The following is a 48,749-nucleotide window of genomic DNA, read 5'->3' on the forward strand; positions in this document are numbered from 1 at the left end:
GTTTGGTTATTCCAATTAAGTGACGAGTAACACCGAGGGGCGCTTTTATAGCCACAACCCTAGGGCTGGGGCCATTTTTGCCTCCCGCTGCGTTGAAATTCGTTCATTTAGAGCAACTAAACTTCTCTCATTTCGCCTGGCTGGATACAAAAATGGCCTCCAGCAGAAGCCACTCAATGAGTGTTAAAAGGCCTTATTTTCAGGAGTAGGAGATCTTATGGACGTATTGTCTGCAATGGGAATTTATGTGCGGGTCGTGGACCTGAAAAGCTTCTCGCTGGCGGCTGAAGAGATGGGTATCTCCAGTTCATCTGTGAGTAAGCAGATCTCCCAGCTTGAGCAGCACATCGGCGCTCGCTTGCTGCAGCGAACCACCCGTCGCCTGAGTGTGACCGAAGTGGGTGCCGCCTACTACGAGAAGTGCCAGAAGATCATCAGTCAGGTGGAAGAGGCTGAAAGCCTGGTGTCCCAGTTGCAGGGGCAGCCACGTGGCGTCTTGCGTATCTACTGCAACATGACATTCGGCCAGATGCAGTTGGCAAAGGCAATTCCCGAGTTTATGGAAGCTTATCCTGACATCCAGGTGGATGTGACCCTGGATGACCGGGCGCCTGATTTGGTGCGTGATGGTTTTGATCTGGCAATTCGTATCGCCGATCCACAACTGCCGGATTCCAGCTTGATCGCCCGCGAGATCTCCAAAGTCCCCATGTTTATCTGCTCGACGCCGGAATATCTGGAAAAGAACGGTCATCCAGAGAGTGCAGAAGATCTGAAGAAGCACAACTGCCTGGTGTTTGTGCATGCATCTAACGCCAACCAGTGGTCGCTCGAGCGGGAAGGGCGTCGCTGCACCGTTCAGGTAGATGGTGACGTTAAAGCCAACAACAGTTTGGTGGTGCGTGAGTCCGTTCTGGCCCATCGTGGTATCGCTAACCTGGCCTATTTTGTGATTTCCCGGTTTGTGGAGTCTGGTGATCTTGTGCAGGTCTTCCCGCAATACGAACCGGAAAAGCTGTCTATCTTTGCGGTGTACCCGGACCGTAAATATATCTCACCGAAAGTGAGCCACTTTATTGAATTTTTCCAGGCCTGGCTGGAGAACAACCTGCAACAGGAATGGCCCTCCGATTCCTGAAGATTTGGCAATAGATTGTTGAATCTATTGCCGTAGCGTTTATTGACGAAACCGCGCTGCTGATACCGTATTTTCAGTTAATCTATTGAATAGATTGAGAAAAAGGGTGTTTGGGTGCGGTTTTTTGTTTTCACTTTGTTTCTCTCAGGGAAATAATTTTGTGCACTCTGGAGGGATTATCACAACCCTCAAATCCGCTATCTTGGATACTGTTCGAAGCGCGATTCCAAACGCAGAAAAATGAAGGATCTGCCGAGGAGTTTGCGAACAGGTCTACGCGGACGTTGGCTTGTTCGCAGGTTCTTGAAGCCTGGTTAGGTCACAGGTGTTAGAGCAGATACCAAAACAATAATACGAGTGCCAAAGCGATGCTTAACACATACACTTTTCCTGAGTTCGACTATATCCGCTCTGCAGACCAAGACGCTGCGCAGCCGGTTAAACACCCTGTCGTTGTGATCGGTGCGGGCCCGATGGGGCTGGCAGCTGCCATTGACCTGGCTATTCACGACATCCCTGTTGTTGTACTGGACGATAACAACACTGTAAGTGTTGGTTCTCGTGCGGTGTGCTACGCCAAACGTTTCCTGGATATTTCTGACCGTCTGGGCGTAGGCCAGCGCTGTGTAGATAAAGGCGTAACCTGGAACGTCGGTAAAGTATTCTTCGAAAACGAGCAGATTTACAGCTTCAACATGCTGCCGGAAGAGCACCACCGTCGTCCGGGTTTCATTAACCTGCAGCAGTACTACCTGGAAGAGTACTATGTTGACCGCGTAAATGAGCTGGAGAAAGCTGACCTGCGCTGGAAGAACAAAGTTACCGGTATCGAGCAGAACGACGATGAAGTCACCTTGACCGTAGAAACGCCAGACGGTGAGTACACCCTGAAGGCGGACTACGTTATTGCATGTGACGGTGCCGGTTCCAAAACCCGTGCGGCATGCGGACTGGAGTCCAAGGGTCAGATTTTCCACGATCGCTTCCTGATCGCCGATGTCGTGATGGATCCGAAGAAATTCCCGCCAGAGCGTTGGTTCTGGTTCAACCCGCCATTCCACGAAGGTCAGTCCACACTGCTGCACCGCCAGGCGGACAACGTATGGCGCATCGACTTTGACCTGGGTTGGGATGCTGATCCGGAAGAAGAGAAGAAGCCAGAAAACATCATCCCGCGTGTGAAAGCGTTCCTGGGTGAAGACGTTGAGTTCGAACTGGAATGGGCGTCTGTCTATACCTTCACTTGCCGTCGCATGGATGACTTCCGTCACGGTCGTATCTTCTTCGCAGGCGACGCAGCGCACCAGGTATCTCCGTTTGGCGCACGTGGTGCGAACTCCGGTATCGAAGACATCGATAACCTGACCTGGAAACTGCAGATGGTGATGAACGGCAAGGCGGGCGATAACCTGCTGAACACCTACTCTGAAGAACGTACCTTCGCAGCGGACGAGAACATCCTGAATTCCACTCGCAGTACTGACTTCATCACGCCGAAGAACGGCGCGAACCGTGCGTTCCGTGATGCGGTGCTGTGGCTGGCGAAGGACTACACTTTTGCACGTCCTCTGGTAAACAGTGGTCGTCTGTCTGTACCACCGTTCCTGACCGAGTCTTCCCTGAACACTGAAGACGACGGCAGCTTCGACTGCAAAGTGGTTGTGGGTGCGCCATGTACCGATGGTCCGGTTAAGCGTAATGGCGAAGACAGCTTCCTGCTGGGGGCGCTGGGCAACGTATTCAACGGCATGCTGTTCGTTGATAGCCGCAACGACCTGACCGCAGAGATGGTTGATCAACTGGGTGAGCTGGCGGCGCAGGACGTTCCTGTTAAGTCCTACATCGTTGCAAGCCACGACATGGATATCGCGCTGCCGGAAGGCGTGGAGCTGCTGATCGACACCGTCGGTGTTGTGAAAGAGCGTCTGGATGCGAAGGGCGGTACCTTCTACCTGATGCGTCCTGACCAGTTGGTAACAGCACGTATGCGTAGCTTCGATAAAGCTGCAGTTGTAGCGGCCCAGAACAAGGCCCTGGGTAAGTAACGGACAATAAGAAAGAGAGAAAACAATGAGTAAACTTATTACCGAGCCAAATCTGCCGCGTCCGGATGATTTCTATCAGGAACTGACTGATCTGCACCGTGATCTGAGCGATGAGCAGAGCCTGGATGTAAATGCGCGTCTGATTCTGCTGCTGTGCAACCACATCGGTGATCAGGACGTGCTGTCTGAAGCGATGCAAACCGCACGCAAGCACATTCCTGCACAATAATAGATAACGCACGAACAGGCTCACCTGGAATGGTTCGGAACGGTGCTCAGGCAGTGTTTCCGTACGATTTAAAAGGTGGGCCTTTGCTGTTTTTATGCTAGGGTGACCTGACAGTAACAAATGTTACCAATATAATAGCGTTGTTAAGGTACATGCGAGTCGGGTTCGTCATCACGACGAGATTATAGGAGGAGGGCAGAATGCCTGCACTGAACGAAACTCACGATCTAAACCTCACCAGCTGGGTAGCGTCCGCGAACGATGCACAGAGTGATTTCCCAATCCAGAACCTGCCATTTGCAGTGTTCCGTCGCCAGGGTAGCGACGAAGCGTTCCGCGGTGGTGTAGCGATCGGCGATCAGATCGTGGACCTCGCAGCAGCGAAAGATGTCGGCGTATTCTCCGGTTTGGCGCAGACTGCAGCGGAAGCTTGCGCAGCGCCAACGCTGAACGAATTTATGGGCATGGGTAGCGAAGCGTGGTCTGCACTGCGTCTGGCACTGTCCCAGGCTTTGCGCAGCGGCTCCGACGCGGAAGCGAAGCTGAGCGCGTGTCTGGTCGCTCAGGCGGATGCCGAGTACGACCTGCCATGCACCATCGGTGATTACACCGACTTCTACACCTCTGTATTTCACGCAACTGCAGTCGGTTCCCTGTTCCGTCCAGATAACCCTCTGCTGCCGAACTACAAATGGGTGCCAATCGGTTACCACGGCCGTTCTTCCTCTATCGACGTGTCCGGTCAGACCTTCCACCGTCCAAAGGGCCAGACCAAGGCACCGGATGCGACCGAGCCAAGCTTCGGCCCTTGTAAGCGTCTGGACTACGAGCTGGAGATGGGTATCTACATCGGTAAAGGTACCGAGCTGGGTGATGTGATCGCACTGGACGACGCTGACGATCACATATTTGGCATGTGTCTGTTCAATGACTGGTCTGCACGTGATATCCAGGCATGGGAATACCAGCCACTGGGTCCATTCCTGGCGAAAAACTTCGCATCCACCGTATCTCCATGGATTGTAACCACTGAAGCGCTGGCACCATACCGCACTGCTTGGAGCCGCGACGAAAACGATCCGCAGCCACTGCCATACCTGGAGTCCGAGCAGAACCGCAACGAAGGTGCGTTCGACATCCAGCTGGAAGTGCTGCTGGAATCCGAGAAGATGCGCGCTGAAGGGCAGGCACCGGCGAAACTGTCTGAATCCAGCTTCGTACACTCCTACTGGACCGTTGCACAGATGGTGGCTCATCACACTGTAAACGGCTGTAACATGAAGCCGGGTGACTTCTTCGGTTCCGGTACGCAGTCTGGTCCTCAGCATGACGAAGCCGGTTCCCTGCTGGAGCTGACCCGTGGTGGTAAAGAGCCGCTGACCCTGGAAAACGGCGAAACCCGTACCTTCCTGGAAGACGGCGATGCTGTAATCATGCGTGGCTTCTGTGCGAAAGATGGTGCTGCACGCATCGGCTTCGGTGAAGTTGTAGGTACTGTGCTGCCGGCGAAAGCTTAAGCAATCGATCGAGTTAGCCGCCATGTCGCGGTCGGAGACCGCTGCTACGGAGCACTTTGTAGCAGCCCTCTCCGAGGGCGACTGGCTCCGGTTTCAAAAGGAACTAAAAATGATTCTTTACGATTACTGCCGTTCCTCTGCCGCGTACCGCGTGCGTATCGCGCTGAACCTGAAAGGCATGGATTACGAGCAGATCCCGGTAAACCTGCTGAAAGGCGAGCAGGGGGGCGACGAGAACCGTGCCCGCAATGCACAAGGTTTCGTACCGTCCATGGAAGACAACGGTGAGATGTTCAATCAGTCGCTCAGCATCTGTGAGTACCTGGATGACGCATACCCTGAAACCGTTGCGCTGTTGCCAGCGGACGCGGCTGGGAAGGCACGTGTGCGTAGCCTGGCACAGCTGATCGCTTGCGATATTCACCCGGTGAACAACCTGCGTATCCTGAAATATCTGGTGGGTGAATTCGGCGTTTCGGAAGAGCAGAAGATTCAGTGGTATCAGCACTGGGTGATGGAAGGTTTCGCAGCACTGGAGAAGCGTCTTGCTGAGTCTGAGCAGACCGGTAAGTTCTGCCACGGTGACACCCCAACGCTGGCGGATGTATGCCTGGTGCCGCAGGTGTTTAACGCCAACCGCTTTAAAGTGGATATGAGCGTGTACCCAACCATCTCCCGCATTGCTGAGGCGTGCAACGAGATCAAGGCATTTGCCGACGCGCATCCGGATTTACAGCCCGGTGCTTAACATCTAGTCCGACACTGTTTTGGAATTAGAAAAGCCGCAGAGGGAAACCCACTGCGGCTTTTTTATGGTTCATCGAAACCGATAGCGCGATCCGATTGTAGGTTGGCCATCGCGGAACGATGCCCAACACGCCTACTCAACGTTGCCTCTAACTGTTGGGCTTCGCGTTGCGAAGGCCAACCTACACTTTTATGTGTGTTAAGAAGATTGAGTATAGTTAGTCGCGTATCGCCTGCATCGCTTCCTGTGTCCACTGCAGGCTGCTTCGATATGCACTCTCATACAGATCGATATCCATATCCAGCGGCAGTTCGTTCCAGTTACCACTCTCGTAGGCGATGACCGCTTTCAGGGTTTCACCGATAGGACCCGCGTAGTCGCGTACCGCATCCTGAATGTCGTCAGCCAGTGGGACCTGCTCCAGCAGTGATGCCTGATCGATGCCCAGCAGGGCATGCAGGCCGGACATCATACCCGCCATAAAGTAACTACCCGCGTTGCGCTGATCGGTTGCGCGGGCCAGTGCCTCACACATGGCACCACGAATCAGCAACATGCGACAGAGCTCTTCCGGCTTGTCGTCGTGGCTGGTCATGGAGATCAGGGTTACCCAGCGGCGAATCTGCTCCATTCCCAGAAGAACCACTGCATCGGTGATCGACTCCACCTTACGTACCAGCGAGTAGGCGGCAGAGTTCACGATGCGCAGCATCTTAAAGGTGAGTACCGGGTCCTGGATGATCAGCTTTTCCAGGTCTTCTGGTGTGACATCCGGTCGGTTGATCGCTTGCATCAGCTGCATCAGTGTGGCGGCGTTAGATTCCAGCTTCTTGCCCTTAACCAGCTTAGGACGGCTTAGGAAATGGCCCTGAAAGAGCTTGAAACCCATCTGGCTGCAGCTGAGCAGTTTGTCGCCGCTCTCAATTTTGATCGCGATAGGCGTGACCTTGAAGAAGCGCAGTCGGGATACGCATTCGTGCATCTCTTCATCGCTCAGCGCTGAGACGTCCACTTTCACCATGTGGACGATCTTAAGGATCGGATCAAAGCGAGGATCGTTGGTGTAGTTATCTAGTACCAAGCGGTAGCCATCGCGTGCCAGCGAAAAGATCGCTTTGACTATCTCTGTGGTTGGTTTGACGGTGGCGGGTATCTCGATCACCACCTGCTTGCGCGGCAGCTCAGGAAAAGCGTCGTTGGTCAGCATGTCTTCGCTGATATTGATAAACGCCGGCACGCGTTTCACAGAGCCTGCATCACTGATACTGGTGTAGGCGTTAAGCAGCACCTCGATGGTGGCGCTGGCGTCACGGAAAACTGCGTTTTCGGTGTCCTGATCGTTGCGGTACAGGAGTTCGTAAGCGATTACCTTCTGGCCGCTGTCGAAGATCGGTTGACGGGCCATCAATACCTGGCCGCGAGGGCTGGAATCCATTGTTTCTTATTTCTCCGTGCAGACCAGCTTCGGCAAGATTAATAAACCTAAGTAGAGTGGTTTCTAAGTGTAGCCTCGGATAGTGCTGGAAGATAGTTCTTCCGGAAAGATGATTGGATGTGACAGGTGATGTTACGTGTCTGTTTTAGGCTGTTGAAAGGCGTCGCAAAGGCCGCAGATGCCTAATCCAAGAATCGATCGGGTAAGTCCGGCCAATCATAGGTATAATACGCCCATTCAACTTTATCCTGATTAAGAACTATACGATGAGTATCAACTGGTTTCCGGGCCACATGCATAAGGCGCGGAAAGAGATTGCCAAGGTGATGGACGAAATTGACGTCATCATCGAGGTACTGGACGCACGATTGCCGCAGTCCAGCGAAAACCCGCTGGTGGACTCCCTGCGTAAAGGGAAACCGGCACTTAAACTCCTGAATAAAAGCGATTTGGCTGATCCAAAGCGCACCAAGGAGTGGCTCGATTACTTCAACGCGCAGCCAGATACCATGGCTGTAGCGATCGACTACGAGCAGAAAAAACAGATCAACCGCATTCCGGATATGTGCAAAAAGCTGGCGCCGGCGCGTTCCAATGCAAGTCGTCCAGTGCGTGCCATGATCATGGGTATCCCAAACGTGGGTAAGTCCACCATGATCAATGCGTTGCTGGGTAAGCGTATCGCTAAGGTGGGTAATGAACCTGCTGTGACCAAGAGTCAGACCCGCTTCACCACCAAAAATGGCATGGCACTATCCGACACGCCGGGGATCCTGTGGCCGAAGATCGAAGACAAGGATTCCGGTTACCGCCTGGCCGCGAGTGGTGCGATCAAAGACACCGCAATCGATTACGAAGACGTGGCGCTGTTCGCGGCCGGTTTTATGCTGACCGACTATCCTGAACGCGCCATGGAGCGTTACAAACTAAAAGCACTGCCGGAAAGCGCCGACAAGCTGCTGGAAGAGATCGGCCGCAAACGCGGTGGTCTGCGCCCCGGTGGCGTGATCGATATTCATAAGGCATCTGAAGTGCTGCTGCACGAGATGCGTTCCGGCAAACTTGGCTGTCTTACGTTTGAGACAGTAGCCGAGTGGGAAGAGAAACACCGTCTGGCAGAGATTGCCCGACTTGAAGCAGAAGCCGAAGCAGCGGCACTGGCTGAAGCGGAGCAACAGGAGAAAAAATGAGCCGTACCAAGAAAAAACGTCGCCACGTATCGCAATACATCCAGGAAGATGCGGGGCCAACCAAAGCTGAACGTCTGGCAAACCCGAACAGCTACGAATCCCGCAAGCGTAAGGCGCAGAAGGACAGCAAAAAGCCTAAGTCTGTTTATCAGAAAGAGCTTGAAAAACAGGAAGCTGCGAAGAAGCAGGATTCCTCCGACCAGCGTAAAGGCGGTCGTCTGGCGGATAAGATCCGTAAGCTGAACGCCGAAAAGAAAGACGATTAGTGTTGTTGATGGTTTGATCTCCTGTTAACCCTCTTCTATTTTTGGGGTACAGACAACCGGAGATCAAACCATGTCTCACTCACCCGTTCATCGAGCCGGGCACTCGCCCATACAAGTCGATTTGGTGGAGGGAGAAACTTATACTTGGTGTGCCTGCGGGCGATCCAACTCCCAACCCTTCTGTGACGGTTCTCACCAGGGAACCGGTATCGATCCCATCGTATTCGTCGCTGAAAAAAGTGGCCCCGTCTGGCTCTGTATGTGTAAACAAACCGGCACACCGCCGCTCTGTGATGGCTCCCACAGCAAGAAAAAAGTAGAATAGCCGCCTTTCATCACCATCGAGGCAGCTCCCTTGCAGCAGTACGACGTTCTTATTGTGGGTGCCGGTGCATCCGGACTCATGTGTGCAGCCACCGCAGGCTATCGTGGCCGTTCGGTGCTGGTTATCGAACACACCAAAAAGATCGGTCGTAAGATCCTGATGTCTGGTGGTGGACGCTGCAACTTCACCAATATTCACAACGGCCCGGCCAACTTTATCTCGGCCAACCCGCATTTCTGTAAGTCTGCCCTCAGCCGATATTCCGCACAGGACTTTATCGAGCTGGTGGACCGCCACGGTATCGAATACCACGAAAAGACATTGGGCCAGCTGTTCTGCAATGAGTCCAGCAAAGAGATCCTGCAACTGCTGCTGACCGAGTGCGACTGGGCGGGTGTAACCCTACAGACCGAAACCGAAGTGAAGGGTATCGAGCAGGTCGAAGGTGGTTACCAAATCGAAACCTCCAAAGGTCCAATCCGCTGTGAATCGCTGGTAATAGCCACCGGTGGCCTGTCGATTCCGAATGGCGGTGCCACTGCATTTGCCTTTGACGTAGCAGAGCAGTTTGGCATGAAGGTGCTGGAACGCCGTGCTGCGCTGGTGCCGTTTACCCTGCAACCGCAGGAGCTGGAACACTTCAAACCGCTCTCGGGCATCTCCCACGATCCGGTTGAGATCAGCTACGGCAAAACCACCTTCAAAGAGAGTATGTTGTTCACTCACCGTGGCCTGAGTGGTCCCGCGGTACTGCAGATCTCCTCATACTGGGAGCCGGGTAAAGCGGTGACTGTCAACCTGTTCCCGGAACTGGACCTGCTTGAGTGGCTAAAAGAGCAGCGTGAAGCCCGGCCGAAGGCAGAGATCAAAACGGTACTTGCAACCCTGATGACCAAACGCCTGGTGCAGACCTTTTGCGAGATCTGGGCGATTGACGGCACGCTGGGCCAATGCAGTAACGAAAAACTGAATGCCATCGCCGATCAGTTTCACCACTGGCAGGTCAAACCGAGTGGCACCGAAGGCTACCGTACTGCTGAAGTGACGCTGGGTGGGATCGACACCAATGAAGTCTCCCAGAAAACTTTCGAAGCCAAAAAAGCACCGGGTATCTACTTTATCGGGGAGTGCTTGGATGTAACCGGACACCTGGGGGGGCACAACTTCCAGTGGGCGTGGGCTTCAGGATTTTGTGCGGGGCAGGCGGTTTAAGTGTATCTACGTAATTATCACGAAGACAGCTGAGTCACGCATCTGATTAAGTGCAGGGCAAAGGTGTGTGTGGAGGGAGAATTGTCTTCGTTTCTGGCTTTTGTGCTAGGTTCGGGAGGCTTCCTGCTAGCCGAATTTGCTGTATAGGGGGGCGTCTGCAACACTGAGATAGAGTGCATTGCTTTATTCTCCAGGGTGAGGGCGTTTCTATGTACACGAAAATTATGGTGCCGGTGGACTTAGCGCACATTGAAAGCCTAGAAAAAGCGCTTGTTACCGCCGCAGATTTGTCGAAGCATTACGGAACTGCGGTGTGTTATGTCGGTGTATCGGCATCGGCGCCAAGCGAGGTTGCCCATAACAGTGAAGAGTTTAGCGCCAAGCTTGAAGAGTTTGGGGCTGGTCAGGCGGAGAGGTTCGGCTTGCAAGCGGTCTCCACCGTTGCCCATATCAGCCCTGACCCGGCGGTTGACCTGGATAAGAACCTGATCAATATCGCTAAAGAGGTCGGTGCGGATCTGATTGTAATGGCTTCACATATTCCCGGTTTTATCGAACATATCTTTGCCTCTAACGCGGGATATGTAGCGTCCTATGCCAAGATCTCCGTCCTGGTTGTCCGCTAGCTGCGTTGGTTGAAACGGCGACCATCAACCTGTTTCCGGAGCTGGACCTGTTTGAGTGGCTGAAAGACCAGAGTGAAGCCCGTCCGAAGGCAGAGATCAAAACTGTACTAATCTGCCCGGATGACCAAACGCCTGGTGCAGACCTTATGCTAGAGGCAGATAGACGGCACGTTGGCCAGTGCAGTGACGACAAGCTACAAGCCATGCCGATCAGTTCCATAATTGGCAGGTAAAACCAAGCGGCACAGAAGGTTACCGTACTGCTGAGGTAATCCTGGGTGGTATCGATACCAACGAAGTGTCCTAAAAACTTCAAAGCCAAGAAAGCAACGGGTATCTACTTCATCTGAGAGTGTCTGGACGTAACCGAGTGTTTTCCATAATTTCCAGTGGGCTTAGGCTTAGGCTTGGGCTTCTGGCTTTTGTGCGGGCAGGAAGTTTAGTTGCTTGCTTGAGAATAAAGGTGCTCGGTTTTAGGTGGGCGGGTAAAGAGTGTTTTCGTCTGCTGTATTTCTTTTTAGTGGGCGGTTGTCTTTTTGTTTGTTTTTTATATGTTAAGAATGTTTATTTTTTATTGATTTATAGGAGAAATGTCTTTTCTTGTTGCTGTAGCCTGATATGACTCCTGCTGCTTATTTATAAGTAGACCAAAATAATAAATATTACCTTTTGGAGGGTATCATGGTAACAATTAAACAATCCCCGCAACCTAGCTCTCTAACCAGTATCCATGAGTCGACGCGTGTTGAGGTATCTCACATGAAGTCAGAAACAGATTGTGCACTGAATAAAGGAGATGAATCTGTTTCTCGGTCTGTAGCGCACAGTATATATTTTGATGAAAAAGAAGAAATTTTCTTCGTTCGTTCATCAAACTAGGTTTTTCAGCGGTAGATTAGATGGATCCCGATAAATGGGCTCCACTGAGTACCGTTGTGAGAAAGCCCCCTTTCTTCAGCTCAATGTGTTCTAAATGTCTTATTGCTGTATCGACAGCAGCGTGCAGTCATGTTGGGCGCTGAGTGGTCTGCTGTAAGCTCTGCTACGGAAATCTTTTTGAAATGTATGATTATCAATTTCGACAGGCGATTAGAGCCGAGGCACATGCGCGTCCGCTACAAAGCCTTAATGCGCCTCTTTCCCTAGTACACATTGCCGTATTGTTCGATGGCCTTGAGAGCACCGATATCGAACACGATGTTTTGTCGGTGATTCGTGCAGATGGGTATGAAGTGGATGATGATCATCCGGGATTTCTGTTTTATCGAAAGCCTTCCCACGCGCTACGTTATGAACTCCATAATGAGTTTTATACGCTGACTCTCTATAAATTCGGCACCCTGCAACCGTTATTATTGCCAGAGGAGTGGTCTGAATCGTTGCCTGGTGCGCTCTTAAGTGGCGTTGAGGTTTTGTTTAGAAAGAAAGCGCGAAACTTCATGCCAACGAGGCATGCTGAAAGTTTAGGCGAGTGGGGGGCGAGTCATTTCAATAGAAACCATAAGGTTTCTTCTCTTGTTATGGACAACACGGCGTCTATTGTCACTGATTTCGAGGCCCAGCCAGAGAGTGGCTTCATTCGGTTCCTCGTGGAGGATAAGGATATGCGCCCGAGCCAGTCAGGTCGACTCTTGCAGAGGATATGTGAAATTGAGACCTATCGCTGCATGGCATTACTTTCTTTACCAGAGGCCCGTCTGTTGATGCCAAAAATCACGGAACTGGATCAAAGGCTGGCATCGCTGTCCCAGCGGTCATTTGATGAGAATCTTTCAGAAATTCTGGCCCGCATGATGAATCTCGCTGCAGAGGTGGAGGCGCTTTCTGCAACCACAGCAAACAGATTTGCTGCCACTGAAGCATACTTTGCTTTAGTTGAGGGTTACATGAAGGAGCTGAATGAACAAAGGGTAGAGGGGCGGCAAACGATTAAGGAGTTTTTAGGCCGGCACCTGGCCCCTGCCAGGCGAACTACCAGAAGTGCAGCGACCCGAATCGAGTTGCTGTCCAAGAGGATTGCGCGAGCGACAGAATTAATACAGTCGCAAGTGAATCTGGCAATTGAACAGCAGAATAAAGAGCTGTTGGAAGCGTTAAATACCCGGGGACATCGTAAGATGCGTCTTCAGGCGAAGCTGGAAGGGCTGTCAGTCGTCGTCATCGCTTATTATTTATATGACTTGGTTGATCTAGCGCTAAAAAACCTATTACTCGAAGGTGAATTGCTGGAATCGTTGTTGACAGCAATCACGTTATCACTGCCTTTTGTGATCGTTCTTATCTATCTCGCGGTAAGAAGGATGATGAAAATCGTGAGAGATGACTAAGCTTCCGATGGAGGTGGTCCCGCTAAATCTTCCTGCCTGTTACCAAGGGTTAAGGCGAATCTGGCTTTTCCCTGCATTCTGAACAACCTTGGGAATGAGAGCCGCTTTCCTGCGATAGAGGTGTTTCATTCGCAAGGAGGGGGAAGGGGTATTTTACGGTAATGCAGGTAGGGCAGATCTCCCTATGCCATCCGCGCAGGCATCGGGTCGTGTATAATCCACCACTCTTTCCAGATAGATCAGGTATAGCGAGTGGTGAATAGAACGTTGGTGGCTGTTGGTAACGGTCGTTTATTTAATCCCGTTCTGATCGCGGGATGTATCATCATCCTCGTCAGTTTCGCGGTCCGCTCCTCATTCGGGTTGTTTCAGATTCCGATCGCCCAGGAGTTCAACTGGTTGCGAGAGGACTTCTCATTTGCTATCGCGATCCAGAACCTGTTCTGGGGTATCGGCCAGCCGATGTTCAGTGCATTGGCTGAGAAGTATGGTGACAGAAAAGCGATCATCGCCGGTGCTGCATGTTATGTGATCGGTTTGGTGCTTTCTTCCTTTGCGATCACACCAGGTCAGCATCAGTTGCTTGAGATGCTGGTGGGCTTTGGCATTGCGGGTACCGGCTTCGGTGTCATCCTTGCTGTAGTGGGGCGCGCATCATCTGATAAACACCGTTCCTTGGCATTGGGTATTGCAACGGCGGCGGGCTCTGCAGGTCAGATTGTTGGGCCGCCGATTGCTCAAACATTGTTGAACCAGATGCCTTGGCAGTCGGTGTTTATCGCCTTTGCCGGTTTTATCATCGTCTCGCTGGTGGCGTTGTTCTTTATGCGTGCACCACTGCCAGCCAAAGCGTCTCATCAGGACGAGAAGATGGGGGCGGTGTTGAAGAAAGCGCTTAAAGATCCATCCTTCGCCTTTATCTTTATCGGTTTCTTCTCCTGTGGTTACCAGCTGGCGTTTATTACCGCTCACTTTCCTGCGTTTATCGCTGAGATGTGCAGTGCTGTGGCGCCGGGCAGCATTATTCAGTCCCTCGGTATTACATCTACCTCAACGTTGGGTGCTGTCGCGATTGCGCTGATTGGTGTTTCCAATATTGGGGGTACGGTGACCGCCGGTTGGTTGGGTAACAAGTACTCCCGTAAGTACCTGTTGGCGGGGATTTACCTCCTGCGCACGATTGTTGCCGCAGCATTTATTCTGAATCCGATCACACCGGAAACCGTGGTGTTGTTCTCAATTTCCATGGGCGCCCTTTGGCTGGCAACGGTGCCGCTCACATCCGGTCTGGTGGCCCAGATCTATGGCTTACGTTATATGGGCACGCTGTACGGATTGGTGTTCTTCTCCCACCAATTGGGAGGCTTCCTGGGTGTTTGGTTGGGCGGAATGATGTACGACCTGTATGGCAGCTACACCGTGGTGTGGTGGGTTGGCGTTGGTTTCGGCTTGCTGTCAGCCATCATCCATCTGCCGGTTGAAGAGAAGCCTTGGGCGGATCGGAAACCGGCTGTAGCGGTTGCCTGATACAACCTTCCCGTAGTGGCTTTCTTTTGTAAGAGCAGCGAGGCTCTTGCGCTGTCAGCGAACACAGCCGCGCGGAACTGCTCGGTGCTCCTTCAAGCAGCGGGCAATCTAAATAATGTTTTCGTTCCTATATGATCGATCGTGCTAGAATGCGCGCCATATCCATGTGTCTTCCGACACACTGTAGCTGCTGGATTTAAATCCCCTGACACGGCAGTTAGCGCTACCCGATTTGCTCCTAACGATTCCTAAAGAGTACTCAAATGGAAATCAAAGTTAATTTTCTTGATAACCTCAGACTTGAAGCGAAGTTTGATGATTACACCGTCATTGCCGACCAGCCTATTCGTTACAAAGGCGACGGCTCTGCGCCAAGTCCGTTTGATTACTTCCTGGCATCGTCTGCGATGTGTGCAGCGTACTTCGTAAAGGTTTACTGTAACGCCCGTGATATCCCAACCGACGATATCCGCATCTCGCAGAACAACATCGTTGATCCGGAAAACCGCTACAACCAGGTTTTCCAGATCCATGTAGAGCTGCCGGAGCATATCTCCGATAAAGACCGCCAGGGCATTCTGCGTGCGATCGATCGCTGTACCGTGAAGAAGGTTGTGCAGACCGGACCTGAGTTCGTGATCGAACCGGTTGAAAACCTGGATGCCGACGCTTCCATCATGGCGATGGGTATGCCGGACGATGGCAACACCATGATCCTGGGTAAAGACCTGCCGCTGGAGCAAACCATCGCTAATATGTCCGGCATGCTGGAAGCGCTGGGCATGAAGATCGAGATCTCGTCCTGGCGTAACATCGTGCCGAATGTATGGTCGCTGCATATCCGTGATGCTGCGTCTCCAATGTGCTTCACCAACGGTAAAGGTGCGACCAAAGAGAGCGCGCTGGCGTCTGCGCTGGGCGAGTTTATCGAGCGCCTGAGCTGTAACTTCTTCTACAACGACCAGTACTTCGGTGAAGAGCTGGCCAATGCCGATTTCGTTCACTACCCGAACGAGAAGTGGTTTGTGCTGAATCCGGATGACTCTATTCCGGAAGGTCTGCTGGATGATTACTGCCTAGAGATCTACGATCCGGAAGACGAGCTGTGTGGTTCCAACCTGATCGATACCAACTCCGGCAACATAGAGCGTGGTATCTGCGCGCTGCCGTTCGTACGTCAGTCTGACCAGGAAACGGTGTATTTCCCATCCAATCTGCTGGAAAACCTGTTCCTGAGTAACGGCATGAGTGCGGGTAACAACCTGTACGAAGCTAAGGTGCAGTGTCTGTCCGAGATCTTCGAACGTGCGGTAAAACGCCAGATTATCGAAGAGGAGATTGTACTTCCAGACGTTCCGCAAGAGGTGTTGGAGAAATTCCCGGGCATCCTGGCAGGCATCAAAGAACTGGAAGAACAGGGCTTCCCAGTTGTAGTGAAAGACGCCTCTCTGGGTGGTCAGTTCCCGGTGATGAGCGTGACGCTGATGAACCCGCGCACCGGCGGTGTATTCGCATCCTTCGGTGCACACCCGAGTTTCGAGGTGGCGCTGGAACGAAGCCTCACCGAGCTGCTGCAAGGCCGCAGCTTCGAAGGTCTGAATGACGTGCCACGTCCAACCTTTAACAGCCTGGCAGTGCAGGAACCAAACAACTTCGTTGAGCACTTCATCGATTCAACCGGTGTGATCTCCTGGCGTTTCTTCAGCTCTAAGCACGATTATGAGTTCTGTGAGTGGGACTTCTCCGGCACCAACGAAGAGGAATGTGATGGCCTGATGCAGATCCTCGAAGATATGGGCAAAGAGGTTTACGTTGCCACCTTCGACGACTTTGGTGCTTCCGCGTGTCGTATCGTCGTGCCGGGTTACTCCGAAGTGTATCCGGTGGAAGATCTGGTGTGGGACAACACCAACAAAGCGCTTCAGTTCCGCGAAAATATCCTCACCATCCACTCGCTGAATGATGAACAGCTGGCGGATCTGGTGGAGCGTCTGGAAGAGAGCGGTGAAGACAACTACACCTTTATCCGCACCCTGATCGGCGTGGAGTTTGATGAAAATACCGTCTGGGGGCAGCTCACCGTACTGGAGCTGAAGATCCTGATCTACCTGGCGCTACAGCAGTTTGAAGAAGCGATCGAGCTGGTGGAAACCTTCCTGCAGTTCAATGACAACACCGTTGAGCGTGGCCTGTTCTACCAGGCGGTGAACGCGGTGCTGGAAATTGCGCTGGATGAAGATCTGGAACTGGACGATTACCTGCACAACCTGAGCCGCATGTTCGGTGAAGAGGTGATGGCAAACGTGGTTGATTCCCTCAACGGCGATGTGAAGTTCCACGGGCTGACACCAACCAATATGCAGTTGGAAGGTCTGGATAAGCATCTGCGACTGATCGAGAGTTACAAGAAGCTGCATGCAGCGCGTGCGGCGAGGGCGGCGAAGTAAATTGCAACGCACCCGTTAGATCCCATGAAAACCCAGCTGATTCAGGCTGGGTTTTTTTATGCCCGAATGCCGAATGGCGTAACGGTATGAACAACGCTTTTACGATGTGAAAATGAATGAAATGCCCCAATTTCCAGGTCCGTGCTATGTTCGGCGGATATGTTATTGGGGACTGGGCATCACACCTGCGCTTATACAGAGCACCTGATCTTGTGATGTTCCGGCGCCCGCCGTCTTCTCTTTTCAAGGTAAAGCGCTTATGAATCTAACCCGCAAACGTATCGGTGCAAAACTTAGCCGTATCGTAATCCATAACGAAACTGTCTACCTGTGTGGTCAAATCCCAGTGGGCTTAAATGACGATATCGTTGGCCAGACTAAAGCGGTATTGGCGAGCATCGACAGCGATCTGGAAGAAGCCGGTACTGATAAGAGCAAGTTGCTGTCCGCTCTGATCCACGTTAAAGACAACAAAGACGTAGCCACCTTCAATGAACTGTGGAACGCATGGTTGCCGGAAGGTTGTGCGCCTGCGCGTACCTGCGTGCAATCGACTATGGCCAATGACGCGGTACTGGTTGAAGTAACTGTTATCGCCGCCCTCTAAAAATCGCCTATCCAGAATACCTATGTGTTAGCTGTACCCCAGTGCAGTTAAACGCACCAAGTTGATGAGAAACAGATCATGGAAATCATCCGTAAACGAACTAGTGAAAAAGTGAGCCGTATCGTCATCCATAACGATACGGTGTACCTGTGTGGCCAGGTCGCGCTGGATGTGAACGAAGATATCGTGGGCCAAACCAAGTCGGTCCTGGCGCGTATCGACGACCACCTGGAAGAAGCGGGCACAGACAAAAGTAAGATCCTGTGTGCGCTGATTCATATTAAAGACAACAAGGACGTTGCTGTCTTCAATGACCTTTGGAATGCCTGGTTGCCGGAAGGCTGTGCACCTGCACGTACCTGTGTTCAGTCCGTCATGGCGCGTGATGTCGTATTGGTTGAAGTGACCGTGACCGCAAGCTTGTAAGCAAATATCTATCCCTTTAAGCGTTGAAGAATCTCTGTAGGTGTTGTTTTCAATTACCCGTGCAGCGGTACTCAACGCTTCCTCTTTCCTTGATCGTTGCTCTCTCTATATCCATCGTGGTTTCTATCTGGATGGACGCTTTGGCATGACTCGATTGGTATAACAGCCTATCGCGCACAAGTAAGCGGCTTGAGTTAAATAAATTGTTGCGGCCCTGTTTTAGCAGTACAAATTTTTGTATATGCTCTAACGTTCGTAGCGTTCATGGCGTGCTCTTTTCAGGGTATGTCGATCTTTATTAAGGCGTGTGAATAGCTATGTTTTTTCGACGCTGTCGACGGAAACGGCCCTTGTCACAAATGGATTTGTAGCTCTTCTTACACGTCTACCGTGTTCCCCATTTGTTACAACTACTTTCACGGATGATGGCGCCCTATTGGCTGCACTACTAAGGAAGTAGTATGAAAAACTTATCCGTACGGTATCGTCTCGGCTTGCTGGTGGGCATTGCCGTCATGTCGTTGGTGGCAATGAAGTTCTACGCGCTCCTGGACTGGAGAACCGAACTGTACTCTGCGCGGGAGGCTGAAATTCAGTCTTTAGTTGATGTTGCCTACGGTGTTGTAAAGCAAGAATCGGAAGAGAGTAAATCCGGCCAAATCAGCGTAGAACAAGCAAAAATCAACGCGACCCATTTGCTGGAATCTATGAAGTATCGTGGCGCTGAGTACTTTTTCGCCCTGAATAGTAAGGCCGTATTCGTTGCGCACGGTAGCAATCAGGCAGTCAAGGGAAAAAGCTTTTCACAAACACGAACCGACGATGGTAAAGCAATTTTTAGCCAGATGGCCCGGATGGCGTCCAAGCGCGACGCGGCTGGATTCTTTTCCTATCGGTGGCCCAAGGCCGGTTCAAGTAAACCGGAACCCAAGTTGAGCTACGTGCGCTCTTTTGCTGAATGGGACTGGGTAATCGGTACGGGAATCTATGTGGATGATATCGAAGCGGCATTCATATCAAAACTGATCTCCTTTTCTTTGCAACTGTTGGTGGTATCACTGGTTTTGGTTGGGCTGTCCATACCTATCCTGCGCAGCGTGACCGGGCCTCTGAGCAAGATGGAAGCGGTTATGCTGAAAATTGCAGACCGGGACCTGACACAGCGAGTTAAGCTGGACACTAAAGATGAATTTGGGCGTTTGAGTGCCTCCATCGATAAGACTCTGGATGTATTCCAGGATGTGATCCAGAGTCTGGCCCGCTCCAGCCAACAGGTTCGAGAAAGCTCCCTGCAGCTGGCATCAAGTGCGGAGCAAACAAGCACCGGCGCGCGTCAGCAATCCGTTGAAACAGAAATGCTCGCTTCGGCAATGTCGGAGATGGTGGCAACGGTCCAGGAAATTTCCAAAAGTGCTACGCAGTCTGCGGCTGCCACCGACGTGGCGGACCATGAAGCGGAGGAGGGAAATACGGATGTCGACGAAACTATTCAGAAAATAGAAACGCTTGCAGAAGAGATCGCAATGGCAGCAGAGGCCATCAAGGCGCTGGAATCGGATACGGAAGAGATTGGAACTGTGTTGGAGCAGATTCAGGGCATCTCAGAGCAAACCAACCTGTTGGCATTGAATGCCGCCATTGAGGCTGCGCGTGCCGGGGAAAGTGGGCGCGGGTTTGCCGTGGTTGCCGACGAGGTTCGCCAACTTGCCATGCGTACACAGAACTCCACTAACGAGATCAAGAGCATGAACGAGCGCTTACGTACCGGCGCTAAGGAAGCGGTTGCGTCGATGGAGCGCTCGACTGAGGGCGCGCGTGCCAGTGTGGATAGTGCCAATCATGCAGGTAACGAGCTGAGCCTGATTGTAGAAAAAGTAAATCAGGTGCGGGATATCGCGGTACAGGTTGCTGCGGCCACGGAAGAACAGACCCAGGTGGCTGAAGAGATGAGCAAAAATCTGGTTACGATTGCAAACGTCTCCGATGAAACCGCGTCTGCTTCTGAAATTGTGGCCAGGAGCAGTGAGGAGCTCTCAACCCTTTCAACGCATTTGGAAGAGAGTATCCAGCAGTTTAAGTACTGATCGATCTGCATTCTGAACGAACCGGCCAGCAGTCGTTAGACCGTTGGCCGTTTTTTATGGGAGATCAAAATAAAGCGCTGGCTAATTGGCCGTACCCTATCCACGATCAATACGGATAGTTCTCGATCTCTTCCCGTACCTTTTGCAACGCCCCATCCAACTGATCTATGCCTACAGAGCCTAGCGCCACTCTCAGGGCGTGAGGTATATATTCTCCGGTCGCAAACGGCTCGGCAGTTGATATGGAGATATTGATGTTTAGTAGCGCTGTGGCGATTCTGTCTGCTCGAACCTCCTCCGGCAGGGGAAGCCAGAGAAAGTAGGAGCTTGGGTGGCAGATGTAATGCATCCCCCTAAAGACCTGTCTGGCGACAGCTTGTCTTTGTCGCGCGTCTTCGCGTTTCTCTAATTCCAGTTGGTTAACGGTGCCATCCTTGATCCAACGGCAGGCCAGCATGGTCATCAGGCCGGGGGTGTTCCAGGTTGTGGCGCGGATGGCGCGCTCAATCCTCGGGACCCACTCGGGCGGAGCGGTAATAAACCCAACGCGCAGTCCGGTGGCGATACTCTTGGAAATACCGGATACATACACAGTTCTTTCCGGTGCGAGAGCGGCGATCGGTGGCGGCGGATCTTCTGCATGGAAGGCGTAAGCGGCGTCCTCGATGATGATCAGGTCATGCTGTCGGGCGATCTCGATAAGTAGTTGCCGCTGTGCCAGACCCAGTACCCAGCCCATCGGGTTGTGCAGTGTAGGCATGGTGTATACGGCTCGGACGGATCGTGCTTGGCAGAGCTGTTCCAAGGCGATCAGGTCTGGGCCATGTTCGGAGAACGGTATTGGTGCTAATTCCAGATGCTGGGCTTCGGCCACTGCTTTAAAGCCGGGATAGATCAGCGCATCCACGGCGACTACATCCCCCGGTTTCATCAGGCCCATCACGGTTGTTGCCAGACCGTGCTGGGCGCCACTCACAATCAGCACTTGCTCGGCATTGACTGACAGCTGCCTGTTTTTCAGGTGTTCCGCGATGATCGCGCGCTCGTGTTTGCGACCTGCGTGCGGTTGATAATGCAGCAGGGCTTCCAGGTCTCCGCTGGAGGCGAGTTTACGTAACGCGTTACGCAACAGGTCGGTTTGTCCCGGCAGTGAAGGGGAGTTGAAGTTCAGGTCCAGAACACCATCCGCCATCGCGGGTTGATCGATGCCGTGGTTGGGTGGCAGTCCGGTTTCACGCACAAAGGTGCCGCGCCCGGTTTCTCCACTGACCAAACCCATGCCTTCCAGCTCTGCGTATACGCGCGAAGCTGTAACCAGCGCGATACCGTGTTGTGCGGCGAGTCGCCTGTGCGTGGGTAACTGTGTGCCGGGTGGCAACTCACCCGAGCGGATATCGGCAGCGAATTGGTCCACTAACTGTTTGTAACGGGCGCGAGGCATGTGGATTGTATCCATGACAATAATTTTATTGTCATGATGTTAGTGTGCACAATCGGATCTATCAACGGTAACAGATTCGAGGACAGTGTTATGCATATCGCTATTTTGACCTTTGATGGCTTCAATGAACTGGATTCCCTGATTGCACTGGGCATCCTCAATCGCATCAAGAAACCCGGTTGGCGGGTATCCATCGCCAGCCCTAGCGAACGGGTGGAGTCCATGAACGGTGTGGTGATGGAGCGACATATTGATCTGCACGCAGCGAGTAGTGCAGATGTGGTGCTGGTAGGCAGCGGTATGAAAACTCGTGACGTGGTGGCTGATGGCTCGATTATGGCGCAACTGCGACTCGGTCCATCTCGCCAACTGATCGGCGCCCAGTGTTCCGGTGCGCTGGTATTGAGCAAACTGGGTTTGTTGAAGGGTGTGCCCGCGTGTACCGATCTGACCACCAAACCTTGGATTGAGGCGACGGGTATAGAGGTGCTGGAGCAGGCGTTTTTCGCACAGGGCAATGTTGCCACGGCGGGTGGCTGCCTGGCGTCTTCCTACTTGGCGTTATGGGTAATCGCACGTACCGAAGGCATCGATGCAGCGGCAAGTGCCATGCACTATGTTGCGCCGGTTGGAGAGAAAGAGCGCTACGTGACATTGGCAATTAGCCATATTGAGCCATTTCTTTAATCAAACGAGGCATGAACGAACACGCGTAATCAGAGCGACTCTCCGAAAAACATGTCTTAAACGCGTTATGGTGGCGTAGTAGTGGAACATTCGATCACTAAAGCGTTCTCAGGATCATGGTTGGTTACGACAGCTCAACTGGTTCTGGAGAGGAGAGTCCCCCATGAAGCTGCAAATCGGTGTGCTGCTACTGTTGTTCAGCGGTTCACTTTACAGCGCAGAACTGGTGCTGAAGAACGGAAAGATCCTGAAAGTGGATGCCGAGTTTGGGCAGGCATCAGCATTGGTAGTGGATAACGGGCGGATTGTGGCAATAGGGGATGAGTCGGATGTGGCAAGCCACATCAACACAGGCACTCAAGTGGTTTACACAGCAGCTATACTGCCAACAGTGGTTGCCCAGGCTAATTGGCAACATTAGACCTCCTGCAGTGTTTTCCGGCGGCTCAACGTCCAGTTCCACGGCTACCCAAACATAGGTTTTCTTTATCCATGGGGGCCGGTTCACAATGGATTCCTCCAACATTCGATCCTTGGTAATCGAGGACAATGCTGTCCACGCCAGATTGATCTTAAGTCTGCTCGCAAAAGCGGAAGCGGTTTCCTTCGATGTTGTACATGTTGATACCCTGACGGCCGGGCTGGCGCGCCTGGCACAGGGTGGAATCGACGTTGTCTTGTTGGATCTGGTTTTACCCGATAGTCAGGAGCTGGATACCTTTCTGCGCCTTCGCAAAGAAGCACCCGATATTCCGGTGGTCATTCTGTCGGGCCTGGAGGACATCAATCTCGCAGCCCGCGCGGTTGAGTCCGGCGCTCAGGCATACCTGATTAAGGGGCAGATCAACAGCGCCCAGCTCGAACGATCCATTCGCTATGCCATTGAGCGGACCCGCGCTCAGAGCGGAGAGTGGGACTCGCCCATGTTTCGATTGGCACAGCAGCAGTTCCTCAAAGCAGCGCAGATCATGGACCTTGACGACAATTTCCGCCAACGTCTGTTGTTTCCGCAGCGAACCCAGGTTGTGACCTTCCCCTTCCGTCGGGATAAACATGAGGAGGTGGAAACGGTCTTTGGTTACCGGGTGCAGCATGTTTTGACCATGGGGCCCACCAAGGGAGGCATTCGCTACCACCAGGAGGTTAACCTGGGTGAGGTTTCGGCACTGGCCATGTGGATGACCTGGAAGTGCGCCCTGATGCAGCTGCCCTTTGGTGGGGCGAAGGGCGGAGTGCGGGTCGATCCGACCGGCTTTTCACGTAAGGAACTACAGCGCCTGACCCGGCGTTTTACCTCGGAAATTATCGGTATGATCGGGCCCGACAAGGATATCCCCGCGCCGGATATGGGCACCGATGAAAACGTGATGGCCTGGATTATGGATACCTACAGTCAGCAGGTGGGGTATTCCGTACCGGCGGTGGTGACTGGTAAGCCGGTAGTGCTTGGCGGATCTCTCGGCCGCAAAGAAGCCACCGGACGGGGTGTCGTTTATACCATCGAGGATGCGGCTAAGCACATGGGTATGACGCTGGATCAGTGCACGGCTGTGATTCAGGGCTTTGGTAATGTGGGGAGCAATACCGCCCGATTCCTCGCCGAGGATGGCGTCAAAATCGTAGCCGTCAGTGATGCCACCACCGGTATCTATAATCCCCGGGGTCTTTCCGTTGGCTCTCTGTTGGAGTACATCCGTGAACACCGTTTCCTGAAGGGTTATCCCGAAGGGGAGGAGATCAGCAACGCAGAGTTGCTGGAGTTGCCCTGTGACATCCTGGTACCCGCTGCGCTGCAGAATCAGATATCGGCAGAAAATGCGCCACGTATCAATTGTAAGTTGCTGGCGGAAGGTGCCAACGGGCCGACGTCACTGGAAGCGGATGAAATTCTTAACAATAAGGGGATTTTTATCGTGCCGGATGTGCTGGCAAACGCCGGTGGGGTAACGGTTTCCTACTTTGAGTGGGTGCAGGGGACGCAGAACTATATGTGGTCGTTGGATGAGATTAATAGCCGGCTGCACAAAATCATGACCACGGCGTTTCATGCCGCGCTTGAACGTTCGCAGCGGGATCATGTGGATATGCGGACCGCAGCATTGATCGAAGGCATCGACCGAATTACCCAGGCGAAACTGTTACGGGGCCTTTTCCCCTGATTTTTTAACCGCCTTACCAGCGACAATCCTGTTGCAAGGCAGTTGGAGCAAATCGTGCAGAGCGCCCGTATCTATGCCGTTGCAGGGCATTTGTCAGGGAAGGGCTGCGCGGGCGTCTGCTAAACATGTTGAATGTGTTAACAAAGAGCAGGGTGTCTGTGTGCGTGCACCCTGATTGCGAGAAATCAAATGGGAGTTCGTGGTCGACTACTTTTAGCATTTTTTGCCATTAGTGCTTTTGCAGTGGGGGCTGCAGTGGCTGCAATGGTTTCAATGCTGCAGGTTCGCGATAGCCTCTCTCTGATCACCCTCCATAAATTTCCCTCCGCCCTGGCGTCTCAGGAACTGGCACAACAGACGGCAAGGGTTGTTGCGGCAGCCCCTGCTCTGATCACGGTCAGCACACTCGATCAGTATGACGAAGAATCCAACAAGATCGGGAAAGAAGTTGAAAGGCTAAATGAGCTGCTCAGTGTCGTAGAACATACGTGGTCTGATACATCTGATTACCGGGCGATTTCAGAAGCGGTCGAAAGACTGACGAGCAATATTGATGCTGTTGACGAACTGATTGTCCGACGCCTGCAGATTGCCGACCAAAAGCAAGAGGCGCTGAACAACGCAACCAGGGTTCATCAGAAGATCCAGCAGCTACTGGCACCATGGATGACCGTTATGGAGCACGACTTGAAGCAGTGGAATGCAGTGATCAGTAGCACTGATCCATCTGCGCCGGAACAGGCCGATGTGATCGACCAAATGGTGACATTGTTGCCTTTATACCAGGCCCTCACTACCACTCAACTGGAAGCCTCCAAGGTCAGTGATTCTTTACATCAAATAACGACTACCAGCGATGAGCGTCAATTAACGATCTTGACGGTGCGAATGGGTACGTCGCTGCGCAAAATTGGTCGGCAACGGGATGCTTTCAGTTCCAAGCTGCAGGAACATCTCTGGCCAGCTCTTTTGGAGTTGGAGCTCTATGCCACAGGAGTTGATAACATTCCTGATCTGCGTGACCAGGAACTGGAGATCCTGGTTGAAGCCGAAGCGTTGTCGATCGAAAACGGCAAACTGTCTCTGACGGTCACGGAAGTTGTGGACAGCTTGGTCGAGAGTGCAAAAAAAGTGGTTGCCAGTGCGGATCAGGATGTCGTTGCTGTTCAGAACCTAAGTACCGGTATTCTGATTGTCATTGTGGTGCTGAGCCTGATCAGTTCAAGCTTGATTGTATGGCTGTATGTCGGTCGTAACCTGATCGCCCGTTTAACGGCCTTAAGTAGCCGGATGTTACAGATCGTCGACGGTGACCTTAAGTCGCCGCTTCCGGCAGGCGGTCCTGATGAGATTGGTCGTATGGCGAACGCGCTTAGCGTGTTTCGTGATTCCGTTGAGGCTCGGGACCAGCTCATGGAGGCGTTGAAGAGCAAGAATGTTGAGCTGCAGGAGGCGTTCGAAGACCTGAAACGAACCACGCTGGACCGGGACCGTTCGCTTGAGGAGACGAGCATGCTCCAAACAGTGATGGCCAGCATGGATCAGGGACTGGTAGCTTTCGATCAAAACTTAAGGCTCCTGATCTGGAACCAGCGATTCCTCGATATTTGTGAATATCCTGAAGAACTGATGGAGCCCGGCCGTCCACTGCAGGATTTTCTGAACTACGATGTCCTCCGGCACGAGTTCGGCCCGGGTAACCCGCAAGAACAAATCAGGGTGCGCCTGGAGATGGCAAAACAGGGTGAGCAGCCGCATGAGGAGAGAACGCGACCCAACGGCACCATCGTGGAGATTCGCTATTCGCCGATTCCCGGCGGCGGCCATGTATCCACCTACACGGACATCACCAGGCGCAAGGAGATGGAAGCGGAGATCGTGCACGCATTGCAGCAAGCGGACGCCGCCAACCAGGCGAAGAGCGAATTTCTCGCCAACATGAGCCACGAGATACGTACCCCGATGAACGGCATCATCGGTATGTCGGAACTGCTCGGGAACACCAACCTGTCGCCGCAGCAGCGGGAAGACCTGAACATGATCCAGCAGTCGGCCGATACCTTGCTGCGGTTGCTGAACGACATTTTGGACTTTTCCAAGATCGAAGCCGGCAAGTTGGAGCTGGAGGCGATCGACTTCAATTTGCGGGATACCCTGGACGATACCCTGCAGACCCTCGCTTTGCGGGCATCCGAGAAGGGCCTGGAACTGGTCGGCCATATTCCACCGGAGGTTCCCGATGCGTTGGTTGGTGATCCGGGACGCCTGCGGCAGATAATCGTCAACCTGGTTGGGAACGCCATCAAGTTCACCGAACAGGGGGAAATCCTGGTTGATGTCTGCCAACTGGCGGTGAAAGAAGAGGAGGTTTCACTCCAGTTTTCCGTCAGTGATACAGGCATTGGTATTCCGGCAGAACAGCAGGGATACATCTTCGAATCGTTCAGTCAGGTCGATAGCTCTATCTCACGCCGCTTCGGTGGAACCGGTTTGGGACTAGCCATCTCTTCCCAGTTAGTGGGGATGATGGGGGGCGAGATGTCGCTGGAAAGTACCGTAGGTGAGGGCACCACTTTTACTTTTTCGCTGACGCTCAGGCGGCAACAGGGTTTGGTCACCATACAGCCGAGAGGGCTGTCTGCATTGCACCAGCTGCCGGTGCTGATCGTTGACGATAACAGCACCAATCGGCGCATACTGAAGGAGATGTTGCTCAATTGGGCGATGCAGCCGGACAGCGTGGCCTCCGGTGCCGAGGCGCTGGATGCACTTGAACAGGCCCACAAAGCCGGAACGCATTATCACCTGATGTTGCTGGATGCGATGATGCCAGGCATGGATGGTTTTGCAGTGGCGCGGCGCGTACGTTCGGATCCCAAGTATGCGGCGATGGCGATCATCATGTTGTCCTCCATAGGACAATCCGAAAAAGCAGCAGACCTCCACGAGAAGGGGATCGCCCGTTTCCTGACCAAGCCGGTCAAACAATCTAACCTGCTCGATGCCATTCTCAGCGTGGAGGGAGGGGAGACCCAGCCGGAGGCTGTGCCAGAGTCGGAGGAAATGATTGTGCAGGACACAGCTGCGTTGCATATTCTTCTTGCCGAAGACGGGCTGATAAACCAGAAGGTAGCAACCAAGTTGTTGGAACAGCGAGGGTACTTTGTTGATATAGCCAATAACGGCCAAGAAGCAGTCGAGAGGTACAAACAAAAGCACTTTGATCTGGTGCTGATGGATATACAGATGCCCGAGATGGATGGTTTTGAAGCGACTAAACATATTCGTAAATTGGAAGCCGCTGGTGCGTCGCACCTTCCGATCATCGCCATGACCGCCAATGCAATGAAGGGTGATCGGGAGCAATGCCTGAAGGCTGGCATGGATGGTTACATCCCGAAACCGATCCGTTCTGAGCAGCTTTACGAAACCATCGAGCAGGTGCTTAACGCGGCTCCCATAGAAGAACGCATGCGGGGAGTGGGTGACGTAGCGGGAGCTATCCAGCAAGAGCCTCTAGCGCAAGAAACTCAAACCCAGGAAGTAACTGCGGACACAGCGTCAGCGTCCCTTGAGGTGTTTGATCCAGATGGCGCCTTGGAGCGGGTTGGTGGTGATATGGAGGTCTTAGAGGATCTGGTCACACTGTTTTACGATGAGTGTCCTAAATTGATGACCGAGATCCAGACTACGCTGGCTACAGGAGACGCCGTAGCGTTAAGGCGAGCAGCGCATACGTTAAAAGGGAGTGCGGCCGTTTTTGCGGCGAAACGCACCGTTAACACCGCGCTTCAGCTGGAGCTTATGGCGCGAGACGGGAAGCTTGACACCGCCCCGGAAACATTGGTGACCCTTGAAATGGAGGTTGAGCGGTTGAAGCAGGCACTGGAATCTCGATTTCCACCCGCTGTCTGATACCGCTTAACTGCTGTTTTGATGACGCTCTGGACCACGTTGTTCCAAGATGTTTTCCCCTGATCAGAAGGGGAAATCAGTTTTAACAGAAAGATGGGGATATGCTCATGAAGCAATCACCCTCAAGAGACCCTAACAATACCAGCCAGGCATTGGCAGAGAGTCAGCGTCGTCTTGCCAATCTGATGGCCAACCTGCCCGGGTTTGCCTATCGATGTCTCAATACCGAAGAGTGGCCGATGGAGTTTATCAGCGAAGGCTGTCTAGGCTTGACCGGCTATTCACCTGAGGCGTTGGAAATCGGTGGGACTGTGACCTACGGTGAGCTGATCCATCCGGACGACAGGGAGCTGCTTTGGGAGCAGATTCAGCAGGCACTAGCAGATCGATATCCCTACCGTGTCGAGTACCGTATCCGAACGCGCGATGGGCAGGAAAAGTGGGTGTGGGAACAGGGCTGTGGTGTTTATGCTGCCGACGGAGAGCTCCAGGCGCTGGAAGGTTTTATTACCGATATCAGCGAGCAGAAGCAGGCCCAGGCGCAATGGGATCTTACGTCCCAAGAGCTGGAAGAGAGCCGTCGTCGCCTTGCCACGCTGATAGCCAACCTACCGGGGGCAGCCTATCGGGTGCGTAACACTCCGGAGTGGCCTACCGAGTTTGTCAGTGAGGGTTGCCTGGAGCTGACTGGTTACTCACCCCAGGAGCTGGATCACTTTGGCCTCATCGTATACCCGGAAGACCAGGAGCGTATTTGGGAGACCATCCAGAAGTCGCTACGCGATCATTATCCCTATCAGTTTGAGCACCGAATTCCGACTAAGGACGGTAAAGAGAAGTGGGTGTGGACCCAGGGCTGCGGTGTTTATAGCCCGGATGGCGAAGTACTGGCGTTGGAAGGTTTTGTTACTGATATCACCGAGCAGAAACGCCTCCAGGCGCAGAGAGACAGTACGACTCGGGAGCTGGCGGAGAGTCAGCGTCGCTTGGCAACGTTAATTGCAAACCTCCCCGGTGTTGTCTACCGGGGGCTTGATATGCCGCAGTCGTACCTCGAGTTCGTTAGTGGTGGTTGTGAGGAGCTGACGGGATATACGCCGGAGGAGCTTGTCGCCGGTGAGATCGTTGATTTCACTGAATTGATCCATTCCGAAGACCGGGGTGGGGTGTACGAACAGATTCGGCAGGCATTGGATGAGCGGCGTCCCTATCGCGTGGAATACCGCATCCGTACGCGCACAGGTGAGGAAAAGTGGGTGTGGGAGCAGGGCTGTGGTGTGTTTGATTTCGATGGAGACATAGTGGCGCAAGAGGGATTTTTAACCGATATCACTGAACAGAAGCAGGCCCAGGCCCAAGCGCAAGCACTACAGGAGGAGTTGCTCACCATCAATGCCAAGCTCGAGAAACAGTTTGAAGCGCGCACTGCCGAATTAAAGGCCTCCCACGAGGAGCTGCGAAAAGCCAAAGTTGCTGCTGAACAAGCGTCAAAGGCGAAGAGTGAATTTCTGGCCAATATGAGCCATGAGATTCGTACCCCCATGAACGGCGTGATCGGTATGTCCGAACTGCTTGGTAATACCATGCTTTCAACTCAGCAACGGGAGTACCTGGGCATGATCCAGCAATCGGCGGACACCTTATTGAGGTTGTTGAACGATATCCTCGATTTCTCGAAGATCGAAGCCGGTAAGCTGGAGTTGGAGGAGATAGAGTTTAATCTAAGGGATACTCTGGGCGATACCCTACAGGCGCTTGCGGTTAGAGCCTCTGAAAAGGGGCTGGAGCTGGTTGGGCATATTCCTCCGGAGGTTCCCGATGCGTTGGTTGGTGATCCGGGACGCCTGCGGCAGATAATCGTCAACCTGGTTGGGAATGCCATCAAGTTTACCGAGCAAGGGGAAATACTGGTTGAAGTAAGGACGCAAGCGGTCACAGCAGAAGAGGTTTCGCTGCTGTTTTCCGTCAGTGACACAGGCATTGGCATTCCGCCAGAACAGCAAAAACATATTTTTGATTCCTTCAGTCAGGTTGACAGTTCCATCTCCCGTCGCTTTGGCGGTACCGGCCTGGGATTGGCCATATCCACCCAACTGGTGGATATGATGGGCGGCGAGATGTCGTTGGACAGTACTGCAGGAGTGGGCACAGCCTTTCACTTCACCTTGGTCCTGAAGCGCCAACAGGACGTTTCTGCCGAGCCGCCGAGGGATTTGTCCGCTCTACATGAACTGCCGGTACTGATTGTTGACGACAATAAGACCAACCGGCACATCCTGGAGGAGATCCTGCTTAATTGGGCCATGAAACCTGATACTGCTGCTTCAGGAGCTGAAGCACTGGATAAACTGGAACAGGCCCGGACGGCTGGTAAACCTTATCACCTGATGCTGTTGGATATGATGATGCCCGGCATGGATGGTTTCGAGGTGGCGCGGCAGTTAAGGGCCGATCCTCGTTTCGCGGAGATGGCAATTATTATGCTGTCCTCCGTCGGGCAGTCTGAAAAAATGGTAAGCCTTCAGGATAGGGGAATCGCCCGTTGCCTGACCAAGCCGGTGAAACAGTCCAATCTGTTGGATGTCATTCTTAGTCTGAAGGGATTGATTACCCAGCCAGAGCAGGTGGCGGCCACGGACGCGGTATCCACGCCAGGCGCGGCGGCGCTGCATGTTCTGCTCGCCGAAGACGGGCTGATAAACCAGAAGGTTGCTACCAAGTTACTGGAGCAGCGCGGTTATACAGTCGTTATCGCCAGTAACGGCAAGGAAGCAGTTGAGCGGTATACGAGAGAAAATTTCGATTTGGTATTGATGGATGTACAGATGCCGGAGATGGATGGCTTCCAGGCCACCCAGCGTATTCGGGAAATGGAAGCCGATAGCGCATCGCACCTGCCGATCATCGCCATGACCGCCAATGCGATGAAGGGCGACCGCGAGCAATGCCTGAACGCCGGGATGGATGACTATATTCCGAAACCAATCCGTTCCCAGCAATTTTACGACACGATTGAGCAGGTGGTGAAAGCGGCGGCATCTGAAGCAAGCCAGCCTGCAACGGGCGCTACCCAGGTGGCTTCACTTCAGAAAACTTCAGTAGAAGAGGCACGCAGTAAAGGGATTGAGAGCAAAGAGACTCAGGCCAAAGAGAAGGTTGTGGAAACAGTACCTGCTCCCCTTGAGGTGTTTGATCCAGATGGCGCCTTGGAGCAGGTCGCAGGCGATATGGGGGTCTTAGAGGATCTGGTCACACTGTTTTACGACGAATGCCCTAAATTAATGACCGAGATCCAGACTACGCTGGCTGCAGGAGACGCCGTAGCGTTAAGGCGAGCAGCGCATACGTTAAAAGGGAGCGCTGCCGTTTTTGCGGCGAAACGCACCGTTAACACCGCGCTCCAGCTGGAGCTTATCGCGCGAGACGGGAAGCTTGAGTCAGCCTCTGATATCTTGGAGACCTTGGAAGCAGACGTCGAGCAGCTCAAACAGGCGCTGCAGTCTCATTTTCCTCCCGCAGACTGAAACGCCTTGTGCTCCGGTTGATTCAAAACTCATTTAAACCGGAACCGCGGCGATGTCGGGTAGAATTCAACGTTTGTTGATCGGCAGATAGTCGCGTTGCGCCGCGCCGGTATACAGCTGGCGTGGGCGACCGATGACCTGGTCTTTATCCACGATCATCTCTTTCCACTGGGCGATCCAGCCCACGCAGCGGGCCAGGGCGAACATCACGGTAAACATGTTTGATGGGATACCCATCGCGCTTTCGATAATGCCCGAGTAGAAATCCACATTCGGATACAGTTTTTTCTTGATGAAGTAGTCATCTTCCAGCGCTATCCGCTCCAGCTCCAATGCGAGTTTGAAGAGGGGATCATCATGACGCCCAAGTGCGGTTAATACTTTTTGTGCTTCTTCCCGCAGAACGCGTGCACGTGGATCGTGGTTACGATAAACCCGGTGACCAAAGCCCATCAGTCTGAACGGATCATCAGGATCGGTGGCGCGTTTGAGGTATTTTGGCAGGTGTTTAACGTCACCGATCTCGTGCAGCATATTCAGCACCGCTTCGTTGGCACCCCCGTGAAGAGGTCCCCAGAGGGCGCTGATACCCGCTGAGATTGCTGCAAACGGGTTGGCACCGGTGGAACCGGCCAGACGCACGGTTGAGGTCGATGCGTTCTGTTCATGATCAGCGTGAAGAATCAGAATCTTATCCAGCGCCTGAGCAATGACTGGATTGACCTCATATTCCTCGCTAGGCACTGCGAATAGCATTTTCAACAGATTGCTGGAGTAGTCGAGATGGTTATCCGGGTAGATAAACGGTTGGCCGATCGAATGCTTATAAGAGGCAGCGGCAATGGTGGGGATCTTCGCCAGTAGCCGAATCGCCGAGATCTCGCGGTGCTGTGGATCATGGATATCCAGGGAATCGTGGTAGAAGGCCGAGAGGGCACCAACTACACCCACCATGATCGCCATTGGGTGTGCATCGCGTCTGAAACCCTGGTAGAAGTTCAGCAGCTGCTCGTGCACCATCGTGTGGTGCGTGAGTAGGTCGTTAAACTCATCAAGTTCCTGTTGGTTGGGCAGTTGCCCTTTCATCAATAGGAAGGCCGTCTCGCTAAAGCTGCTTTTCTCCGCCAGTTGTTCGATGGGGTAACCACGGTACAGCAGAATACCTTTTTCACCGTCGATAAAGGTGATCTGGCTGGTGCAGGATGCGGTTGATTTGAAACCCGGATCCAACGTAAAGATCCCCATTTCCCCATAAAGACTCCGAATGTCCACTACAGGCGGACCGGCTACCCCTTGCTGGATCTCAAGGTCTAAGGTTTTACCGGTGCGATTGTCGCGGAGTGTGAGCGTGTTTTTTGACATGGGGCTGAACCTTGTGCGCCTTAGGAGCACTGTGTGAGGTGGCTACAAAGGATGCACTGAATGCAGCGTATCCCTTTGTATTGAAGCCCTCCAGAAGGATGTTTAGTCGGTCAGAGGGAAATACCTGCTTTCAGTATAGATCCATCATGTGTCGCTCTTGGTCGACGGAATTATTCCGTTACCAATACTTCGGATAGTTCGTTTTGCGTATCAGGTTGTTGTAGAGCACGGCAACCACCACCAGTAGAAGAGCACCGGTAAGCGTTGGGAATAGCAGAAAGTCCCAAGCCGGTTGCGTCAGAAATACAATCACCGGATTTGAGCCCGCGGGTGGATGAACGGTGCGGGTAGCGATCATCAGCGCGATTGCGGTGCCTGCTGCAAGTGCGACAGACCACCAGGTTGGGCCGCACAGTGTGAGGAAGAGCAACCCGACGAATGAACTCAGCAGGTGGCCAACAACCACATTTCTAGGTTGTGAAAAAGGTGCTTCGGGAAAGCCGAAGACCAGGACGCATGAGGCGCCAAACGAGCCCAATACCAATACGGCCTCCAGGCTTTGGGCGAGGTAGGCCAGCACTGCGATCGCCACAAATCCGCCGATCCCGGCCAGTAGAATGTTGCTGACGGACTGCTTCGGCGGCAGCGCGGCGCCATCGCTTTTTAAGAGTGATTGAAGGGCTGACATATTGGTCTCCGGTTATGTGCGGTTTGGTGATTTGTCTGGTGGTAGACCGACCTGTCTACTTTTGTTGCATGGTAGACAGCTTGGTCTACCTGTGTCAACATCGTTTCTTTCAGCTCTCCTTTGATATTTATGTCTCCAAAACGCCTTCACCTGATCACCACCGCCTTCGCACTTTTTTACCAAAAAGGCGTTCACGCCGTAGGGATCAACGAAATCCTTGCTGAATCAGGCGTGGCCAAGAAAACCCTCTACCATCACTTCGGCAGCAAAGACGAGCTGGTTTTAGCGGTGTTGGAATACCGCGATGTGTGTTTCCGTAACTGGCTGCAATCACGGCTGGAAGCGGCACCGGTTGGCATCGAAAAGATAGATGCACTGTTTGATGCGCTTGATGACTGGTTTAACGACCGTGTTGACGTGTTGCTGCCATTCCACGGTTGTTTCTTTATCAACGTGAGTGGGGAGTACAGCGAGCTGGAGCATCCGTTGCATCAGCAGTGTGCCTGCCATAAGCAGCTCGTTGTCGAGTTGATCCGCAAACAGGTGGAGAGCTTTGTCGCGGACTGTGAAGCCGTGGCGCGGTTAACTAATGCTCTGAGCCTGCTTAAAGAGGGGGCGATCACAGTAGCCTATGTACAGGGAGATCGAACAGCTGCTGTTAAGGCAAAGGAAACCGCAAGAATGCTTGTGGCCGCACTTTAGTTGTTGAATTGTAGGGTCGCTTTATACGTTCAGTGACGTGCCCGGAAATGCCATTCGCCTGGCGCGATATCGTTGGTGACCGCTTTCTTGATCGAGTCCTCGATCTCAGGTGAATCCAATTCGTACAAACCGCACAGCGCAAGTGCTCGACGCACATCCACGGATTGCCCCAGATACTCGTACATCACCCGTGCAGCACATGGCATACGTTCGCCACTGCCGGATACACCGAGCTTAAGCCCGGTCAGGCGGGAGACGCGGTTTTTGAAGGTCGGGAAGAGGATGGTCTGGGTTATTTCGTGGCTAGTCAGCGACTCGTAGTCCACCATGAAAATACGGTCGGTGAGGAAGTTCGCCATGCCCAGATAAACACCGTGATAGGTTTTTTCATGTGGGCTCTCTTTGAGGCGTTCGGTGCGCTGATAATAGATCTTGTCATCCTGCCGCTCCAGGCAAACCAGCATTCGAAGTAATTTTCCGGGGCAGGCCATGGAGATGTGGTATTCGAAGTAGTAGCCCAGGTACTTATCGAGACCGGTATTGCCCAGCTTGCCGATATGCTCCATATGTTCGGTTTCCGGCCGGCCCGAATCTTTCGGTGTTGTGGCCGTTGGGCGTACCTGAATCAGGCGCTGGAATTGGCTATGGGGCATCAGGATCTCATGCTCTTCCACACCAAAGAAGTCGCAAAAGCGGCGCATGGTGTTCGCAGAGGGCATAGAGCGACCGCTCAGGTAACGGTTAAACTGTGGGCGGTTGATGTTGAGACGACGGCACACCTCGGCAATGGATTTGTAGTAACTGCACAGCAGTCGGAGGTTGCGCGGAAAGTCTTGTGTCATCCTGGGTCCCGATTATTAGCCATAAACAGCTCTGAACGCTGGATAGCCGCGTTCTGCGAGTGTTACGTAGTGGAAAGACGCTGGATCAGCAGCGATTTCGCGGCTATTTTAACGCCGGCTGCACACAAGAAAAAGCCCACCGCTGCCGGGCAGGGGTGGGCTGTGTTTTCAGAGGTTAGAAATTACACCAGTTCGGCTTCTTTCTCGTCCTCTTTCTGGGAAGCGGTGGCTTTAACACCGCAACGTTTTTCCCAGAAGGTCGCGTTCTTGATACCCAGTTTTGCCGGGTTGAACTCGTATACTGCTACACCAGCTTTACGCTGAGTTTCGTAGTCCTTCAGAGCTTTCAGCGCTGGTTTGGACATGAAGAAGATGATCAGGATGCCGACGATGTTCAGCCATGCCATCAGGCCTACGCCTACGTCACCCATCGCCCATGCCAGGTTGGCAGTTTTAACGGCACCGTAGAAAGTCGCAGCCATCAGAACCAGCTTCAGCAGACCGGTCAGGCCTGGGATGTCGAAGGAGCGTTTCAGGTAGGCAACGTTAGTTTCTGCGATGTAGTAGTACGCCAGAATGGTGGTGAAGGAGAAGAAGAACAGCGCGAATGCGATGAACGGATTACCTACACCTGGCAATACGCTTTCGATTGCCATCTGTGTGAACATCGGGCCGTTAGCGGCGATATCAGTGGAGATGTTCTGTACCAGGAATGCATCACCTGCACCGTGTACGTTGTACGCGCCGGTGATCAGGATCATGAATGCAGTTGCAGAACATACGAACAGGGTGTCGATGTATACAGAGAATGCCTGTACCAGACCCTGCTGTGCCGGGTGCTCAACTTCCGCTGCTGCGGCAGCGTGAGGACCTGTACCCTGACCTGCTTCGTTGGAGTAGACGCCACGCTTAACACCCCAGCCAATTGCAGCGCCCAGGCCTGCCATTGGAGTAAATGCGTCTTCCAGGATCATTCCGACGATACCTGGCAGCATGTCGACGTTCAGCAGAACGATAACAGCGGCGATGATGATGTACGCCAGTGCCATGAAAGGTACAACAACCTGGGTGAAGTTAGCGATACGCTTAACGCCACCGAAGATGATGAAGCCCAGGATCAGAACAACGATGGTACCGGTCATGATCTTAGCCATGCTCAGGGTGCCCATAGACGTCTCGATCATTGCGCCAGTACCGAATGCCTGCTCTACAGCGTTACCGATACTGTTAGCCTGCACGCCCGGCAGGAAAACACCACACGCCAGAATGGTGGAAATAGCGAAGACCCAAGCGAACCATTTCTGACCCATCGCTTTTTCGAAGTAGTAAGCCGGACCACCACGGTACTGACCTTCGTGTTCTTCTTTGTAAATCTGTGCCAGAGTCGATTCTGCGTATGCAGTAGCCGCGCCGAAGAACGCCACAACCCACATCCAGAATACTGCACCAGGACCGCCGAAGCCGATCGCTGCCGCAACACCTGCGATGTTACCGGTACCTACACGGCCAGACAGGGATACAGCCAGGGCCTGGAAGGAAGAGATACCGTGTTCGGAGCTTTTACCTGACAGCAGCAGGTTCCACATTTCACGGAACATGCGTACCTGTACGAAGCGGGTCATGATCGAGTAGAACAGACCAGCGCCCAGGCAGAGGTAAATCAGCGCCGGACTCCAGATTATGCCGTTCATAAAGTCGACAAATGCTTGCATGAGAAAGTTCTCCTAAAAATGTGCCTTGTGAGCACTCTGTTGGAATTATTGTTGTATTGTGTCTCACCCTCCCCAGTGGGTTAGGTTAGGGCGAGAAGGGTACAGCGTCCTGCTGTTGGGATCACCTGCTCAGCTCGCCGCAGAGGGGAGTACGCAGTGCAGTACGTATCTCCTCTGCAGACCTGGATTGGCTGATCAGATAATGCATTTTGGTGAACGCGGCCTCGAGGGTCATATCGCCCCCTGGCACAACACCAATTCGGTTGAGGGTCGCCCCGGTAGCGTAGGCGCCCTGACTCACAGAGCCGTGTGGGCACTGTGTGATGTTCAGGATTGCAACGCCGCGCTCGGACGCACGCTGCAAACAATCAATAAATGCGGGATTGGCATCTGGCGGATTACCCGCACCGTAGGTTTGCAAGACCAGTCCTTTCAGCGATGAGTGATCCAGCACCGCTTCTACAATGCGTGCCGAGATGCCCGGATAGGTCTGGAGAATGCTGACTGCGTCCGGATCAAACACCGGGATCTCGCCCATGCTGCCTGCGTGCTCCAGCAGGAGGCTTTGCTGCAGCTCGATGTTGATACCAACACTGGCAAGCCATGGAAAGTTAGGGGAGTTGAACGCATCGAATCCGGAGCTCTTTACTTTGGAGCTTCGGTTACCGCGCAGAAGACGGCCGTTGAAGTAGATACATACTTCAGGAATGTCGTAGTTGCCGGCCAGGAGCAGGGCGGTGGTCAGGTTGTCCGGTGCATCACTGCGCAGCTCAACCATCGGGATCTGAGAACCGGTCAGGATGACCGGTTTATCCATGCCCTGCAGCATGAAGGACAGCATGGACGCGGTGTACGCCATGGTGTCGGTGCCGTGCAACACCACAAAACCGTCGTAGTCGTTCCAGTTCTGCTGGAGGCGATTGCCCAGGCGAGTCCAGTCATCCGGTACCAGGTTTGAGCTATCGATCAGTTGCTGACATTCGATCATGTCGAACTGGAAATCAGGCAGCCCGCTGATGCCACGAGAGTTGAGCTCGGTTGCTACCAACTCGTTAAAGCCCGTCATTGGCACGTAGCCCTGTTCGGAAGGCTGCATACCGATGGTGCCACCGGTGTAGATGATCAATACACGACGTTTCACGTAGCTTTAACTCCAGGTGCAAACATAGGGTGCGACCACGGTATGAAACACCGATCAGCCTGCATGTTCTGGGACATGAGACGTTGGAGAGGTGTGCTCATAGACGGTCGCACCGCGAGAATTAAAAGGAGGGCTTGAGAAAACAAGCCCCCAAAGACAGGGGGGAGTTATTGCAAGCTCGTTAGAGCAGTGAACAAATAGCCGCAAAAGCAGTACTGCATTACCGCCTGCGTGATGAGATCTGCTCAGAAAAAACTTGCCGTCCCGCTGTACCATTACGCGGAGGCTATTTCACCAGAACGTCATAGCGGAAGAAATTTGACTAGCTGGTAACATTTGGTGCGCGGTAGTGCTTTTAAAGCGCCAAGTGGCGCTAGTGTGGGTTGATGCTGGTTGTGTGGTGAACAGAGTGGGTGTGCGAGCTATTAAAGGCTCGGAAGGGCAGCCATTACGGCTTCTGGCGCCTTAAAAGACGCCCTACAGTGTTCAGAGGGTATCGGATCATTGTAGGGCTAGCATTAGCTTGCCGACGCCCGCAGAGTGCCCATTTACTCGTGATAGGGTACCGAGTAGCGACACTTAGCACCTTTTAATATTGTGACTTGTACTTCTCCCGCGCATGACTTGGCGACAGGCCAAAATAATCCTTAAAGCAGTTGCTGAAGTGGCTTGAGGTAACGAATCCGCACGCCAAGGCGATGTTCAACACTGGCTCGTTGCTTTGTAACAGCAGGCGGCGGGCATGTGTCAGGCGCAGTTCCAGGTAGTAGCGGCTTGGCGAGGTATCCAGGTGGTTCTGAAACAGTCGCTCGATCTGACGGCGGGAAACGCCAACACAGCCGCTCAGCTCTTCCATACTCATCGGTTCTTCGATGTTTGCGGCCATCAGCTCCATCATATCGCGCAAATTTTGCGGTAGGCAGGGATCGTCGCTGAGGGTGCTTAGTGTTGTGTCGCTATGCTCGGAGATTTGATCACAGCTAAGAATCTCACGGATGGCGCGTACCACCTCTTTGCCTTGGGTGTTTTCGATCATACCCAGCATCATCTCCAACGCGCTGGTAGGGCCCGCGCTGGTCAGGCGGTGCTCGTCGGTGATCACAACCTGGTTGGATATGCGTACTTGAGGGAAGTGCTCCTGCATCAGGGCATGGTTGTCCGGGTGAAGCGCACACTCATGGCTATCGAGAATTCCAGCCTGGGCCAGCGCTATAGCACCGTTCCAGATCCCACCGAGGGTAATACCTTGGCGCTGTGCTTCCTTCAAAAGCTGAGTAAGGTGAGGATGTTTCTCGGTAGAGCAGCGATAACCACCGCATACCACCAGAATGTCTGGCAGTTTTTTGTGCTCGTTCAGAATCCCTCGAATTGTATCCTGTGCGGCGATACCAATGCCCAGATCACTGGTTACCGGGGATTGATCTACGGCGATGGTCTGATAACTGAACAAGGGGTGGTTTTTCACCAGATTGGCAGTGACCAACGCATCAACAGCGGCTGTAAACGCCATCATTGAGAAGTGCTCCTGCAGGACAAATCCCACACTGATGGTTTTGGTCGATTGCTCTTCGGTCACGAGGAACGGACTGTTGGCATCACGTAGGGCTGAGCTGAAGTGGCGTGTGTCTTTTATACAGGTCATGGGCGGGACCTCTTGTGAAGGAAGTGAGTTATTGTTTTTCTTTTTATAGCAGGTTGTTTCTGTGATTAATAATCCCGTTTCTTAATCAGATGTCGGCTTTGTAAAAATATGTAAAATAATGTAAATGAGTATTAATTTAGTAAGGGGTTTGGGTTTGTATTTTGTTTACATAAGTTTCGTTTGTGTTGCGAAGAAAAGGTTTGGTGGGTGATTGTAGCCAGGTAATAGGCTTTAAATGTAATAGGTGGTTTACAATCTGGGATATGAATTTTTTTCACAGAAGATTTTGCTGTTTTGAGGTGGCTGTAAATTAAATTTTCTCGGGTGTATAAGTTTAATGGACGTGAGCTGCAGGCCGTGAATTGGCTGCGGTTTAACCCATAAAAATAAAATTAGTTATCTTCAGTACGGAAGATCCGGAGAAAATAATGAAAACTACGAAAACCCGTTTCTGCCTCAAATCTATTGTTGCTTCGTCTCTTATGATGGGCGCGTTAGCGACCACTTCCGCAGAGGCGGCGACCGTTCTGCGTATCGCCAGTCAGCATGCCCCTGACCAGTACGCTTCCGAAGTACTGCGCGATGTAAAAAAAGAGCTGGAAAGTGCGGGTGTTGACCTGAAAATCAAGCTGTACCCGGCCGGTCAGCTGGGATCTGGTGAGCAGCTGTTGGGCGAAGCGGTGCGCGGCAGCATCGATATCGTTCACTCCTTTGTCTACAGCCACAAAGACCCGGTACTGGAGATCAACTCTCTGCCATACCTGGTATCCAACTACGAAGAGATGGGCAAAGTATTCAGCCCGGGCTCTAACTTCTACAGCATCTTCGATCAGCGCATGGATAAGCTGGGCCTGAAACTGCTGGGTGTAACCGCTGAAGGCTTCATCGGTGTAATGGCCTCTTCCGTGCCTGAAAACTACAAGAGCACCGGCGACAAAGGCCAGAACATCCGGGTATGGAGCGCACAGTCTGCCAAGTTGGGAACCGAGGATATGGGCTACAAAACCACCACCATCGATTGGGGTGATGCGTTTCCGGCACTGCAGCAGGGCGTGGTTGACGGCATGATCGGTGCGACTCCGGAAGCAACCTACACCACCTTCAAAGAAGCGATTAAAAACTACGTACCGTACAACGCGTTCGTGGAAAACTACGCCTACTACGCGAGCAAGAAAACCTGGGAGAAAAAGCTGAACGATGAGCAGCGTAAAGTAATCTCCGACGTATTCGCAAAAGCCTCTGCACGTTTCGTAGAGTGGAGCCGTAAGAACGATGCGGCAAACCTTAAGAAACTGGAAGAGTTTGGTGTAGAAATCCTGCCTATTTCCGATGCCGAGCGTAGCGCAATTGCCAAAGAGATTCGTGAAAAGACTTGGCCAAAACTGGAAGGGCGTCTGGGTAAAGAAGTGCTTGACCAGATTGTTGCGGACCTGAAATAACCTGCTTGCTCTGCGGTCGGCCTGTCGCAGAGCTTTTTTATTCAAGACGTGCTTGCTTTTCCATAGCTAGGGTGGAGGGGCAAGCTCGGTCTATAAAAAGAGTGTTGCTGTATGCATTTAAATATACCGCGTCCGCTCCATCGTCTGGTCGATATTCTTTTGCGAACAAAAGAATATTTTCTGGCGGCAGCCAGTCTGATCATGGCGTTTGTGTTTTTCTTCGTTGTGATATTGCGTTACGGGTTTCAAGCCGATCTCTTCGCTTATGAAGAGTGGGTATTGATGCTGGCTTTCTGGGTTTATTTTCTCGGTGGTGCGATGGGTAGTTATGAAAATACCCATGTGAAAGCGGATTTTCTGTTGTCGGTGATCGATAACGTACGCACTAAATGGATTGTGGTGAACTGCACCCTGTTCCTCGAAATTCTGATTGGCGCCGTACTGAGTTATTGGGGCTGGTTGATGCTTAATGAAGAGATTGTCGCGTATCCGGACTGGCAGCGTACCACCGGTCTCGATCTGCCGTTCTTCATTCCGAAACTGGGTATTTTCCTCGGGTTCGTTCTGATGACGTTCTATACCTCTTTGCACTTATACAGTGGCCTGCGTGATGGCCCGAGCGAAGAGTGGGAATCAGACGAAGCACCGCCTCATATCTAAGAGTAATTCCCGATGTTGATTTTATTGACCTTACTTGTGATCTGCGTCGCCTTGGTGATCGGTATTCCCGTACCGTTCGCCTTTGGTCTGGCGCTGGTCTATATGTACCTGACCGGTGACCATGACCCGGCGGGTTTCCTGACCTCCGGTCACTGGCGCATGAACGTGCTGGTACTGCTGGCGATTCCGCTGTTCATCATGGCGGGCACTATCATGGAGCGTGGCAAGATCGCGCAGCCGTTGGTGGAACTGGCCGAGTTATTTGTTGGCCGCTTTAAGGGCGGTATCGCGTATGCGGCGGTAGGTGCCAGTGCGGTATTTGGTTCCATTGCCGGTAGTGCGACGGCAACCCTGACTTGTATCGGCAGCATCATGATGCCGCAGCTGCGTCGCGCTAATTACCCGGAAGGCTTGTCTGCTGCGCTGATTACCAACGCAGCACCGCTGGGCCTGTTGATTCCGCCAAGTGCGATCCAGATTATCTACGCATGGGTAACCCGTCAGTCTGTACTGAAGTGTTTCCTCGCGACTATCGTGCCGGGTCTGATCCTGGTGGTGCTACTGTGCATTGTGAACTACATCATGTTGCGCAAGTACAACAACATTAAGATCCTGCCAAAATCGGAAAACTTTACCGGTGATGTGGCAAAGAAAAGTCGCTTTGCGCTGCCTGCGTTGCTGATGCCATTTATGATTCTGGGGGGGATCTATGGCGGCATCATGACACCAACCGAAGCGGCGGGTATCGCCGTGGTGTACGCAATTCCTGTGGGTTTCTTTATCTACAAAGGCCTGAACAAGGACAATTTCAAAGAAGCGCTGGTACAGTCTGCGACCACCACCGGCGTGGTGATGGTGATGTTCTTTATGGTGATGATCGTCAGCCGTTTGCTGATCTTTGAAGATATCCCAACCCTGGCGAAAGACCTGATCTTCTCTGTATCCGACAACCCGATCGTCGTGCTGATCATGGTGAACGTGGTCATGATTCTAATCGGAATGCTGATGGACGATGTAAGTGGCGTCCTGCTGGCATCTCCGTTGCTGTTCCCGATCGTGGTTGAGTTGGGTGTTGATCCCATTCAGTTTGCAGCGATCGTTGGTGTAAACCTGGGTATGGGTAACATCACGCCGCCAACGGCACCGCTGTTGTACCTGGGTTCACGAGTAACCGGTGTACGCGTAAGCGCAATGCTCAAGCCAACCCTGATTATGATCCTGTTCGCCTGGATTCCGACGCTGATCATCACGACGTACGTGCCTCAGGTGTCACTGTTTCTGCCGAAGCTGTTCCTGGGCTAGTAGTCCGGGAGGCAGATCATAGGCGGAGATTGGGTCATAATCGGCTTTCCGCCATCAAAACCCCGCGGTTTGGGCTCTGCGGGGTTTTTTATTGCCTCACTGTCCGATAACGTGAAACCGGTAGGTCGAATCCTTTGTAGGTTGGCCATCGCGAAGCGATGCCCAACACGTAGATTCAAACGTGCCCGTTAAATGTTGGGCTTCGCATTGCGAAGGCCAGCCTACGCGTTTTTGAAATTGGAGGTCCGGAACTGAATGGATAGATTGACGCCATCCTCGCCTCGGGTGCAGGCGATGCCTGTGAAAGAGTGTGATGAGCCGCTGGTGGATATCGCCCTGGCTTCCGGTCTGCAATTTGGCCCACCGCCCGAATGTCCTGAAACTGCGCCTCATTATCGTTTTGTGCGTCGCTCGATACTCGAACGTTTACAGCACGCTCAGTCGTTATTGCCCGATGGGATCTGCCTGCGGTTGTATGAAGGATATCGCAGCCTTCAGGTGCAGCAGCTGTTGTTTGATCAGGAGTATGCACGGATTAAACGACGCCAGCCTGAGCTGTCTGACGCGCAGGCATATCGGGAAACAACACGCTTGGTCTCTGCCGTTCAACGCCCTGATGGTTCTCTGAATATTCCTCCCCATGCAACCGGTGCGGCTGTGGATGTAGAGCTGGTGGATGCGAATGGGCAGGTTTTGGATTTCGGAATGGAGATCGCGGATTGGAGTCGGGTCGACCCAGGTCTGTGTGTTACCGATGCTGGTGGATTGTCTGCCAGTGCCCGCTATCACCGGCAGATGCTACAGGATGTGATGGAGCGGGCGGGGTTTGTGAACTACGTGGAGGAGTGGTGGCACTTTTCCTATGGTGATCAGCTCTGGGCTTATGTCACCGGAAATCCGGTTGCGATCTATGGTGTGATTGACCTTTAGGGATTATGGCTTCCAGTCGCGCGCCAATGTGATGGTTTGAGCCATGACCTGTTCCAGTTCTGTCAGCTGTTCTGAATTCATCGCCGTTCCAATTTCGGCCAGCTCTTCCAACTGACGCAGTCGGTGACTGGCTCGGGTAAAACCTAAGGTGTCACATGCACCCGCCAGTTTATGGGCTTGCTGGCTGATCTCATAATCATCTCCAGCGTCGATGCTTTGCTGTAGCTTTGGCCAAAGTTCATCGTGAACCTTGCAGTAGCCATTCATCAGCGTGGCCAGCTTTTCAGGCCCCAGCATCTGTTGATGCACACCGATGATAGCCTGATCCAGTAACGGTACGTCGTTTTCTATAGCTGTGAGTTCCTTATCTGTAAGCTCCGGGGTTGTATCGACTGTCACTTTATCGCCACGTACGGCTGCAAACAGTTGCGCTTTCTGGACTGGTTTAGCAATGACGTTGCTGATTCCTGCTTCCAGATAATCGTGCACATCCTCCGGCCGTACACTCGCGGTCAGGGCGATGATGCGGGTATGTTGGTTGATGCACTCCGGATCGTTGGTCAGGCGCCGGCTGATTTCGATCCCACTCAGGCCCGGCAGGTGCATATCCATCAGGATCAGGTCAAAGGGTTGCTCCTGGCCCAGCTTCAGGGCCTCAAATCCATCGCTGGCAATGGTGACCTGATGCCGTTGTTCTGCCAGCAAACCCAACACAACCTGCTGGTTTATCTCCACATCTTCCACCAGCAGGATGCTTTGAGGCTGGATGATTGAATCCGGTGGTGTGCTTGGTAGTGTATCTTGTTCAGTTAGCTGAGCGGCTTCCAGCGTAATCTCCACCCAGAAGGTGCTGCCCTGGCCAGGTTGACTGATGAGTCCAATCTGGCCGCCCAAGTGTTCTGCAAGCTCCTTACAGATAGCAAGGCCCAGGCCGGTACCTCCAAAGCGGCGGGTGATGGTTTCATCCGCTTGGGTAAAGCGGTCGAAGATATGTTCCTGCAGCTCAGGCGCAATACCGATGCCGGAGTCGATAATCTCAAAACGTAGATGATATTTACTGCCTTTCTGTTTTAGCGTGCGGACGTTCAGTTGCACAGTCCCCTGATCGGTAAACTTGATGGCATTGGCGAGCAGGTTGGTGAGGATTTGACGCAGGCTGCTCTCTTCAGTGGAGCAGTGATCGATCACGTCCTCACCACGGTTGAGCACGAGATCGATCTTTTTACGGTCCGCTTCCGGGGCGAGTAGCGTAATCAGGTTGTGCAACAGGTTGTGCAAGGAGAAGCAGGTCGGCGTCACACTGTACGCGCCCTCCACCAGACGACCGTATTCCAGTACGTTGTTGAAGGTGGCGAGTAGGGCGTTGGTGGCATCGTGCAGCACGTGGATATGATCGCGCTGTTTTGAAGTCAACTCACTGCTTTCCAAGAGCTGGATCATGCCCAGCATGCCGTTCATGGGTGTGCGGATCTCGTGGCTCATGGTGGAGAGGAAGCGGGATTTGGCATTGCTGGCTTCCTCGGCAGCCTCTTTGGCGCGCAGTAGGCTCTGGGTACGGCGCTCCACCATCTCTTGCAGTTGGTCACGGTTATAACGCAGGCGCTGCTCTTCCTGTTCGCGGCGGGCGATATCCATACGGATCGACTGGCGCATATCGTTCAGTGCCGTCACCAACTGATCCAGCTCGTCCCGTTTCTTCGGTGGTTGGCGGTTAAGGGTGAGGCTATGTTCAAGCTCACCGGCACCGATCTCCCTGCTGTAGTTAGCCATGGACTCCAGATGGCGGGTGATTTGACGTTGGAAGATCACCAAAATGACCAGCACGATCAGCAAGACCAGCAGCGTCTGCGTCAGGAAGGTGTTAAAGCTGCGTTTGATGATGCGACTGTTGATCGCTTCGAGGTCAAAGCTGACATCGAGTCGGCCCAGCTTGCGTCCGGTCTGGTTGGTGACGTGAATCAGCTCAAAACTGTGGGTTTGTACCTTGTGATCCTCGGACGGCGGCGTCAGGTCTTCAATAGAGACATCGTTGCTGTCCAGTGTGAGGTACGCGACATCGGGTAGGTTTTGAATCCCTTTTAGCTGCAGTTCGATCTGCCCCTGATCCAGGTCCCAGAGACTTTTGGCAAGGCTGGCCAGGTAGCTGCTGCGGATCAGGTCTACCTGCTGGTCGATTGCCTTGTGTTCACGACGGTAATCCAGGGTGAGTTGCAGAGCCGTGGAGAGCAGAATAAACAGGAAGCTGCAGGCACACACATACACCATAACCCGATAACCCAGCGGGTGTTGGCTGGAGTAGTTGGCAATCTTGGATAACAGGCCTTTAGGGTGATTCATGGTGAAGTCTGTGGCTCCGGTTTATCAGCGTTGTCGAGGTATTTCAGGCTGTAGTGGTTGGTCAGACGCTGAATGGTGCCATCCTGTTGCATCTCTTTCAGGCGGCGATCGATAAAAGGCATGTGCTCGTTCAATCCGCTCCGGTGGCCGACGGCCAGGTAGTAGAACTCGGTGCTTACCCGGTAATCTAATGCGACAACCTTGTCGTGATACCTCATCTTACGGCTTTGCAGACGGCCACTCAGCAGGCCTATGGGCATGAAGTCGATACGCTGGCGGGCGAGTTTTTCGAAGTTCTGACGGTTGCGGGACACATGCTCGATTCGGGTATTCTGCGCCAGGAACTGGTCGAAACGCTCGCCAAAACTGTCGCCCAAAAGCAGCCCGGCAGTCTTGCCGCGCAGGTCGTCCAAGTAAGTGAAGCTGATTGGCTTCTCTCGGTTCACAAACAGCGCGACAGGATCGGCGATCACCGGTTGCTGACTGAACCAGAGGTAGGTTTCCCGGCTGGGGATACGGTATGCCGCGACTACGATATCTGCGTTACCTAACTGCACTTCCCGCAAACAGCGTTTCCAGTTGTAGTCAGCGCTGAGTTCAACCGTGTAGCCAAGCTCTGCAAACAGCTGAAGGGTGACGGAAGGAGCCAGCCCTGTGAGCTGATCTCCCTGCACCCAGGACACCGGTGGGTAAAACGGGTGCCCACAGGCTTTTAAAACGCGTGCGTGGCTGGTGGAGATGCTCAGCATAAGGCTGAGCAGTGTGCATCCCAGCCAGCGGATGGTCATGCCATGTCCACGGGCTTGGGGGTGAACAGGTAACCGGCGCCGTGAACGGTTAGAATGGTTTTGGGATTTGCCGGATCGTCGCCCAACTTGCGGCGCAGACGACCGATCAGCACATCCACGGTGCGGTCACTGGGTACCCACTCGCGGTTACGGATCTGTTCCAGAATCTGTTCACGGCTCATCACCCGACCGGAGTGTGTCATCAGGGTATTGAGGAGCTGAAATTCACCTTCGGTCAGCTGCACGACCTGTTGCAGCTCATCGATCAACTGACGGCGATCCAGATTCAGCTTCCAGCGCTCGAACTGCTTAAAGCTGTGGGGCAGGGAGTCGGTCGGTTTGGCGTCGGTACAGTGGCGCACGCGGCGTACCAGATTTTTGGTACGGGCCAGTATTTCTCGTGGGTTAAAGGGTTTGGTGACATATTCATCGGCACCGCATTCCAGGCCGATCAGGCGATCCACTTCATCTTGGCGACCGGTGACCAGGATGATGCCCACTTCGGTATGCACGCGGAGTTCGCGGGTGAGTGTCAGGCCATCCTTGCCCGGTAAACGGATGTCGAGCAGGATCACATCGATTGGCTCGCTGCTGAGAATCGCTTCGGCTTGCTCAGCCGTTTCAGCACTGTAAACGGTGTAACCTTCCTCTTCGAAGTAGCTGCGCAAACAATCGCGCGTTAGCTCTTCGTCATCGACCACGAGGATTCTGGAATCTGTATTCATCGGACCTTTTATCCGTACAACGTACGTTATTTTTATTATATGCAGTGATCTGCAGGGATTTACCTGCCTCTAAACCTAGAGGGTTACCTGTAGAGTTGGCAAGCTCTGTTTACATATCGTTTACAACGTTTTACAGGTTTAAACGTATTTGGAATCGACGGGGACGTCTGTAAGGTGTCTGGAAGGTTGTATGTTATGCGAGGCGCCCGAACATGTATGCATGAGCGCCTCGTGATGGCGTTTGATGAGTTTGAGATGTTTTGCCTTAGCCGTACGCTAAAGACGGGAGAACGAGTACAAGCTGTGGCCAGAACACCAGAATGAGCAGGCCAAGTAACTGCAGCAAGATGAACGGGATCACCCCTTTGTAGATGTCGGACAGCTTGACGTTCGGTGGGCATACACCCTTCAGGTAGAACAACGCGAATCCGACCGGTGGTGTAAGGAACGATGTCTGCAAAGCCATCGCCACCAACATCACGAACCACACCAGCTCAGGGTTATCCACGACACCGTAGCCGTTGATATCCAGGCCCAGGGCGGAGACTACCGGTGCCAGCAGCGGCAGGATAATCAGCGTGATCTCGATCCAGTCCAGGAAGAA

At 53.0% G+C, this 48,749-nt stretch carries 40 protein-coding genes; 28 read left to right on the top strand and 12 right to left on the bottom strand.

The features are described 5' to 3' along the window. The first annotated feature begins 217 nt into the window (after window positions 1–217). The 5 genes from QKW35_RS18870 (at window position 218) to maiA (ending at window position 5,677) form a co-directional block, all read left to right on the top strand. The gene (locus QKW35_RS18870; protein WP_282355652.1) at window positions 218–1,138 is read left to right on the top strand and encodes a LysR family transcriptional regulator; all 921 of its coding nucleotides are present in this window, start codon (window positions 218–220) and stop codon (window positions 1,136–1,138) included. A gap of 368 nt (window positions 1,139–1,506) precedes the next feature. Continuing rightward, the gene (locus QKW35_RS18875; protein ID WP_282355654.1) at window positions 1,507–3,183 is read left to right on the top strand and encodes an FAD-dependent oxidoreductase; all 1,677 of its coding nucleotides are present in this window, start codon (window positions 1,507–1,509) and stop codon (window positions 3,181–3,183) included. A 25-nt stretch (window positions 3,184–3,208) separates the two neighbouring features. After that, window positions 3,209–3,412 carry a DUF2783 domain-containing protein gene (locus tag QKW35_RS18880; RefSeq protein WP_282355655.1) on the top strand — a complete coding sequence of 68 codons (204 nt, stop codon included), beginning with the start codon at window positions 3,209–3,211 and terminating at the stop codon, window positions 3,410–3,412. Between the two features lie 200 nt (window positions 3,413–3,612). Beyond that, window positions 3,613–4,929, top strand: a complete 1,317-nt coding sequence (fahA, locus tag QKW35_RS18885; protein ID WP_282355656.1) for a fumarylacetoacetase — start codon at window positions 3,613–3,615, stop codon at window positions 4,927–4,929. A gap of 109 nt (window positions 4,930–5,038) precedes the next feature. Continuing rightward, a complete protein-coding gene (gene maiA, locus QKW35_RS18890; protein WP_282355657.1) occupies window positions 5,039–5,677 on the top strand; it encodes a maleylacetoacetate isomerase in 639 nt (212 codons plus the stop codon). Between the two features lie 217 nt (window positions 5,678–5,894). Here the strand turns inward: maiA and QKW35_RS18895 are convergent, their stop codons facing one another. Continuing rightward, on the bottom strand, window positions 5,895–7,112 hold the full coding sequence (locus tag QKW35_RS18895; protein WP_282355658.1) for an EAL and HDOD domain-containing protein: 1,218 nt from the start codon (window positions 7,110–7,112) through the stop codon (window positions 5,895–5,897). Between the two features lie 266 nt (window positions 7,113–7,378). On the opposite strand from QKW35_RS18895, the gene ylqF reads away from it, so the two are divergent. From ylqF to QKW35_RS18965, 13 genes are all read left to right on the top strand, one after another. Continuing rightward, complete coding sequence (gene ylqF, locus QKW35_RS18900; RefSeq protein ID WP_282355659.1) at window positions 7,379–8,302, top strand: ribosome biogenesis GTPase YlqF; 924 nt, start codon at window positions 7,379–7,381, stop codon at window positions 8,300–8,302. Continuing rightward, on the top strand, window positions 8,299–8,568 hold the full coding sequence (locus QKW35_RS18905; protein WP_282355660.1) for a hypothetical protein: 270 nt from the start codon (window positions 8,299–8,301) through the stop codon (window positions 8,566–8,568). Before ylqF ends, QKW35_RS18905 begins: the two co-directional genes overlap by 4 nt. Window positions 8,569–8,638: 70 nt before the next feature. Further along, window positions 8,639–8,893, top strand: coding sequence for a CDGSH iron-sulfur domain-containing protein (locus QKW35_RS18910; protein ID WP_282355661.1), 255 nt, complete (start codon window positions 8,639–8,641; stop codon window positions 8,891–8,893). Between the two features lie 30 nt (window positions 8,894–8,923). Next, window positions 8,924–10,105 carry a BaiN/RdsA family NAD(P)/FAD-dependent oxidoreductase gene (locus tag QKW35_RS18915; RefSeq protein ID WP_282355662.1) on the top strand — a complete coding sequence of 394 codons (1,182 nt, stop codon included), beginning with the start codon at window positions 8,924–8,926 and terminating at the stop codon, window positions 10,103–10,105. Between the two features lie 209 nt (window positions 10,106–10,314). Then, a complete protein-coding gene (locus QKW35_RS18920) occupies window positions 10,315–10,731 on the top strand; it encodes a universal stress protein (RefSeq protein WP_282355663.1) in 417 nt (138 codons plus the stop codon). 5 nt (window positions 10,732–10,736) lie between these two features. Further along, entirely contained in the window at window positions 10,737–10,964 is a 228-nt protein-coding gene (locus QKW35_RS18925) for a hypothetical protein (RefSeq protein WP_282355664.1), read from the top strand. A gap of 828 nt (window positions 10,965–11,792) precedes the next feature. Continuing rightward, complete coding sequence (locus QKW35_RS18935) at window positions 11,793–13,058, top strand: DUF3422 domain-containing protein (RefSeq protein ID WP_282355665.1); 1,266 nt, start codon at window positions 11,793–11,795, stop codon at window positions 13,056–13,058. 255 nt (window positions 13,059–13,313) lie between these two features. Then, entirely contained in the window at window positions 13,314–14,585 is a 1,272-nt protein-coding gene (locus QKW35_RS18940) for an MFS transporter (RefSeq protein ID WP_282355666.1), read from the top strand. Between the two features lie 263 nt (window positions 14,586–14,848). Beyond that, on the top strand, window positions 14,849–17,032 hold the full coding sequence (locus tag QKW35_RS18945; RefSeq protein ID WP_282355668.1) for an OsmC domain/YcaO domain-containing protein: 2,184 nt from the start codon (window positions 14,849–14,851) through the stop codon (window positions 17,030–17,032). Window positions 17,033–17,291: 259 nt separating this feature from the next. Further along, window positions 17,292–17,639, top strand: a complete 348-nt coding sequence (locus QKW35_RS18950) for a RidA family protein (RefSeq protein ID WP_282355669.1) — start codon at window positions 17,292–17,294, stop codon at window positions 17,637–17,639. Between the two features lie 78 nt (window positions 17,640–17,717). Then, complete coding sequence (locus QKW35_RS18955; RefSeq protein ID WP_282355671.1) at window positions 17,718–18,065, top strand: RidA family protein; 348 nt, start codon at window positions 17,718–17,720, stop codon at window positions 18,063–18,065. Between the two features lie 40 nt (window positions 18,066–18,105). Then, the gene (locus tag QKW35_RS18960) at window positions 18,106–18,228 is read left to right on the top strand and encodes a hypothetical protein (protein WP_282355672.1); all 123 of its coding nucleotides are present in this window, start codon (window positions 18,106–18,108) and stop codon (window positions 18,226–18,228) included. A gap of 298 nt (window positions 18,229–18,526) precedes the next feature. After that, the gene (locus QKW35_RS18965; RefSeq protein ID WP_282355675.1) at window positions 18,527–20,149 is read left to right on the top strand and encodes a methyl-accepting chemotaxis protein; all 1,623 of its coding nucleotides are present in this window, start codon (window positions 18,527–18,529) and stop codon (window positions 20,147–20,149) included. Between the two features lie 106 nt (window positions 20,150–20,255). On the opposite strand, the gene QKW35_RS18970 is transcribed toward QKW35_RS18965, so the two are convergent. Beyond that, window positions 20,256–21,590, bottom strand: coding sequence for an aminotransferase-like domain-containing protein (locus QKW35_RS18970; RefSeq protein WP_282355680.1), 1,335 nt, complete (start codon window positions 21,588–21,590; stop codon window positions 20,256–20,258). A 90-nt stretch (window positions 21,591–21,680) separates the two neighbouring features. Here QKW35_RS18970 and QKW35_RS18975 point away from each other — a divergent pair, with 90 nt between their 5' ends. The 5 genes from QKW35_RS18975 (at window position 21,681) to QKW35_RS18995 (ending at window position 31,875) form a co-directional block, all read left to right on the top strand. Beyond that, window positions 21,681–22,277 (top strand): DJ-1/PfpI family protein, encoded by a 597-nt coding sequence (locus QKW35_RS18975; protein WP_282355681.1) that lies wholly within the window; start codon window positions 21,681–21,683, stop codon window positions 22,275–22,277. 163 nt (window positions 22,278–22,440) lie between these two features. Further along, window positions 22,441–22,698 carry a hypothetical protein gene (locus QKW35_RS18980; RefSeq protein WP_282355682.1) on the top strand — a complete coding sequence of 86 codons (258 nt, stop codon included), beginning with the start codon at window positions 22,441–22,443 and terminating at the stop codon, window positions 22,696–22,698. Between the two features lie 88 nt (window positions 22,699–22,786). Beyond that, on the top strand, window positions 22,787–24,436 hold the full coding sequence (locus QKW35_RS18985) for a Glu/Leu/Phe/Val dehydrogenase dimerization domain-containing protein (protein WP_282355683.1): 1,650 nt from the start codon (window positions 22,787–22,789) through the stop codon (window positions 24,434–24,436). Between the two features lie 264 nt (window positions 24,437–24,700). Beyond that, a complete protein-coding gene (locus QKW35_RS18990; protein WP_282355704.1) occupies window positions 24,701–28,351 on the top strand; it encodes a response regulator in 3,651 nt (1,216 codons plus the stop codon). A gap of 107 nt (window positions 28,352–28,458) precedes the next feature. Next, window positions 28,459–31,875 carry a PAS domain-containing protein gene (locus QKW35_RS18995; RefSeq protein ID WP_282355684.1) on the top strand — a complete coding sequence of 1,139 codons (3,417 nt, stop codon included), beginning with the start codon at window positions 28,459–28,461 and terminating at the stop codon, window positions 31,873–31,875. 66 nt (window positions 31,876–31,941) lie between these two features. Here QKW35_RS18995 and gltA read toward each other — a convergent pair whose 3' ends face one another. After that, window positions 31,942–33,237 carry a citrate synthase gene (gltA, locus tag QKW35_RS19000; RefSeq protein ID WP_282355685.1) on the bottom strand — a complete coding sequence of 432 codons (1,296 nt, stop codon included), beginning with the start codon at window positions 33,235–33,237 and terminating at the stop codon, window positions 31,942–31,944. Window positions 33,238–33,415: 178 nt separating this feature from the next. Then, entirely contained in the window at window positions 33,416–33,925 is a 510-nt protein-coding gene (locus QKW35_RS19005; RefSeq protein WP_282355686.1) for an HPP family protein, read from the bottom strand. Between the two features lie 129 nt (window positions 33,926–34,054). Between QKW35_RS19005 and QKW35_RS19010 the strand changes: the two genes are divergently transcribed. Beyond that, window positions 34,055–34,627: a TetR/AcrR family transcriptional regulator gene (locus tag QKW35_RS19010; RefSeq protein WP_282355688.1), complete on the top strand. Its 573-nt coding sequence runs from the start codon at window positions 34,055–34,057 to the stop codon at window positions 34,625–34,627. A 29-nt stretch (window positions 34,628–34,656) separates the two neighbouring features. Here the strand turns inward: QKW35_RS19010 and QKW35_RS19015 are convergent, their stop codons facing one another. The 4 genes from QKW35_RS19015 to QKW35_RS19030 form a co-directional block, all read right to left on the bottom strand. After that, window positions 34,657–35,469 (bottom strand): helix-turn-helix domain-containing protein, encoded by an 813-nt coding sequence (locus QKW35_RS19015; protein ID WP_282355690.1) that lies wholly within the window; start codon window positions 35,467–35,469, stop codon window positions 34,657–34,659. A 182-nt stretch (window positions 35,470–35,651) separates the two neighbouring features. Next, the gene (locus tag QKW35_RS19020) at window positions 35,652–37,181 is read right to left on the bottom strand and encodes an alanine/glycine:cation symporter family protein (RefSeq protein WP_282355691.1); all 1,530 of its coding nucleotides are present in this window, start codon (window positions 37,179–37,181) and stop codon (window positions 35,652–35,654) included. A 121-nt stretch (window positions 37,182–37,302) separates the two neighbouring features. Then, the gene (ansA, locus tag QKW35_RS19025; RefSeq protein WP_282355692.1) at window positions 37,303–38,322 is read right to left on the bottom strand and encodes an asparaginase; all 1,020 of its coding nucleotides are present in this window, start codon (window positions 38,320–38,322) and stop codon (window positions 37,303–37,305) included. A gap of 589 nt (window positions 38,323–38,911) precedes the next feature. Beyond that, a complete protein-coding gene (locus tag QKW35_RS19030; protein ID WP_282355693.1) occupies window positions 38,912–39,964 on the bottom strand; it encodes a GlxA family transcriptional regulator in 1,053 nt (350 codons plus the stop codon). Between the two features lie 428 nt (window positions 39,965–40,392). On the opposite strand from QKW35_RS19030, the gene dctP reads away from it, so the two are divergent. The 4 genes from dctP (at window position 40,393) to QKW35_RS19050 (ending at window position 44,295) form a co-directional block, all read left to right on the top strand. After that, window positions 40,393–41,403 carry a TRAP transporter substrate-binding protein DctP gene (dctP, locus tag QKW35_RS19035; RefSeq protein ID WP_282355694.1) on the top strand — a complete coding sequence of 337 codons (1,011 nt, stop codon included), beginning with the start codon at window positions 40,393–40,395 and terminating at the stop codon, window positions 41,401–41,403. Between the two features lie 111 nt (window positions 41,404–41,514). Then, window positions 41,515–42,063: a TRAP transporter small permease gene (locus tag QKW35_RS19040; protein ID WP_282355695.1), complete on the top strand. Its 549-nt coding sequence runs from the start codon at window positions 41,515–41,517 to the stop codon at window positions 42,061–42,063. Window positions 42,064–42,075: 12 nt separating this feature from the next. Next, a complete protein-coding gene (locus tag QKW35_RS19045) occupies window positions 42,076–43,365 on the top strand; it encodes a TRAP transporter large permease (RefSeq protein WP_282355696.1) in 1,290 nt (429 codons plus the stop codon). 255 nt (window positions 43,366–43,620) lie between these two features. Further along, window positions 43,621–44,295, top strand: coding sequence for a M15 family metallopeptidase (locus QKW35_RS19050; RefSeq protein WP_282355697.1), 675 nt, complete (start codon window positions 43,621–43,623; stop codon window positions 44,293–44,295). A gap of 3 nt (window positions 44,296–44,298) precedes the next feature. Here the strand turns inward: QKW35_RS19050 and QKW35_RS19055 are convergent, their stop codons facing one another. The 4 genes from QKW35_RS19055 to QKW35_RS19070 all read right to left on the bottom strand — a co-directional run. Next, window positions 44,299–46,632 carry an ATP-binding protein gene (locus QKW35_RS19055; protein ID WP_282355698.1) on the bottom strand — a complete coding sequence of 778 codons (2,334 nt, stop codon included), beginning with the start codon at window positions 46,630–46,632 and terminating at the stop codon, window positions 44,299–44,301. Next, window positions 46,629–47,420, bottom strand: coding sequence for a substrate-binding periplasmic protein (locus QKW35_RS19060; RefSeq protein ID WP_282355699.1), 792 nt, complete (start codon window positions 47,418–47,420; stop codon window positions 46,629–46,631). Before QKW35_RS19060 ends, QKW35_RS19055 begins: the two co-directional genes overlap by 4 nt. Further along, window positions 47,417–48,145: a response regulator gene (locus QKW35_RS19065; protein ID WP_282355700.1), complete on the bottom strand. Its 729-nt coding sequence runs from the start codon at window positions 48,143–48,145 to the stop codon at window positions 47,417–47,419. The genes QKW35_RS19060 and QKW35_RS19065 overlap by 4 nt, the downstream gene beginning before the upstream one ends. A gap of 265 nt (window positions 48,146–48,410) precedes the next feature. Then, on the bottom strand, window positions 48,411–48,749 hold a 339-nt coding region (locus tag QKW35_RS19070; RefSeq protein WP_282355702.1), incomplete at its 5' end, for a TRAP transporter large permease subunit.

The sequence above is a fragment of the Pontibacterium granulatum genome, assembly GCF_029961155.1.
GTDB lineage: Bacteria > Pseudomonadota > Gammaproteobacteria > Pseudomonadales > Balneatricaceae > Pontibacterium > Pontibacterium granulatum.

Bases quoted from the DNA above. Each gene is read 5' to 3' on its own strand.
- QKW35_RS18950 (WP_282355669.1), top strand. From the start codon at position 17,292: ATGAATCTAACCCGCAAACGTATCGGTGCAAAACTTAGCCGTATCGTA.
- QKW35_RS18985 (WP_282355683.1), top strand. From the start codon at position 22,787: ATGGATTCCTCCAACATTCGATCCTTGGTAATCGAGGACAATGCTGTC.
- QKW35_RS19005 (WP_282355686.1), bottom strand. From the start codon at position 33,925: ATGTCAGCCCTTCAATCACTCTTAAAAAGCGATGGCGCCGCGCTGCCG.
- QKW35_RS19050 (WP_282355697.1), top strand. From the start codon at position 43,621: ATGGATAGATTGACGCCATCCTCGCCTCGGGTGCAGGCGATGCCTGTG.
- QKW35_RS18970 (WP_282355680.1), bottom strand. From the start codon at position 21,590: ATGCCTCGCGCCCGTTACAAACAGTTAGTGGACCAATTCGCTGCCGAT.
- gltA (WP_282355685.1), bottom strand. From the start codon at position 33,237: ATGTCAAAAAACACGCTCACACTCCGCGACAATCGCACCGGTAAAACC.
- QKW35_RS18910 (WP_282355661.1), top strand. From the start codon at position 8,639: ATGTCTCACTCACCCGTTCATCGAGCCGGGCACTCGCCCATACAAGTC.
- QKW35_RS19010 (WP_282355688.1), top strand. From the start codon at position 34,055: ATGTCTCCAAAACGCCTTCACCTGATCACCACCGCCTTCGCACTTTTT.
- QKW35_RS18965 (WP_282355675.1), top strand. From the start codon at position 18,527: ATGAAAAACTTATCCGTACGGTATCGTCTCGGCTTGCTGGTGGGCATT.
- QKW35_RS18895 (WP_282355658.1), bottom strand. From the start codon at position 7,112: ATGGATTCCAGCCCTCGCGGCCAGGTATTGATGGCCCGTCAACCGATC.
- QKW35_RS19055 (WP_282355698.1), bottom strand. From the start codon at position 46,632: ATGAATCACCCTAAAGGCCTGTTATCCAAGATTGCCAACTACTCCAGC.
- QKW35_RS19015 (WP_282355690.1), bottom strand. From the start codon at position 35,469: ATGACACAAGACTTTCCGCGCAACCTCCGACTGCTGTGCAGTTACTAC.
- QKW35_RS19065 (WP_282355700.1), bottom strand. From the start codon at position 48,145: ATGAATACAGATTCCAGAATCCTCGTGGTCGATGACGAAGAGCTAACG.
- maiA (WP_282355657.1), top strand. From the start codon at position 5,039: ATGATTCTTTACGATTACTGCCGTTCCTCTGCCGCGTACCGCGTGCGT.
- QKW35_RS19040 (WP_282355695.1), top strand. From the start codon at position 41,515: ATGCATTTAAATATACCGCGTCCGCTCCATCGTCTGGTCGATATTCTT.
- ylqF (WP_282355659.1), top strand. From the start codon at position 7,379: ATGAGTATCAACTGGTTTCCGGGCCACATGCATAAGGCGCGGAAAGAG.
- QKW35_RS18870 (WP_282355652.1), top strand. From the start codon at position 218: ATGGACGTATTGTCTGCAATGGGAATTTATGTGCGGGTCGTGGACCTG.
- QKW35_RS19020 (WP_282355691.1), bottom strand. From the start codon at position 37,181: ATGCAAGCATTTGTCGACTTTATGAACGGCATAATCTGGAGTCCGGCG.
- QKW35_RS18880 (WP_282355655.1), top strand. From the start codon at position 3,209: ATGAGTAAACTTATTACCGAGCCAAATCTGCCGCGTCCGGATGATTTC.
- QKW35_RS18935 (WP_282355665.1), top strand. From the start codon at position 11,793: ATGTATGATTATCAATTTCGACAGGCGATTAGAGCCGAGGCACATGCG.
- QKW35_RS19030 (WP_282355693.1), bottom strand. From the start codon at position 39,964: ATGACCTGTATAAAAGACACACGCCACTTCAGCTCAGCCCTACGTGAT.
- QKW35_RS18945 (WP_282355668.1), top strand. From the start codon at position 14,849: ATGGAAATCAAAGTTAATTTTCTTGATAACCTCAGACTTGAAGCGAAG.
- QKW35_RS18975 (WP_282355681.1), top strand. From the start codon at position 21,681: ATGCATATCGCTATTTTGACCTTTGATGGCTTCAATGAACTGGATTCC.
- QKW35_RS18955 (WP_282355671.1), top strand. From the start codon at position 17,718: ATGGAAATCATCCGTAAACGAACTAGTGAAAAAGTGAGCCGTATCGTC.
- QKW35_RS18905 (WP_282355660.1), top strand. From the start codon at position 8,299: ATGAGCCGTACCAAGAAAAAACGTCGCCACGTATCGCAATACATCCAG.
- dctP (WP_282355694.1), top strand. From the start codon at position 40,393: ATGAAAACTACGAAAACCCGTTTCTGCCTCAAATCTATTGTTGCTTCG.
- QKW35_RS18995 (WP_282355684.1), top strand. From the start codon at position 28,459: ATGAAGCAATCACCCTCAAGAGACCCTAACAATACCAGCCAGGCATTG.
- QKW35_RS18875 (WP_282355654.1), top strand. From the start codon at position 1,507: ATGCTTAACACATACACTTTTCCTGAGTTCGACTATATCCGCTCTGCA.
- QKW35_RS18920 (WP_282355663.1), top strand. From the start codon at position 10,315: ATGTACACGAAAATTATGGTGCCGGTGGACTTAGCGCACATTGAAAGC.
- QKW35_RS18990 (WP_282355704.1), top strand. From the start codon at position 24,701: ATGGTTTCAATGCTGCAGGTTCGCGATAGCCTCTCTCTGATCACCCTC.
- QKW35_RS18980 (WP_282355682.1), top strand. From the start codon at position 22,441: ATGAAGCTGCAAATCGGTGTGCTGCTACTGTTGTTCAGCGGTTCACTT.
- QKW35_RS19045 (WP_282355696.1), top strand. From the start codon at position 42,076: ATGTTGATTTTATTGACCTTACTTGTGATCTGCGTCGCCTTGGTGATC.
- QKW35_RS19060 (WP_282355699.1), bottom strand. From the start codon at position 47,420: ATGACCATCCGCTGGCTGGGATGCACACTGCTCAGCCTTATGCTGAGC.
- fahA (WP_282355656.1), top strand. From the start codon at position 3,613: ATGCCTGCACTGAACGAAACTCACGATCTAAACCTCACCAGCTGGGTA.